Raw genomic sequence first — 56275 nt, forward strand, 5'->3', positions numbered from 1 at the left:
GGTGCGCGGAGGCAGGTCTCCGCGCACCGGCCGCCGGCTCGCACCGGTCACGCGTCGCGCCGCGGCCGCGGTCCGGCCAGGCCGCGGCCGATGATGTCCTTCATGATCTCCGTGGTGCCGCCCACCAGGGTCTGCACCCGGGCGTCGGCATAGGCGCGGGAGATCTTGTACTCCTCCATGTAGCCGTAACCCCCGTGCAGTTGCAGACAGGCCGCGACGACGCGGTTCTGGAGTTCGGTCGCCCACCACTTGGCCTTCGCCCCGCTGACGGCGGTCAGGGTGCCCTCGTTCAGCTCCAGGATCAGGCGTTCCAGGTGACTGCGGGTCACCTCGACCTCGGTGGTCAGTTCGGCGAGCCGGAAACGGGTGTGCTGGAAGTCGATGATCCGCTGCCCGAACGCGGTGCGCTCCCTGGTGTAGTCCACGGTCCAGCGCACCGCCGCCTCGGCGGCCACCATCGCTCGCCAGGCGATCGACAGGCGTTCCAGCGGAAGCTGGGCGGTCAGCTGCTCGAATCCGGCGCCCTCCTCGCCCAGCAGGGCGTCGGCCGGCACCCGCAGCTCGTCGAAGAAGAGTTCCGCGGTGTCCTGGGCGTGCAGCCCCAGCTTGCGCAGCTTGCGGCCCCGCTGGAAGCCGGGGGTGTCGGTCGGCACCAGGAACAGTGACAACCGGGCGCGGCCGTCGTGTTCGCCGGTGCGCGCGGCCACGATCACCAGGTCGGAGCTGTAGCCGTTGGTGATGAAGGTCTTGGCGCCGTCGAGGACCCAGCCGGTGCGGCTTCGCCGGGCCGCGGTCCGCATGCCCCGCAGGTCGCTGCCGCCGCCGGGTTCGGTCATCGCGATGGAGGTCACCACCTCGCCCGCCGCCATGCCCGGCAGCCAGCGCGACTGTTGCTCATCGGTGCCGAACCGGGTCAGGTACGACCCGACGATGTCCTCGTTGATGGCGATCGACGAGGCGAGCGCGGCCGCTCCCACCTCGGCCAGCTCCTCCTGCACCACGCACCGGAAGCGGTAGTCGTCGGTGCCCGCACCACCGAATCGCTCGGGTATGCGCAGTCCCACCGCGCCTGCCCGGGCGGCCTCCTTCCACAGGGAGCGGTCGATCATGCGGGCTTCGTCCCACTCCTCCAGTTTCGGTGTCACCGACCGTTCGACGAGAGTGCGCACGGTCCGCCGAAAGTCCTCGTGGTCGTTCCCGTAGAAGCAGTGGGTCATGATCAGTCCCTCTCTCTATTATCTTAAATCGCTTACTGATATACCCTAAAGACCGAGCATGCGACAGGAGGACCGATGTCACCGGAGCCGCCGCTGAGGGGTCTGCGGGTGCTGGAGTTCCTGGGTCTGGGGCCGGGGCCGTTCGCCGGAATGCTGCTGGCCGACCTGGGCGCGGACGTACTGGCCGTCGCCCGGCCCGGGAGCCCGCGCCCCGCGCTGGCCGAGAACCGGCCGGTCGTCGAACTGGATCTGAAGACGGCCGACGGGCGTGCCGAGGCCCTGCGGCTGACCGATCGGGCGGACGTGTTGACCGAGGCATTCCGTCCCGGAGTCATGGAGCGCCTCGGTCTGGGCCCGAAGGCGGTGCGAGAACGCAATCCCGGACTGGTCTACGCCCGGATGACCGGCTGGGGCCAGGACGGTCCGCTCACCGCCCGCGCGGGCCACGACATCAACTACATCGGGATCACCGGCGCTCTGCACCACGCCGCCCGGCAGGGGCAGGTGCCCACCCCCACCGCCAACCTGCTCGGCGACTTCGGCGGCGGCGGCATGTACCTGGTGGTGTCGGTCCTGGCGGCACTGCACCGCAGGAACAGCGGCGGCGAGGGCGAGGAACTGGACGTCGCCGTCACCGACGGCACGGTCTACCTGACCGCCATGCTCCACGAGTACCGTTCCCGCGGCACCTGGTCCGACATCGCGGGCAGCAACCGGCTGGACACCGGAGCGCCGTACTACGACGTCTACGCCTGCGCGGACGGCCGGCATGTGGCGATCGGCGCGCTGGAGGCGCCGTTCTTCGCCGAACTGGCACGACTGCTGGACCTCGACCCCGGCTGGGCCGGGAAGCGCGAGGATCCGGCCGGCTGGCCCGAACTGCGCCGGGACATCGAACGTGCGCTGCTGCGGCGCACCCGCGACGAGTGGGCCGCGGCGGCGGAGGGCACGGACGCCTGCCTCACGCCGGTGCTGGACCTCGCCGAGGCGGCGGCGCATCCGCACATACGGACGAGGGGCACCCTGGTGCCGGCGCCGGCCGGGCAGCGGGGCTGGCGGCCGGCCCTGCCAGGACTCGGCGCCGGCCCCCCACGGACGGCGGACGACGGGCTCGGCCGGTGGTCGAGTCCGGGGCCGTGAGGGAAGTGGCGAGCGGGACGACGCTCCGCCCGGCCTCCCTCCCGCCGCCGAGCCGGCGGGACACGGACAAGCAGCACGCGACAGGTACGTGCAACACCCGATCAGGATGCGAGGCGAGATGACGGCACGTCAGGCAGTAATCGTGGACGCTGCGCGCACCCCCATAGGCAAGCGCGACGGGTCGCTGAGCGGAATCCACCCGGTCGACCTGTCGGCCGCGGTGCTGCGCGCCCTCCTGGCCCGCACCGGAGTCACGCCCGAGGCCGTCGAGGACGTGATGTGGGGCTGTGTCACCCAGCTCGGGGACCAGTCGAGCAACATCGCACGCTTCACGACGCTGGCCGCGGGATGGCCCGAGAGCATCCCGGGAGTCACCTTCAACCGGGCCTGCGGCTCCAGCCAGCAGGCCATCGAGTCGGCCGTGCACGCGGTGATCGCGGGCGCCTACGACTGCGTGATCGCCGGGGGAGTGGAGTCCATGTCGAGGGTCCCCCTGGGGGCGGCACGGCAGACGGGCGTCCCCTACGGCGAGACCGTGCTGAGGCGCTACCGCACCGACCGCCTGGAGCAGGGCAGGGGCGCCGAACTGATCGCGGACAAATGGCGCCTGGGCCGGCAGCAGCTGGACGAGTTCGCTTCCCGTTCCCACGCGTTGGCCGCCGCGGCGATCGACTCGGGCCAGTTCGACGGACAGTTGGTCACCGTCCCCGGAGCGGAGGGCCTGCGGCAGGACGAGGGCCTGCGGCGGGGCACCTCGCCCGAGACGCTCGCGCGGCTGAAACCGTCGTTCCGCAAGGACGGAGTGATCCACGCGGGGAACGCCTCGCAGATCTCCGACGGCGCCGCCGCGCTGCTCATCACCACCGGCGAATTCGCCCGGCACCACGGACTGACCCCGCTCGCCACCATCCGGGCCGGAGCCGTCGTCGGCGACGACCCGGTGCTGATGCTCACCGCTCCCATCCCGGCCACCCGCAAGGTGCTCGGCCGGGCCGGTCTGACCATTGACGACATCGGTGCCTTCGAGGTCAACGAGGCTTTCGCGCCCGTCCCGCTGGCCTGGCAGACGGAGGTCAAGGCCGACCCCGAGAGGGTCAATCCGCTCGGCGGGGCGATCGCGGTGGGCCACCCGCTGGGAGCCTCCGGTGCCATCCTCGCCACCCGGCTGCTCCACCACATGCGCCGCCACGACATCCGCTTCGGCCTCCAGACCATGTGCGAGGGCGGCGGCACCGCCAACGCCACCGTTTTCGAACTGGCCGGCTGACATGGCCCCGGCCCCTGACCAGGACGGGAACGCCGTGCGCATCACCCAGGAGCAGCGGGCGGAGGACCTCGCCCGGCTGCGTGCACGATGGTACGCGCAGGGGTACTACTCCTCGCTCACCCTCCCCGGGGCTCTGGCGGAAGCCGAGCTGCGCCACCCGAAGACGCGGTTCGTGTTCGCCTCGGAGTCGCGGAGCGTCACCCGTACCCTCGCCGAGATGGTGGCCACGGGCCGCCGCGTGGCCGCCGGACTGCGCGAGAGGGGGGTACGGCCCGGCGACGTGGTCGCGGTGCAGGTACCCAACCGGCTGGAACTGGTGGAGTCGTACTTCGGCACCTGGCTGGCGGGCGCGGTCCTGCTGCCCATCACCCACATCTACGACGCGACCGAGGTCGGTGCCATTCTGCGCGACGCCGGGGCGAAGGTGCTGATCGTGCCGGACGCCTGGCGTTCCATCGACTTCGCCGACCGCCTCGCGCGCCTCGACGCCGGCCCGAGCCTGGCACACACCGTGGTCATCGGCGACCGGATCCCGCCCGGTGCCGTGCCGTGGTCCCAACTGCTCGAACACGACGACACGTTCCAGGTCGGACCCGAGGACGTACGCGCCGACGACGTCTGCGCCATGATCTACACCTCGGGCACCACCGGCGTCCCCAAGGGCGTCCAGCACACCCACAACTCCCTGCTCTGCGAGCTGCGCAAGGGCGACGCCATGAACGAGGCGGGCCCGGACGACAGCCGGCTCATCCCCTGGCCCTCCGGCCACGTCGCCGGACTCCTCGCGACCTGCAGCGGCATCACCGGCGGGGCGGGCACCGTCCACATGGACCGCTGGAACGAGAAACATGCCGTGGAGCTGATCGAGACCCACCGCTGCACCCTCACCAGCGGCACGCCCCTGCACGTGGAGGCGCTGCTCAAGGCGGCTGCGGAGCACCGGCGGGACATCTCCAGCCTGCGGTTCGTCCAAGTGGGCGGCGCCAACGTGCCGCCGGCGCTCATCGCGCGCGCCGACCGCGCCGGGATCGTGGTGGCACGGGCCTACGGCAGTACCGAACACCCCCGTTCCGCCACCTCACCGCTGGACGCCTCCCCGGAGCAGCGCGCGGGTACGGACGGGGTGGTGCGGTTCGGGGACGAGGTCCGGATCGTGGACCACGCACTGCGGCCGCTGGCCCCGGGCGCCGAGGGGGAGGTGCTGACCAGGGGGCCGAGCCAGTTCACCGGGTACCGGGACCCCGTCCGGGACGAGACGGCGTTCGTCCGGGGCGGCTGGTTCCGCACCGGTGACGTGGGTCGCCTGGACGACGACGGCCACCTGACCATCACCGACCGCATCAAGGACATCATCATCAGGGGCGGCGAGAACATCGCCTCCAAGGAGGTCGAGGACATCCTCGCCACCCACCCCCGGATCCGGCACGCCGCCGTGGTGGCCGAACCCGACCCCCGCTACGGGGAGCGGGTCGCGGCCTTCGTCGTGCTCGACGGCGGGACCCTGGAGCTGGAAGAGGTGCGGGAGCTGTTCGCCCGGCACCGGGTCGCCCCCCAGAAGACCCCGGAACGCATAGAGGTCGTTCCGGAACTGCCGCGGGCCCCCTCGGGGAAGGTCCGCAAGTTCGAGCTGCGCGACCGACTGCGTGCCCGCCGGCGGGACGGCGACGCGGCGGAGCCCGTCTGACGGCATCCCGCCCCGGACGAAGACCCGTACGGCGACCCGGGCAAAGACCCGTACGGCGACCCGGACGAAGACCCGGACAAAGACCGGACGAAGACCCGTGCAGAGAGGCTTCACATGGACGTGGGACTGCTGATGAGCTACGCGGGCGGCTTCGCCGAGGCCGTCCGCGGACTGCCCGACTACGAGGCGGCCGGTGTGGGCAACGTGCTGCTGCCCGAGGCATACACCTTCGATTCGGTCAGCCAGCTCGGATACGTCGCGGCACGCACCGAGAAGGCCGGCGTGGCGTCCAGCATCCTGAACGTGTACTCGCGTACCCCCGCGCTGCTCGCGATGACCGCCGCCGGCCTCGACTTCGTGTCCGGCGGCCGGTTCACCCTGGGCATCGGAGCGTCCGGCCCGCAGGTGGTCGAGGGATTCCACGGGCTGCCGTACAGGGCGCCGGTGGCCCGGGCCCGGGAGGTGATCGAGATCTGCCGTACGGTGTGGCGGCGGGAGCCGCTGGCGCACGAGGGCCGCCACTTCCAGGTGCCGCTGACACCGCAGCGCGGTGGCTCGGGCCGGGCCGGACGGCCCCTGCGGCTCGTCAACCACCCGGTGCGGCCGGACATCCCGATCGTCCTCGCCGCCCTCGGTGCCAAGAGCGTGGAACTCGCCGCCGAACTGTGTGAGGGATGGCAGCCGACCCTCTATCTGCCCGAGGCGGCCAAGGAGGTCTTCGGACCCTCCCTGGACGCCGGCCGGGCCTGCCGCCCCGCACACCTGCCCGCACTGCGGATCCTGCCCGACATCAAGCTGTGCGTCAGCGAGGACGAGCGGGAACTGGCCGAGGCCCGCGCACAGGTCCGCGCCTATCTGGCCCTCTACGTCGGCGGTATGGGGGCCCGGGGCGGCAACTTCTACAACGCCCTGGTCTCCCGTTACGGCTTCGAAGGGCCGGCGGCGCGGATCGAGGAGCTGTACCAGGCGGGCCACAAGGCCGAGGCGGCGGCAGCGGTCCCCGACCGGCTGCTGGACGGTGTGGCGCTGGTGGGCCCGCGTTCCTTCGTCGCCGAGCGGGTGAGCGCGCTGCGGGAGAGCGGGGTGACGGGCATCAATGCCGCCCCGGTCGCCGGCACGCACGAGCGCCGCGTCCGCGACATGGCGGCACTCGCGGAGCTCGCCGCCTGACGATCGCGCCGAGCCGGACGTCCGTTGGCCCGCCCCATGGCCGGTACGGGGCGGGCCCCGTCGCGTCAGCCGACGGCGTCCGCGTGCGCGTCGCTCGTGAGCAGGTCCAGGACTCGTCCGTGGTGGTACGAGGCCGTGCCGAAGAGCGCGGCATCGGCGGTGGCCCGCCGCAGGTACAGATGCAGGTCGTGCTCCCAGGTGAATCCGATGCCGCCGTGCAACTGGAGTGCCTGACCGGCGACGTCGGGTACGGTCTCGGCGGCGTACCCCTTCGCGACGGCCACCGCGAGCGAAGCGTCCGCCACGCCGGCGTCCAGGGTCATCGCCGCGTAGTAGACCGCCGCGCGCAGCGCCTGCAACGCCATGGACATGTCCGCGGCCTTGTGCTTGACGGCCTGGAACCCGCCCAGGGGCCGCCCGAACTGCTCCCGTACGGTGACATGCGCGACCGTCATCTCCAGCAGCCGTTCACCCACGCCGAGCGCGTCGGCGGCGATCAGCACCCGCATGGAGTCCAGCAGGCGCTGCGCCTGCCCCTGCTCGGCGTACAGGACATGGCCCCCCGTGACATGGTCCGCCGCGACCCGGACCCGGTCGAAGTCGACGTCGTACAGGCTTCTGGTCAGGTCGAGTGCGTTGCGGCGCTCGATGTGCGCGGAGTCCGTCGGCACCAGCAGGACGTACGGCTCCGTACCGGACGGGACCACCACCAGCAGCCAGTCGGCCGATCCCGCGTACAGCGCCCTGGCCCGCCCCGACAGCACGACACCACCGTCGTCGCTCCGTGCGCGCAGGGCGGCGGAGTGGACGAAGGCCGCCTTGAGCCGTCCCTCGGCGAACTCCTCGGCCAGGTGCCGGGTCTCGGCCCGGGCGGCCGCGGCGGCCGCGGCCAGCGCGGTCTCCAGCCAGGGTCCGGGGGCGGCGGCCCGGCCCAGTTCCTCCGCCACCAGGCACAGCTCGGCCAGGCCCTGTTCGGTACCGCCCTGTCGCACGGGAGCGGTCAGCCCGGTCCAGCCCATGCCCGCGCCGCGGGCCCACAGCTTCTCGTCCAGGCCCGGGCCGGCCTCGGCCACCGACCGCACCAGCCGCGACGGGCACTCGGCCGTCAGCAGATCGCGGGTGATCTCACGGAGCGCTGCCTGTTCCACGGAGAGTTCGAAGTCCACCATCAGTCGGTCCTTCCCTGGTCGCCCCGGTCGGGGCTACGCTGCCTGCGAATCAGTAACCGCTTATAGAGTCTAATGATTTAACTTATACAAGCACCGGCTCCGTAAGCCCAGGGAGTGCCGGGCGGGGAAAGGACCGAGGATGTCGGATCAGGAGTCCATCGCCGGGAGGCGCGACTACGAGACCGTCCTGTTCGAGGTGGCGGACCAGGTCGCGACGGTGACGCTCAACCGTCCCGAGAAGCTCAACGCGTTCAACCAGACGATGGTGGACGAGTTCCGGGACATCTGGACCCATGTACGGCAGGAGGACGAGATCCATGTGGTCGTGCTCCGGGCGGCGGGCGAGCGGGCCTTCTGCACGGGTACGGACGTGAGCGACCGGATCCACATGGCCGAGAACGTCTGGAGCCAGGAGGATCCGGGCCGCGGCCTGAGTCCGAAGCAGAACCGCGTGTGGAAGCCGGTCGTCGCGGCGGTGCACGGCATGGTGGCCGGCGGTGCCTTCTACTGGCTCAACGACTGCGACATCGTGATCGGCGCGGAGGACGCCACCTTCTTCGACCCGCACGTCAGCTACGGCATGACCTCCGCGCTGGAACCCATCGGCCTCGCCCGCCGCGTCCCGCTGGGCGAGGCGCTGCGCTGGGCGCTGCTCGGACTCGACGAACGCATGTCGGCCGCCCGCGCCCGCGAGATCGGACTGCTCTCGGAGCTGGTGCCCTATCCGCAGCTGTGGGACCGTGCCGACGAACTGGCCCGCATCATCGCGGCCAAGCCCGCGGCGGCGGTCCAGGGCACCGTACGGGCCATCTGGGAGACGCACGGCCTGGACCGCGAGACCGCGCAGGCCCTCGGCTGGCACTACACCACGGTCGGCAACCCGATCGGCACCCCGCAGGTGTCCCGGAAGGGCTTCGTCAAGCCCGAGTGGAAACTGCGCTGACCCTCCGCCCGGGACCCGGCCCGGCCTGCCGTTCAGCGGACGGCGACCGGGTTCACCAGACCCCCGGTGCTGTGCAGGAAGCGCTCCGGCGTGGCGTTGAGGAGGAAGGTGTACCGCCGGTCCTCGGCGCAGGCCGCGGCCAGGTCCTCCAGTACCCAGTTCTGCCCCTGGATCATGCCCATCATCACCAGGCACAGGACATGCACCGGAAGCATCAGCCCGTCGACGTTCCCGGGCAGCAGCTCCATCGGCATGTTGTCGATCGCCGCCGCCGCCGCCCGCCGTTCGTGGAAGAACAGCGGGGCGTCGTAGTCGAGCGCGGGCACCGGGCGTCGGTAGCGCGGCACGTCGCCCTCCAGGAAGTACCCCACCTGCCCGGTCCGCACGAGTACGATGTCGCCCTCCTCGACCCGCACCCCCTGCGCCTCCTCCACGGCCTCCAGCACGGCGCGGGTCACCGGGAACCGGCCGGGCAGCCGGTCGACGCCCTGGTGCCGGGCCACGTCGAGCAGTATTCCCCGGGACACCACGGTGCCCGCCGCCTCGATGCCCAGCCGCCGGGCGCCGGAGTCGTCCACGGCGCCCGCGGGGATGCCGTTGTACATGACACCGCGATGACTGCAGTGCGAGAGCGCGTCCCAGTGCGTGGCGGCCTGCGTGGGCGTCACCACGATGTCGTCGCTGTACGCACACGCGTCCGGGTGCTCCGACATCGGCCTGTTCACCGCGAGCATGGTCCGCACGGGATTGATGCGCCCGGGAACACCTGTGCCGTCCTGGGGGCCCTTCAGCGACAGGGACATGGACAGGGAGAAGGTCTCGCCCGTCACCACCGAGGCCGTGCCGCGCCGGACCACCTCGGGAGTGATGAGGTTCAGGGTGCCCAACTGGTCGTCCGCGCCCCAGCGGTTCCAGTTGGTCACCTGCTTGGCCAGATCGTCGAACTCGGCAATGCTCAACATGACGTCGGCCTTTCGTGAGTGAACGGGGTGTGCGGGGGCCTCGATGTCCTTCGTCAAGGCGCCCAATAGGGGGACACGGCCATAGCGGGGTGGTGGGCGGGCCGAGTCAGGGGCGCGGTTCCCTCGGCAGACCGAGGGAACGTTCCGCGACGGTCGTGCGCAGTACTTCGTTCGCGCCGCCCGCGATCGTGTAGGCGCGGGCGTACAGCAGCGCGTCCTGCCAGTAGCCGTCGTCGACCGCGTCTTCGTCGCCCCGCACCAGCAAGCCGTCCAGCCCCTGGAGTTCGACGCCGAGCGTGACGGCGTCGAGATTGGTCTCGCTGAAGAGGACCTTCACCGCCGCCGCGTCGGTCGGCCCCTCGGTGCCGGCCGCCATCCGGGACTGCACTGCCCTGCTCATCAGGTCGGCGACGCGCACGCGCGTGGCCAGGCGGCCCAGGCGGGCCCGCAGCGCCGGTTCGTCCAACGGGGTCCTGCCGTCCGCGTCCTCGCGGCGGGCCAGTGCCAGCAGGCCCGCCAGGTCGTCCAGCAGCTCACTGCTGTGGGCGGCCACCGAACCGCGCTCGTGCGCGAGACTGGCACCGGCGACCCGCCAGCCGGCGTTCACGGTCCCGATGACCCGGTCGGCGGGGACACGCACCCCGTCCAGGAACACCTCGTTGAAGTCCGCGTCGCCGGTGATCTCCCGCAGCGGCCGGATCTCCACCCCCGCACTGCGCATGTCGAGGGCGAACGCGGTGATGCCACGGGTCTTCGGCGCGTCCGGGTCGGTCCGGGCGAGGAGGTAACCCACGTCGGCGTACTGGGCGTTGGTCGTCCACACCTTCTGGCCGTCGACGACATAGTGGTCGCCTTCCAGGCGCGCCCGGGTCCTGAGCGAGGCCAGGTCGCTGCCGGCCTCCGGTTCACTGAACAACTGGCACCACAGGTCCGCACCGGAACGCAGCCGGGGCAGGAAATGCCGCTTCTGCTCCTCGGTCCCGTGGGCGAGCAGGGCCCCGGCGGCCAGGGCCCCGGCACCGATCTGGCCCCACGACCGCGCCCGGGCCAGCTCCTCGGCGACGACAAACCCCGGCTCCGGGCGCGGATCGTCGAGGCCGCCGTGGTCGACCGGCCATGACCTGCCCAGATAGCCGGCCGCGTAGAGACGGGCCGTCCAGCGGCGCAGCTCGGGCAGCAGGGCGGGCTCGGGCGACCGTACCCCGGTACGGGTCTTCCGCGCCGGGGCGTGGGCCCGGATGAAGGAACGCACCTCCTCGCGGAACTCCTGGAGTTCGGCGCTGGTGTCGAGCCTCATCGTCTCTCCTATACGGGTACGCGGCCACGGGGGCACGGGAATGCGGGCGCCGAAGCGGTGGACGGACAGCCGGTTCAGGCCGAGGGCATCGCGGGGTCCCGGGGCAGCCCGAGCACCTGCTCGGCGAGCGTGTTCAGCTGGATCTCGGCCGTTCCCGCACCGATGGTCGAGGCGCGGGTGCGCAGGAAACCGTGCAGCCAGCGGCCGCGCTGGATGGCGTCGGCCGACCCGGTGCCGAGCAGACCGGCCGGTCCGAGTGTGTCGACGGCGAACTCGTGCAGGTCCTGCTCGAACGTGGTGATGTGCAGCCGTGCGACGGACGAGGAAGGCCCTGGCTCGCCGTGCCGCAGGATGTCCGAGATGGTACGCCGGCCGTTGTAACCCATGATCCGCACCCGGATCTCGAAGTCGGCGATCCGGTCCCGGACCACCTCGTCGTCCAGCGCTCCCGTCTCCCGCAGGAGCCGCTCCAGCTCGGTGAGCACCCGTCGGTAGGTCGCGGCCTGGTTCATTGCGCCCGCGGCCCGTTCGTGGCCCAGGCTGGTGCGGACCAGCGGCCAGCCCTCGTTCTCCGCACCGACACGGTCGGCGACCGGCACCCGTACCTCGTCGAAGAAGACCTCGGCGAAGACGTGCCCGCCGGTCATGTCCCGCAGCGGCCGGACCTCGACCCCGGGCGCGTGGGCGTCGACGACGAGATACGTGATGCCGCGCTGGCGCGAGGCGCGGGTGCCGGTGCGGACCAGGGTGAAGAAGACGTCGGCGCGGCCCGCGTGGCTCGTCCACACCTTCTGCCCGTTCACCACGTATTCGTCGCCCTCGCGGCGGGCGGTGGTGCGCAGGCTCGGCAGATCGGAGCCCGCCTCCGGCTCGGAGTACCCCTGGGCCCACACCGTGTCCCCGCGCAGCATGGGCGCCAGCCAGCGTCGCTTCTGCTCGTCGGTGCCGAACTTGATGATGGTCGGAGCGGCGATACCGAGACCGGTGCCGACCGGCCCCGGTACCCGGGCCCGCGCCAACTCCTCCTGATAGACGACCTGGTGGGAGAAGGGCAGGTCCATCCCACCGTACGCGCGCGGCCAGCCGGGGCCGGCGAACCCGTGGTCGAACAGGGCCGCCTGCCAGGCCCGCGTCCACCGGAAGCGCTCCTCGGGGTCGCGGGGCCGTGGGCCGGGGCCGCCCGCGGCGAGGAAATCGCGCAGCCGGGACCGGAAGGCGTCGAGCGACTCCGGGGGCCGGGACTCGGATGTCATCGGGCCGTCCCTCCTGACGTGGCCGGACCTGACGTCGGGGCACCTGACGCGGCGGGACCGGACGGGGTGAGTTCTGCCGTGGTGAGCCGGGCCAGTCGGGCGCGCTCCTGCCGGGGGGTGCTGAACAGCAGCTCCGACGCCTTCGCCCGCCGCAGATACAGATGGGCGGCGTGCTCCCAGGTGAAGCCGATCCCGCCGTGGATCTGGATGTTCTCCTTCGCCGCGTGGGTGAAGGCCCCCGAGCAGTACGCGCGCGCCACCGACGCCGCGATCGACGCCTCGTCGTCCGCCCGCCCCACGGCCGAGGCGGCGAACCGGGCGGCCGAGCGCGCGCACTCCACCTCGACGAGCAGTTGGGCGCACTTGTGCTTGACCGCCTGGAAGGAGCCGATCGGCCGGCCGAACTGCTCGCGCGTCGTGGCGTACTCCACCGCCATGTCGAGGCAGGCCGCCGCCCCGCCCACCTGCTCGGCGGCCAGCGCCGCGCGGACCACATCGCGTACGACAGCGAGTTCGGCGCGGCTGTCGCCGGCGCCGATCCGGGTCGCGGGCGCGGCGTCGAGGTCGATCCGGGTGAGAGGGCGGGTGTCATCCAGCGCGTCCAGCCGGGTCCGCTGGATGCCGGGTGCGTCCGAGGGCAGCGCGAAGAGGCCGACGTCGTCCCCGTGCCGCGCGCTCACCAGCACGAGGTCGGCGCTGTGGCCGTCCACCACGTAGGTCTTCGTGCCGCTGAGGGCCCAGCCGGCGCCGTCGGGGCGGGCGGCCGTCGAGGGTGTGTCCTCCCAGCCGATGCCGGGCTCGGCGGTGGCGAGTGTGGCGGTCAGTCCTCCCGCGGCGATCCCGGTCAGCCAGCGACGGCGTGCCTCCTCGTCGCCGCAGTGGGCGAGGGCGGTCCCGGCCAGCACCGCGGTGGCGAAGAACGGCCCCGCGTAGAGCGAGCGGCCCATCTCCTCCAGTACGACGGCCAGCCCGGCTGTTCCGAGGCCCGCGCCGCCGTACTCCTCCGGCACGCCGATACCGGTTAGTCCCAGCGTGCCGGAGATCTGACCCCACAGGTCCGTGTCGTACTCCGGGGGCGAGCCGCCGGGAGGCTGCGCCCTGGGGGTGGGCGACTTGTCGTCGAGGAACCGGCGCACCAGCGACCGCAGTTCCTCCTGTTCCTCGGTGAGACTGAGGCTCATCGCGCGTCAGCAGACATGGGGGTGCCCTTCTCGCAGGTCCGCACACTAGCAACCATAAGAATAAATGAGTCAACTGATTCATGGCAGGGGTCGGGTGCCTCCGGGTTCGCCGAAGCGGGTTCCGGCCAATGGCGCGCGGGCCGTCCCGGTGGAAAGGTCATCCCGTACACTCATTTGTATGAGTTGGACATTGGGGTCAGGGATCGGTCAGGCCGTTCGGGCGCCCAAGACGGCGGAGCTGATCGCCGCTCGGCTACGTCGCCAGATCGTCCGTGGGCAGTTGACGCCCGGTGACACCCTGCCGCCGGAGATCCGGCTCATGGAGCAGTTCAGCGTCTCCCGTCCCACACTGCGCGAGGCCTTTCGCATCCTGGAGGCCGAGATGCTGATCAGTGTCCGGCGTGGCAGCCGGGGCGGTGCCCAGGTCATGGCCCCCGACTTCTCGGTGGCGGCACGTCACGTCGGGCTGCTGCTGCAGATGCAGGGCGCGACCGTCGACGACGTCTACGAGGCCCGGATGGTGATCGAGCCGGTCTGTGCCCGGATGCTGGCTGGGTGCCGCACGGCGCGGGACCTCGCGGATCTCGGAGAGGTCGTGTCGGAGCTGGGGACCGCGGTGGAGTCCACGGGTGACCAGATGCCCGATCCCGTGCTGTGGTCGAGGCTCACGTACAGCTTTCACGAGCTGATCACGCAGCGCTCCGGCAACAGGACCCTCGCGGTGCAGAGCGCGGTCCTGCGCGAGATCGTGGCGACCCATCTGGAACTGCGTGTCGCGGGCAGCTTCGACACGACCGGATCCCCCGAGCGTTTCCAGCGTGCCATCCGGGCCTACCGGCGGCTGGTCGCCCTGCTGGAGGCCCGTGACGCCGATGGCGCGGAAGGGCACTGGCGCAACCACATGAAGGTCGCGGGGACCTACCTGCTCAAGGACGACCTGCACAACAAGCCTGTGGTGGACCTCTTCGCCTGAGCGGACACCCCGCGCCTCCCGTTTGGACCGCGTCGCGGCGTCCGTCCCGCCCACGCGCAGCTTCTGTCCCGGTCAGTGGAAACGGTGGCGGATCCGCGTGCGCGACGCCCTAACCTCCTCCTAACACGTCGCCGACAGCACCATGAGGCGGACGAGGGGCTCGACCGGGCCGCGCGAGAGGCCGAGCCGCCTGTACTCGGTGCCGTGCCCGCGAATCGCGGCCGGCCCGCGACAGGGCGACGCCCGGGCCGCCCTTTCGCCCACCAGCACTCCGCAACGGTCATGCGCCTCGGCGAGCACGCCGGCGGCGGCAGCACGATGGGCGGGCCCGCCCCGCCGTATCGACGGTCTACGCGGGCCGGGGCCCGCGGCGGCAGCACTCGGATCAGGTGACGGATCAAGGGAGATCTCGATGGACGAAAAACTGAAGTTCCGCTTCTACCGCCTGTCGGTGTGGTGCGGCGCGGCGGTGGCGGTGGCCAACACGCTCGCGTTCTCCGTCATCGGCAAGCTGACCCCGCCCGTCGCCCCGACCGACAGCGCCGCGACAGTCACGCAGTTCATGACCGACAACCGCACCGGCATACTGTGGGCCGTGGTCCTCATGGGGGTGGTCGTGCCGCTGTTCTATCCGTTCGCGGTGATCACCAGCCTGCAGATGCGGCGCATCGAGGGCGGCTGGGGCCTGCTGTCGATGATCCAGCTCACCACCGCGGTCGTCGCTCCGACCGGCTGGCTGTACCCGCTCGCCGTGCTGGCCACCGCCGCCTACCGGCCGGAACGCGACCCGGAGCTGATACGCCTGCTCAGCGACCAGTTCTGGCTCACCTACGTGGGCGTGGCCGTCATCTTCGTCGTCAATGTCGCGTCGATCGGCATAGCCGCCCTCATCGACCGCGGTCCCGAGCCCGTGTTCCCGCGCTGGTTCGGCTGGCTCAACCTGGTGCTCGCGGTGCTCTTCCTGCCCGGGGTCTTCGTGTACGTGGTGACCGACGGCCCCTTCGCCTGGAACGGCACCTACGCGATGTACATCCCGACGGTCGCGTTCGTCATCTGGAAGGTGTCCATGATCGTCGTCCTGCTGCGCGCGGTGAAGACCGAGGAGCGGCAGACGCTCGGCCTGTCCACCGCGGTACCGGCGGTCTGAACCGCGGACTGAGGGCGGCCCCCATGTGGTGCGGGGGCCGCCCTCACCCATGTCCGGGCTCAGGCGCATGCACGGGCACATGCGCACGTCCGGCACCGGCGGCCGGCCCGGATCAGAGCTTGGAGTACTGGAACTTGCGTCCCGCCCCGCCGTCGACGACCAGCGTCTGTCCGGTGATCCAGCGGGAGAGATCGGTGAGGAAGAACAGGATGGCCGAGGCGATGTCGCTGGTCGCGCCGACCCGGCCGAGCGGCACCTGTCCGGCCGCCCGGTCGTAGTAGTCCGGCTCCGGATGCCGCTCGGCGACCCGTGGCGTGGCCGTCTGCCCGGGCGCGACCACGTTCACCCGGATGCTGGGCCCGAGTTCGAGGGCGGCGGTGGCGGCGAGGTTGGTGATGCCCGCCTTGGCGGCGCCGTAGACGGCGTGGTTGGGCGAGGACCGCAGCCCCGAGATCGAGCCGACGAACACCATGGACCCGCCTTCGGTCATCGCCTTCGCCCCGATCTGCAGGGCCAGCAGGACATGGCGGAGGTTGAGGTCGAGACCGCGCTGCCACAGTTCGTCGGTGATCTCGCTGATCGGTCCCCAGTCGGAGATGCCGATGATGTCGGCGACCCCGTGGACCGGGCCGAAGCGTTCCACGGCCGCGGCGAAGACCCTCTCCACCTCCCCCCTGTCGGTCGCGTCGGCGGTGGCCGCGTGCCCGCCCACCTCCTCGGCGACGGCCTTGGCCCGGTCCGGGTCGCTGTCCACGACGGTCACGCGCGCGCCGACGCCGGCCGCCGCGTGGCAGGTCTGGCGGCCGATGCCCAAACCGCCGCCCAGGACCAGTACGTGTTTGCCCTCGAGGCTCAGCAGATCCCTGTAGTCAGGGGTGATTTCAGTGAATCCCAACATTCCTCCCGCGGTCGCGGAGCCCGGTCCGCACAGGTCCTCGTAGGGCTGTGACAGTCCTTGACGCCAGTCGGAAACACCTAGTTAATATAGCCATATCCGTTGAGTAAGTTAGATGTTTTTCATTGCGTGATCAATGCCCCGCCCCAGGCGCGGGAGTCCCGCGGGGCGTGCGGCGCGGACCCTCTCGCGCCGCTGGTTGAGAGGTGATCCTCGAATGGAACGGGATCTGTCGGAGCCCCTGTTGCACGGACTTCTGCCGGGTCTGGTCTGGTCGGGCCGGCACTCGCGGCTCCCCGAGGCGGCCTGCCGGAAGCTGACGGCGGACACCGCGCTCGCCGCGCGGATCCCCGCGGGAGTGCACCTCGCGTTCACCGGCGGGGCGACGGTGGTCGAGCTGACCGTGCGGGTGGGGGAGAGGACCACGGTCCCCGCGCCCACCGTCCCCGAGGCGTTCGTGGTGAGCCTGCCGGACGGCAGCCGGTCGAGCCTCGCGGTGCCGGCCGGCGGCGGACGCGTACGGATCGAGCTGCCCGGACGGGACCCCGGTCAGCCGGTGCGCGTCCATCTGCCCGAGTCGGTCGAGGTGTTCATCGACGCGATCACCGCCGACGCCCCTCTGGTACCGGTCCCGCGCGGACCGCGGTGGGTGGTCTACGGCGACTCCATCACCCAGGGCTGGTCGGTCACCGAGCCGGGTCTGGCCTGGCCGTCCCGGGTGGCGGACACGCTGGGACTCGACCTGGTCAACCTCGGTTTCGCGGGTGCCGCGCGCGGCGAGCTGCCGGTGGCGGACGTGATCGCGCAGTCGGGTGCGGAGGCCGTCGCCCTTGCCTGGGGGACCAACGCCTGGACCTCCCTGCCGACCGGGACCGCCCAGATGGCCGAGACGACGCGGCTGTTCCTGACGGCGGTCCGCCAAGGACTGCCGGACGCGCCGGTCGTCGTGATCAGCCCGATCGTCCGGCCGGACGGGGAACACCGCGCCAACCGCTTCGGCGCCACCCTCGCCGAGCTGCGGGACGCCCAGGAGTCGGCGGTACTGGCCTTCGCCGTGGCGACCGGCGACCCCGGCATCACGCTCGTACCGGGCCGGGACCTGGTGCCTGCCGGGGAACTCGTCGACGGCATCCACCCCGGTGACGAAGGGCAGCGGAGACTGGCGGACGCGGTCGTCTCCCAGGTGGCCGCCGGGCTCGGTCTCGTCGCGCGCGGCGGCGCGCGATGAGAGCCACCGCCGTTCGCTTCCGGTCCCGTGGGTACCACGCGGCCCGCCCACGGCATCGCGGGACCACGCCCCCGGGAGCCACGAGCCCTGGTCGGCCGCCCGCCGCCCGCGGACCGCCCGCCCTCCTCCCACCGGCAGGCGCGACCCGCCCGCGAGGGGCCCCGCAGCCACGCCGCGACGCCACTCCGCTCGGTGTCACGCGGCCGCCCCGCCCCGTACTGCTGGACGGCTCCGACACCGCCGCCCCGCGAAGCGGGCACCTTCCCGCACACCTTCTGCGGCGAACTCCGCGCCTTCGAGGCTTCCTGCGGCAGCCCCGCACGACGGGCAGGACGCGGCCGGTGGTGTCGTCCCGGCTGCCGCGCGGTACCAGCAACCGACGCCGACACCGATACCAGCACCACGAGGCGGACCGTTCCGTCCCGCCCCGCCACCCACGAACCCACTGAGCACAACACCGCCGGCCCACGGCGGGGAGGAGCGCCATGGACCTGACCGAGTTGTTCCGGCTGACCGGAAGGACAACGATCGTCACGGGCGGCGGAAGCGGTATCGGCAGGGCGAGCGCGCGGGTCCTCGCCTCCGCCGGAGCCAGGGTCGTCGTGGCCGACCTCGACGCGGACAGCGCCGAACAGGTGACCGCGGAGATCAAGGAGGAGGGCGGGGAGGCGCGGGCCCACCGGGTCGACGTGGCGGACCCCGCCTCGGTGAACGCGCTCGTCGAGGAGACGGCGGTCGCGTACGGGGGCCTGGACATCCTCGTCAACAACGCCGGCATCATGATCCGGCGCCCACTCGCCGAGATCTCCTACGAGGAGTTCGACCGCGTCCTGTCGGTCAACCTCAAGAGCGTCCTGTACGGGTGCCAGGCGGCGGCCCGGGTGATGCGGCCGGGCTCCAGCATCGTCAACACCCTGTCCACCATCATCGACTTCCCCACCGTCGGCACCGGCTCGTACGCCGCCGCGAAGAAGGGGGCGGAGGCCCTGACCCGTACCTTCGCCGTCGAGCTGGGGCCCCAGGGCATCCGGGTCAACGGCATCGCCCCCGGCTGGACGGACAGCGGCATCACCCGGCAGCGGGGCACCGACGGATCGGGCCGGTTCGACCAGCAGCAGTTCGACACGCTCGCGCACAAGATGGCCGCCGCCGCCCCGCTGCGCATGACCGCCGAGGCCGCCGACTCGGCCAACGCCGTGCTCTACCTGGCCTCGGCAGCGAGCCGTGCGGTCACCGGACAGGTGATCCGGGTCAACGCGGGCGCCTCGATGGCCTGAGGCGGGGTCGTGAGAGGCGTACCAGATGGGAAAACCGCGCTGACTCCGGCGTAAGCACACCCCGGGCGGACGGCCCGGCGCCTGGCCCGGACCGTCCCACACGACCACCTCTGTCGGAACGAACAGCTCCGACCCCTGGCGGACCCCGCACCGGGCCCGCCGTGATCCGACGACGCAGAGCCGACGAAGTCTCGTGCCGTGCGCGACCCGTTGGACGGGACCGCCCCCCGCGGCCACCGTCCAGGGATGCCCAGGAGGTCACCGTGTCCGAAACCGCGACCGCAACCGACATCACAGCCGCTACCGCTGCCCCTTCCACTCCCGAATCCGCCCTCGCGACCGAATCCGAGTCCCCGTCCGGCATGGTCGACCGGGTCGTGCTGATCCTGGAGGTCTTCGAGCGGTCCGGCGGGCCGCTCACGCTGGGGCAGATCAGTGCCCGCACCCGCCTCCCGCGCTCCTCTGTCCACCGCATACTCCAGCAGCTGGTCAGCGCGCGCCTGCTCAGCAGGGACACCAACGAGTATCGGCTCGGCCTGCGCATGTTCGAGATCGGCAGCCTCGTCGTCCACCACACCCGGATGAGTGATGTCGCCCGTCCGCTGCTCCAGGAACTCTGCGCGGCGACGGGCCACGTGGTCCACCTGGCCGTACTCGACCAGCAGGACGTCGTCTACCTGGAACGGGTCGGCGGCGCCTTCGCCAGCGTCCTGCCGTCCCGGGTCGGCGGCAGGCTCCCCGCGCACTGCACCGCGGTGGGCAAGGCGATTCTCGCCTACTCGGACCGCGAGACCGTGGACCAGTACCTGTGGAGCGGGCTGCGCCGGCGCACGGACCGCAGTCTCATCACACCCCAGGCGCTGACATCCGCCCTCGCCAGGATCCGCGGCACCGGCTACGCGACCGAACTCGGCGAGTCCGTGGCCGGCGTCTCCTGCGTCGCCGCCCCCGTGCTGCTCCTCGACGCCCCGGTGGCCGGCATCTCCGTGTGCGGGCCGCACGACCGCATCCGGGTCGACGAGTTGAAGTTCCGCGTGAAGTGGATCGCCGCGGAGATCTCACGGCGTCTGACGGCGACGAACCGGTCCGGTCCACGGCGGCTGATCAGTACTGTCCCGCTGAGTGGACACCTCGCCTCCGTGGCTTCTCCGGGAGCGGCACGATGAATGTGTGACCGGCCAGGAGGAGACGGGCCGCGATCCCCACAACGACCCGTTCCCCCTGGTCAGAGCCGATGATCAGGATCTGACAGAGCGGGCACGGAACGCAACGGTCCGATCCGCCGGAGGATCCTCATGACGTCAACGCCGGCCATTTCCCGCGAGCAGGCGGCTGCCGATCGCCTGGAGCGGGCGAGTTCCACGGGGCAGTCCTGCGAACCGGTCACCGATCTGCTCGGCCGCACGGACATCGACCTCGCCTACCGGGTACAGCAAGCGGTGACCGGACGCCGGCTGGCGGCCGGCGCGCGGTTGATCGGCCGCAAGATCGGACTGACCTCCGAGGCCATCCAGTCCCAGGTCGGCGTCGACCGGCCCGACTTCGGTGTCCTCTTCGCGGACATGCGGTACACGGACGGCGAGGAGGTGCCGATACGACGGCTGCTCCAGCCGCGGGCGGAGGCCGAGGTGGCCTTCCTGCTCGGCCGCGACCTGACCGGCGAGGCCGACCTCGCCGCACTGCGCGACGCGGTGGAGCTAGCCTACCCGGCCGTGGAGGTCGTGGACAGCCGGATCACCGACTGGCAGATCTGCATCACCGACACCGTCGCCGACAACGCCTCCTCCGGCGTCTTCGTCATCGGTGAACACGGCTTGCCGCTGGACGAGTTCGTGCCCGCCGACACCGTCATGACCATGCGCCGCGACGGCGAGGTGGTCTCCAGCGGCACCGGACGCGCCTGTCTGGGCGACCCGCTCAACGCCCTGCGCTGGCTGGCGCAGACGGCGATCGAGTTCGGCGATCCGCTGCGCGCGGGCGACCTGGTGCTCTCCGGAGCACTGGGACCGATGGTCCCGGTGCGGCCCGGCGACGTCTTCGAGGTGCGGATCGAACCTCTCGGCACCATCACCGCGCGCTTCTCGGGAAAGGGAGAGTGATGACGCACCGCACCGGCGTGGCGATCGTCGGATCCGGAAACATCGGAACCGACATGATGATCAAGGTCAAACGCGCCTCGGAGCAGCTCGAAGTGCTGGCCATGGTGGGCATCGACCCGGCCTCCGACGGCCTGGCCCGCGCCGCCCGGATGGGCGTGGCCACCACCTCCGAGGGAGTGGAGGGGCTGCTGCGCATGCCGGAGTTCGCGGACGTACGGATCGTGCTCGACGCCACCAGCGCCGCGGCCCACGTGGCCAACTCCCGCCTTCTCGAGGGGCACGGACGCCGGCAGGTGGACCTCACTCCGGCGGCACTCGGCCCCTTCGTGATCCCGGCGGTCAACCTCGACGAGCACCTCGACGCACCCGACATCAACATGGTCACCTGCGGCGGACAGGCCACCATCCCGATCGTCGCCGCCGTGTCCCGGGTGACCGAGGTGCCGTACGCGGAGATCGTCGCCTCGGTCGCCTCCCGGTCCGCCGGACCGGGAACCCGGGCCAACATCGACGAGTTCACCGAGACGACGGCGCACGCCGTGGAGACGGTGGGCGGCGCCCGCCGGGGCAAGGCGATCATCATCCTCAACCCGGCCGAACCACCGCTCATCATGCGCGACACGGTCTTCTGCCTGGTCGGCAACGCCGATCACGACGAGATCCGGGACTCCGTCGAACGCATGGTCTCCGAGGTGGCCGCCTATGTGCCCGGCTACCGCCTGGTGCAGCGGGTGCAGTTCACCCCGGTCACCCCCGACGAGGTGACCACACTGCTGCCGCCCGGGTCCGGCCCGGTCGACACCAAGGTGTCGGTGTTCCTGGAGGTCGAGGGCGCCGCCCACTACCTGCCGGCCTACGCGGGCAACCTCGACATCATGACCTCGGCCGCGATGCGCGTCGCCGAACGGATCGCCGAACGCGCCGGGGCGGTGGCCCGATGACCGAGATCTACGTACAGGACGTGACCCTCCGGGACGGCATGCACGCCATCCGGCACCGCATCGACCCCGAACTGGTCGGCCGGATCGTCGCCGAACTCGACCGGGCCGGTGTCGCCGCCATCGAGATCGCCCACGGCGACGGACTGGCGGGCGCGAGCCTCAACTACGGCCCCGGCAGCCACACCGACTGGCAGTGGATCGAGGCCGCCGTCGCCCATGCCTCGCGAGCGGTGATCACCACCTTGCTGCTGCCCGGCGTGGGAACCGTGGCGGAACTGCGCCGGGCCTACGACCTGGGGGTGCGCTCGGTCCGTATCGCCACCCACTGCACGGAGGCGGACGTGTCCGCCCAGCACATCACCGAGGCCCGCGAGCTCGGCATGGACGTCTCGGGCTTCCTCATGATGAGCCACATGCTGGGGCCGGCGGAACTCGCCGCCCAGGCGCGGCTGATGGAGTCCTACGGGGCGCACTGCGTCTACATCACCGACTCGGCCGGCCGCCTCACCTCGGACGACGTCCGGGACCGGGTACGGGCCTACCGCGACGTCCTCGACCCGGCGACGCAGATCGGCATCCACGCCCACGAGAACCTGTCCCTGGGCGTCGCCAACTCCCTCGCCGCCGTGGAGGAGGGCGTCTACCGGGTCGACGCCTCGCTCGCCGGACAGGGCGCGGCGGCGGGCAACACACCCATCGAACCGTTCGTGGCCGTCGCCAACCTCAAGGGCTGGAAGACCGGCTGCGACCTGTTCACGCTGGAGGACGCGGCGGACGACCTGGTACGCCCGCTTCAGGACCGCCCGGTCCGCGTCGACCGGGAAACCCTCACCATCGGCTACGCGGGCGTCTACGGCAGCTTCCTGCGGCACGCCGAGAACGCGGCGCGCCTGTACGGGCTCGACACCCGCGAGATCCTCGTGGAGGCCGGCCGCCGCAAGCTCGTCGGCGGCCAGGAGGACATGCTCATCGACATCGCCCTGACGCTGCAGAGCCAGAAGTCCTGACTCAGCGGCCTCCGAGGCGTCCGCGGCGACACATGGTCACCGGCCTAGTTGACACCTATCACATATACCGAAGGAGCTGACACATGAGCGACAACGATTACGATCCCGGCCCACAGGTGGCCTATGCGGGCACCATCAACCTGGGCACCCCCGACCTGGAGCGTTCGCTCTGGTTCTTCCGCGACGTGCTCGGCATGGAGGTGGTGGCCCAGACGGGCGGCGTGGCCTACCTGCGCGGCTACCAGGAACTCGTCCACCACTCACTGGTCCTGACCCAGCAGGACGAGGCACGGGTCAACTCCTACGGCTTCCGCGTCAAGCGCAAGCAGGACGTCGAACTGTTCCACAAGCAGTTCGAGCAGGAGGGCGTCCAGTCGCTGGAGATCGGCGCCGGCCAGGTCCTCGGCCGCGGCGAGGCCGTCCGCTTCCTGGTACCCGGCAGCGAGCACCCCTTCGAGCTGTACTACGACATCGAGAGGCCGCAGGCGGAGGAGTCGCTGCGCTCCAAGCTGCCCAGCAACAGCTCCCGCCGGCGCGGCATGGGCGTGCGCCGGCTGGACCACATCAACCTCCAGACCAGCGCCGGTACGGTCAACCAGGCGGAGAACTGGCTCCGCGGCTCGCTCGGCTTCCGCCGGCGTGAGTTCGCGATGCTGCCCCAGGCACCGGACATCGTCCTGGCGTCCTGGCTGTCGGTCACCCCGCAGGTGCACGACCTGGCCATCGGGGTGAGCGCGGACGACGAGCCCGGACGCTTCCACCACGTGGCGTTCAACGTGGAGAACTTCCACGACGTGCTGCGGGCGGCGGACGAGATCCGCGACCTGGACATCGCCTACGGGCACGGCCCGGGCAAGCACGGCATCGGCCAGGCCATGTACCTCTACGTCCACGACCCCGGCTCCGGCCACCGCATCGAGCTGTACTCCGGCGGCTACCACATCTTCGACCCCGACTGGGAGGCGCTGGAGTGGAAGCTGCCCGAGCTGGAGTTCGGGCAGACCTGGTACGGCGATGTCCTCGACGTCGGTCCCGGTGGCGCGTTCCTGTCCACGTCGCCGTCCGCGCCGCTGGCCGAATGAGCGTTAGCCGATGAGCCTGAGCTACGAGTCGACAAGGGTCAGCAAGGACATCGGGGGACTCACCTTCGCCTGGCACGAGGCGGGCGAGGGGGAGCCGCTGCTGATGCTGCACGGGTCCGGGCCCGGGGTCAGCGCCTGGTCCAACTTCCGCCACAACCTGCCCGTGTTCGGTGATCGCTTCCGCACGGTCATGCCCGATCTGCCGGGCTTCGGCGGTACCGCGCTGCCGGACCTGGACCGGGTCTACCCGGTCGTGGCGGCCGACTGGATCGCCCGGCTGATGGACCACCTGGACATCGAGTCCGCCGCGCTCGTCGGCAACTCGATGGGCGGGGCGGTCGCCGCCGAACTCGCGGCCCGGCACCCCGAACGGGTCCGCAGGATGGCGCTCATGGGCTCGGGCGGGCTGTCCGTCGGGCTGTTCAACGCCGAGCCCAGCGAAGGGTTCAGCCGGCTCTTCGAGTTCCTGGAGGACCCCACCCGCGAACACATGATCGCCTGGGTGCGGACCATGGTCTCGGACCGCCGGCTGATCACCGACGAACTCATCGACGAACGCATGGACAACGCGCTCGCCGACGGCGTGATCGGCCGGACCAGAGCCATCATCGGCTCCATGTTCGACCCCGGGCGGCAGGCCGCGTACACGCCGCTGTGGCAGCAGGCGACGACGATCACCACGCCGACCCTGCTGCTGTGGGGGCGCGACGACCGGATGCTGCCCTACGACCAGGCGCACTTCGCCACCCGCTGGCTGCCCGAGGTCGAACTGCACACCTTCGCCCGCTGCGGGCACTGGGTGCAGATCGAGCGCAAGCGTGACTTCGAGCGGGTCGTCACCGAGTTCCTCACCCGTGAGGAAACCGTCCGCGGCGGCTGAGCCGCCGCGGTCCTCCCGGGCCGGTCCAGGAACAGCCGACCGGCCCGGCCCACGGGGGCCGCGCGCGTCACCGCCTCCCGGCCGGCGGGCAGCGCGGCCCCGGGACGAGAACCCCTCAATGAGCAGTTCCACGCCGCCGGGAGGCGACCGAAGAGAGCGGAAGGTACGCGGCATGGCGCATGAAGTGGTAGAGCGGATCGAGGAGTTCGGGCCGAAGCTGGCCGAGCTCGCCGACGAGAACGAGAAACTGGGCAAACTGAGCGAGCAGACGGTGGCGCTGCTGCGCCGGGCAGGCGTACTGCGCCTGCTGCAGCCCACCAAGTCCGGCGGCCACGCCGCCCGCCCGCGGGACTTCGCGGAGGCGGTCATGGCCGTCGCCCGGCACGACGGCGCGGCCGGCTGGGTCTGCGGTGTCGTGGGCGTGCACCCCTGGGAGATCGCCCAGATGGATCCGCGGCTCGCCGAGGAGATCTGGGGCGCGAACCCGGACACCTGGATCGCCTCGCCGTACATGCCCAACGGCGTGGCGGAGCCGGTCGACGGCGGTTACGTACTGAAGGGGCGCTGGCCCTTCTCCTCCGGCACCGATCACTGCGACTGGGTCTTCCTCGGCGCTCTGGTGGGCGACGGCAAGGGCAAGCCGGCGTCGCCGCCGAACGTCCTGCACGTGGTGCTGCCCCGGTCGGACTACGAGATCATCGACGACTCGTGGGACGTGATCGGACTGTCCGGCACCGGAAGCAAGGACGTCGTCGTGGACGGCGCCTTCATCCCCGAGTACCGGACGATCAACCAGGACGAGGTCTCCGCGGGAGAGGCCGCCGAGCGCAACGGCGTCACCGACGCCCTGTACCGGCTGCCGTTCACCTCCATGTTCCCGCTGGGGATCACCGCGGCCGTGATCGGGATCTGCGAGGGCGGACTCCGTGCCCACCTCGACCTCCAGCGCGACCGGGTCTCCGTCACCGGCGTCCAGGTGCGCGACGACCCGTACGCGCTGTACGCGGCGGGTGAGGCGGCCGCGGAGATCGCCGCGTCCCGGGTCCAGCTCATCGACGGCATCACCCGGGTCCACGAGAAGGTGCTGGCGGGGGAGCCGGTGACCATCGAGGACCGGGCCACCGTCCGGCGCAACCAGGTGCGCTGCGCCTGGCGTGCGGTGGCGGCGCTGGACGAGATCTTCGCCCGGTCCGGCGGCAACGCGATCCGCCGGAACAACCCGGTGCAGCGTTTCTGGCGGGACGCGCACGTGGGACTCCAGCACATGATCCATGTGCCGGGCGTCACCTACCACGCCGACTCCCTGAAGCAGATGGGGCTGGACCTGCCGCCGCATCTCAGCATCATGATCTGACGCCTCGACCCGACCGTGAGGAGGCCGCCATGAGCGGAGCGGGCCGACGGGACGGCGCGTCCCACCGACCGACCGCAGGTGCCGCCGAGGACAAGCGGTACTTCCGTGACGTGCTGGGGAACTTCCCCACCAGCGTCGTAGCCATCACCACGAGCGGAGCCGACCGGGAACCGCAGGGAATGATCGTCGGCTCCTTCACGTCGATCTCCCTCGACCCGCCTCTGGTGGGCTTCCTGGCCGACCGCTCGTCGAGTACCTTCCCCAGGATCCGCGAGGCCGGCCGATTCTGCGTCAACGCGCTCGCCGCCGACCAGGAGGCGCTGTGCCGGGCCATGGCCGTGCGGGGCTCCGCCAAGCGGTTCGACGGCGTCCCCTGGCAGCCCTCCCGGCTGGGGAACCCCGTTCTGGAGGGCATCGTCGCCTGGATCGACTGCGAGCTGACGCAGGTGGTGGAGCTCGGCGACCATGTGCTGGCCGTGGGGAAGGTGCACGAACTGCGCGCCGAGTCGGCCAAGACACCGCTGCTCTTCTTCCGCGGCGGCTACGGCGACTACTTCTCCAGCTCGGCCATGGTGCTGGACCGGCTCGTCGGCTGGTGAGCACCGGGCGTGAGCGCACCCGGGACGCCCGCGGGCCGGCCGCTGGACCGGACGTGTCCAGGACCTGTTGACCCAACCTGCCGAGGACCACCAATGACCACAGGCACCGAATCGCCCATCGCCCTGCCCCGGCATTCCGTACCGGGCGTCCGGCGGCGGCTGGTGACACTCGTCGGCCCGGCCTTCGTGGCCGCGGTCGCCTACATAGACCCAGGCAATTTCGCCACCAACTTCGAGAGCGGGGCCCGCTTCGGGTACCTGCTGCTGTGGGTGGTGGTCCTCGCGAACATCGTCGCCATGCTGCTCCAGTACCTCTCCGCGAAACTGGGCGTGGCGACCGGACGCAGCCTGCCGGAGCTGTGCCGTGAGACCTACCGGCGTCCCGTGGTGCTGGGGCTGTGGGTGCAGGCCGAGATCGTGGTCATCATGACCGATGTCGCCGAACTGGTCGGCGGCGCCGTGGCGCTGCACCTGCTCTTCGGTCTGCCCATGCTGACCGGGGGGCTGATGATCGCGATCGGCTCGTTCGCCGTTCTCAGCGTCCGCGCCGCGGGCCAGCGGGGTTTCGAGGCACTGATCGCGGGCGCGCTGGCCGTGGTCGCGGCGGTGTTCCTCTACCAGACACTCACCGCCGGGGTCGACGTCGGACAAGCGGCCGGCGGCCTGGTCCCGCGACTGGACGGCGCGTCGAGCCTGATGCTGGCCGTCGGCGTGGTCGGCGCGACCGTCATGCCGCACGCCGTCTATCTGCACTCGGCGCTCACCCGGGAGCGCTTCGCGCCCGGCCACGGACTCGGACGCAAGCGGCTGTTGCGGGCCCAGCGCATGGACGTACTGGTGGCCATGGGCGTCGCCGGAGTGATCAACGCGGCCATGCTGATCGCCGCGTCCGGCACCCTGTACGGTTCCGGCGCCGAGCCGACCCTCGCGGGCGCGCACGCCGAACTCGCCGTCACGGCGGGCACCTCGGCCGCGACCCTGTTCGCCGTGGCACTGCTCGCCTCGGGGCTGGCCTCCTCCAGCGTCGGCATCCGGGCGGGCGAGATCGTCATGGAGGGCTTCCTGCGGCGCAGGATCCCGCTGTACACCCGCAGGCTCGCCGCGATCGTGCCCGCGCTGGTGATCCTGGGCATCGGCCTGGATCCGACCCGGGCCCTGGTGCTGAGCCAGGTGGTGCTCTCCTTCGGCATCCCCTTCGCGCTGATCCCGCTGGTCCTGCTGACCCGGCGCAAGGACCTGATGGGGCCGTGGGTCAACCGCCGGCTCACCACCGCGGTGGCGGGCTGTGTGGCGCTGGTCGTCACCGCTCTCAACGCGATCCTGGTCACCCAGGTGTTCAGCGGCTGACGTGAGCGAGGGCCCCCACCGCCCGGTAGGGGCCCTTACATCGTGTGCCGGTCAGTGGAAGTCGGCCGGCTCCCGGTCGGTGAACCGGAACAGACTGGAGGCGGCGGACCGTGGCGGGGCGATCCCCGGATGGCCCCGACCGGCACACGAGGAGGAAAGTGATGAGCACTGGGGACACCTATGATGTCATCGTCGTGGGATCGGGGGGCGGCGGACTCGTAGGAGCCTACGTGGCCGCTTCGCGGGGCCTGCGAACCCTGCTGATCGAGAAGACGGACCGGGTCGGCGGAACCACGGCGTACTCCGGCGCCGGCATCTGGTTCCCCGGAGCCGCCCCCATCGCACGGGCCGGGGCCGAGGACGACATCGAGGCCGCCAGGGCGTATCTGCGGTACGTCGTCGCCGACGACGACCGGGTGCCGCTCCAGGACGCCTACCTCGACGCCGGACCCAAGCTGATCGACGAACTGGAACAGAGTCCCTGGTTCCAGTCCTTCACCTACGACCCCGTGCCGGACTACTACACGGACGCCCCCGGTGCCACCGCCGGCGGCCGGACCATCTTCCCGCCCAGGATCGCCGTCGCCGAACTCGGCGACCACGCGGCACTGGTACGGGACTCCATCCCGGTCGAACGGCTGGGAGCCGAACGCGGCCCGGTGTTCGACGGCGGCCGCGCCCTGATCGGCAGGGCGCTGGCGGCCTTCCTGGAGACCGGCAACGGCACGCTCCGCACCCAGACCCGGCTGACGGACCTGGTCGTCGAGGACGGCCGGGTGGTGGGCGTCACCGCGGACAGCGCGGCCGGGCAGGCCGAGTTCCGCGCCGCACGGGGCGTCCTGCTGGCCGCCGGCGGCTTCGAACGCGACGCCGAACTGCGCCGCGAGCACCACACGCTGCCCCTGGACGGCAGCTGGTCCAATGGTGCTCCCGGCAACACCGGGGACGCGCTGCGGGCCGGGGTCGCGGTGGGGGCGGCGACCGAACTGCTGGACGAGGCGTGGTTCGTGCCGGGCCTGGTGCACCCCGACGGCCTGCCGGTCTTCCACACCGCCACCCGCAGCGGCATCTGGGTCAACGCCGCCGGCGAGCGGTTCGTGAACGAGAACCGCCCCTACGACCAGACCGGACACGAACTGATCCGACTGCACTCCAGTACGGACGTGTCCCACATCCCCACCCACTGGATACTGGACCAGCGGCAGATCGACCGCGACGGCTTCGGCGGATCCCCCGACGAACCGGTGCGCCCCGAGTGGCTCGAATCGGGCGCTTTGAAGAAGGCTGACAGCCTGGAGGAACTCGCCGAACTGATCGGGGTTCCGTACGGGGCGCTGGCCAAGACCGTCGAGGAGTTCAACGGCTACGCCCGCACCGGCGTGGACGAGCGCTTCCACCGGGGTGAGACACCATGGGACCGGATGTACTCGTTCATCGTCGGCTTCCCCGCCGGCCCGGTGATGAACTACTTGATCCAGCCGGTCCCGGAGGCGCCGAACCCGCTCCTGCTGCCGCTGGACACCCCGCCGTACTACGCGGCGACCATCGTCCTGTCCGACATCGGCACCAAGGGCGGTCTGAAGACCGACGAGCACGCCCGGGTGCTGCGACCCGACGGAGCGGCCGTCCCGGGCCTGTACGCCGCGGGCAACACGGCGGCCGCCATGTCCGGGCACGTGTACCCCGGCGCCGGCACCCCGATCGGTTCGTCGCTGGCCTTCTCCTACCGCGCGGTGCTCGACATGGCCGCCGGCACGCCGGACTGACCTCGCCCCCACCCCCGGCATGCAAGAGACGGGCCGACCTGACGTCGGCCCGTCTCCCATGTCCGCCCCGCTCGCTACTTCAGCGCCACCGGCGTGATCGGGGATCCGACGGACCCGGTGACCTTGAGTCCGGGGGCGATGAAGAGGGACTCGTAGGTACCGTCCTGTTCGCAGTCGGCGGCAAGCTCCTCGAAGTTGAACATCTCGCCGATGGTCAGGCCCATGTCGCGGATGACGACCTGGTGGAAGGGGATGGTGGCGCCGGGAACCGGGCTGGGCCAGACCTCGCCGGAGTGGTTGTCCATGGCGAGCGCGGCGACCTGGCGTTCGTGGAGCCAGGTACAGGTGTCCAGACCGGGGCCGGGGGCGTTGCCGAGGAAGTGGTCGCGGTCGCCTTCCAGGAACCACTGGTAGGAACCGGTGCGCAGCAGCACGATGTCGCCCGGGGTGACCCGGACGTTCTGGCGCTCCTCCGCCGCGAGGAGGTCCGCCTCGGTGATCTCGTAGGAGTCCTCGAGCCGGTCGACACCCTTGAGCCGGGCGATGTCGAGCAGGACCCCGCGGGAGATGAGGCGGGTGACGGCGTGGTGGAAGGAGTTGCGGGTGGCGCCCTGGAAGTTGTTGACGGCCGCCGCGGGGGTGTTGTTGTAGAAGTGCCCGGCGTAGCCGGCGTGGGCGAGGCCGTCCCACTGGGTGGCCGCCTGCAGACCGGTGATGATCATGTCGTCGGCGGAGATGAGCCCGTCGGGCGTTTGCGCGGTGTCGGACGGGAGAAGCGTCATGAGGTGGAGCGGGTTGTTGCGGAAGCCGCCGGATTTGAAGGGCCCGTCGCTGTCGAAGGCCATTCCGAGGTCGAAGGCCTTGCCGGTCCGCACGAGTTGAGCGGCCTCGACGCGTTTCTCCGGGGTGACGTAGTTGAGGGTGCCGATCTGGTCGTCGTCCCCCCAGCGGCCCCAGTTGCTGAGCTTCCTGCCCAGTTCGTGCTGGGGCCAGATCTTGTCCTCGCTCATGTTCTCTCCTTACCGGTGTGCCATGTAGTGACTCACGCATTCCATGAGGCTGGTGGGTACGTAGTAGTCGCCGCTGTCCTTGATCCGGCCCAGGTTCTCCGCGACGTCCCCGACACCCACCTGCCGCGGATCGGCGGGCAGATAGCCCTCGGTGACCCCGATGAACAGATGGGCGAAGCGACCGGCGCCCGCGAGGAAGACCTCACCGCTGACCGCGCACGCCTCATGGGCCAGATAGGCCACCATGGGCGCCACCAGCGCCGGGTCCATGGCGTCGTCGCCACCGCCGTGCCCCTGCTCGCGGAGGCTGTCCATGCCCTCCGACGGGCCGCCGGCCATCCTGGTCATCGCGTTCGGGGCGATGACGTTCACCTTGATGTCGTGCTCGCCGGCCGAGGCCGCCATGCTGCGGGCCATCCCGATGACCGCGGCCTTGGCGGTGGCGTAACTCAGGTTGTCGGGAAGGCCGAACATCCCGATCGAGCCGGTCAGTACGATCCGGCCGTGGTCCTGCTTCAGCATGTGCGGCCACGCGGCCCGCGAGGTGTGGAAGGCGCCCCGGACATGCACCCCGAGGTGGCTGTCGAAGATGTCCTCGTCGACCTCCGGCAACCCGGCGAAGCGGACGTTGCCCGCGTTGTTGACGACGATGTCGACGCGTCCGAACGTCTCAACCGCCAGCTCGACCGGCCGCCGCCCGCCCTCGGCGGTCGACACGTCGCTGGTGTCCGCGATCGCGGTGCCGCCCGAGGCGTTGATCTCGTCGGCGACACGGCGAGCCGGGCCCGGGTCGGCACCGAAGCCCTCCATCGTGCCGCCGAGGTCGTTCACCACGACCTTGGCGCCCAGTTCCGCCAGCAGCAGCGCGTAGGCCCGGCCGATGCCGCGCCCCGCGCCGGTGACGACCGCGACCCGGCCGTCGAAGCGGTATGCCGTCATGACCCGGCCTCCTCGACCTGTTCCGCCATGCCCGGGCCCGGGGAGTCCGCGTCCAGGAAGCCCGCGTACCGGGTGTCCAGGACGCCGCGCATGACCTCGCGCAGCTTCGGGCGCCCGCCGGGATTGAGCAGGAAACTGCGGGGCTTGCCCGCGATGTTGGCGCCGAAGAAGTAGCTGTGTTCACCGAACGAGGAGTACGCGGACCACTCGGCGACCATCCGGTTCCAGCTCTCCTCCCTGTCCGCGGGCACCTCCATCACCCGCAGACCTTGCTCCCGCATGTACTCGATCGCGTCGGCGGCGAAGTTCACCTGGTCCTCGGCGTAGCGCGGGTTGTTCCCGGCCGCACCGTGCGGGCCGCCGGGGAAGAAGAAGTTGGGGAAGTGATGGCTCATCACCCCCATGAAGGTGCGGGGGCCGTCGGACCAGTACTCCTCCAATGCCAGCCCGCCGCGCCCGCGTACTCCCATCCGGGTCAGCGCGCCGGTGCCGAAGTCGAAACCCGACGCCCACACGACGACGTCGAACTCCCGCTCCCCGTCGGTCGTCTCGATGCCGCGCTCCGTCACCCGGACCATCGGTGTGGACCGCAGGTCGACGAGCTCGACCTTGGGATCGTTGAAGGCCTCGAAGTAGCCGGTCACGAAAGGGGGACGCTTCTCCGCCCAGCCGTGGTCGACGGGGATGAGCCGCTCGGCGGTGGCCGGATCCTTGACGAGGTCGCGGATCTTCTCCGCCATGAACGCGCACCACTGCGCGTTGGCGGCCTTCTCGGTCATCGTGTCGCGGTAGTTGCTGATCACCTTGGCGAAGCCGGGGGAGCCCCACATCGTCTCGTAGAACGTCCGGCGGTCCTCCGGCGAGTCGTCGAACGCCCCGCGCTCGTTCAGCTCGTGCAGAAATCCGCTCGGGGATTCCTCCAGCCGCCTGCGCAGCTCCTCGAACCCGGCGTTGAGGCCGGCGTACTCCTCGTCGCTGATCGGCTCGTTGACCAGCGGGGTGCACCAGTTGGGGGTGCGCTGGTACACGGTCAGGGACTCGACCTCGTCGACGATCGCCGGGACCACCTGGACCCCGCTGGAACCGGTGCCCACCACCGCGACCCGCTTGCCCGCGAGGTCGACGGGCTGGTCGGGCCACAGACCGGTGTGGTGGGCCACGCCCCGGAAGTCGGTGCGGCCCGGCACGTCCGGGAACACCGGCGCCGACAGCACCCCGGTGGCGGCGATCAGGAAGCGCGTGCGTACCCGGGTGCCGTCCGACGCCTGCACCAGCCAGGTGGCGGACGCCTCCTCGTAGACCGCGGAGGTCACGCGTGCCCCGAACCGGATCAGGTCGCGCAGACCGAGCCGGTCGACCGCGTAGTTGAAGTACCCCTCGTTCTCCGGCTGTCCGGCGAACCGTTCACGCCAGCGCCATCCCTCGAACAGCTCGCGTGAGAAGAGATAGCCGTACGTGTAGCTCTCCGAGTCGAGTCTCGCCCCCGGATACCGGTTCCAGTACCAGACACCGCCGACACCCTCGCCCGCCTCCAGGAGCAGTGCCGGGAACCCGGCCTGCCGGGCCCGGTACAGCTGGTGGATGCCGGTCACGCCGGCCCCGACGACCAGCACCTCGACCTCGGCCTCGGCGCCCCGTACCCCGCCTGCGGGCACTGCCAACCGACTCACCTGTCCGCTCGCCTCCTTCGTCACCCGGCGGCTTCCGCGGGCGCCGGCGCGACGGTGAATCCCCACGGGATGCCGAGGCTGGTGTCCGGGTCGGTGACCAGCGTCTGGTCCGTCCGGGTCCGCACCCGCACCCCCTGCGCCGCCAGATGCCGGGCGACCCGGTCGAGATCGACGACCTGCCAGGTGATCGAGTGGTAGGTGTCGGCGGGCGCGTTGCCCTCCCAGTCGGCGTACGCCGCGGTGCCCCTGTCGGGTGTGGCGTACTCGAACACCGCGTCGGCCAGCCGGACGTACACACCGCGGGCGCCGAGCACCTCGTCACGTCCTTCGTGCACGACCGTGCCGCCCAGCCCGTCGACCACCACCCGCAGACCGCGTTCCGGCCGGTCCGTCAGGACGGTGTGGTGCGAACACCGCACGATGCCCAGCGGGTCGTCGTCGGACACCGGCGGGATCTCCCAGCCGGGGGCGAGCCGGTGGTCCAGCGGGAACGGGATCTGCGGCAGGAACTCGTAGCGCAGCCCGGAGTCCTCGGCCACCGTGAAGAAGATCGGCATCGGGGAGCCCGGCGCGGTCGGCGGATCGTCGCCGTCGGTACTCTCGTCGAGCTGACCCACCATCTTGACGCCGAGATCCCGCAGCGAGCGGTACGCGTCGGTGATCCCGTCGACGTACCAGCCGAACCCCTTGAGGTGGGGCCGGTCGACGGAGGCGTACCGCTGCACGCCGTCGAGCACGTACCGCTTGGGGTCGATCATGTCGAAGAGCACGTCGCTGATCGGCGTGAACGTCGAGTAGTCCGTGGGGTATCCGTCGCTGGCCGGCGCGTTGCGGGTCATCTCGGCCATCGGACGGCTCGGGCGGCCGAAGACCCGCTCGAACCACGCCTCGCTCTCCCGCAGGTCGGTCACGTGATGACTGGGGTGGTACAGCCGTGTGACACGGAAGTCACGATCAGCCATGGAACTGTCGCCTCTCTCGCACGGGTGTGATCTCTCGGTCCGCCCTCCGGGGAGCGGTCACCAGGCCACCGGCAGTTCGTAGATGCCGTACGCCTGGGAGTCCTCCTTGAACCTCAGGTCCGCCACGTCGGCGGCGAGCCGCAGCGTGGGGATCCTGCGGAAGAGGGTGCTGAACACGACTTGGAGCTCGATCCGGGCGAGCTGCTGACCGACGCACTGGTGCGGTCCCCAGCCGAATGCCAGATGGTGCGAAGCCCGGCGGTACAGCCGCAGTTCTTCCGGACTGGGGAACGCCTGCGGATCCCAGTTGGCGGCGGGCAGGCTGGCGATGACGCCCTCGCCCGCGCGGATGCGCACGCCCTCGAACTCGAAGTCCTCCAGAACGGCCCGGCGGGCCAGCAGGTGCGGCAGCGTGAGGTACCGCAGCAGCTCCTCGACGGCCTTGGTCACGTACGCCGGGTCGTCGGAGTTAGTCCGCAGGGCCGTGAGCTGGTCCTCGTGCTGGAGCAGGAGCGCCGTCCCCAGGGTGATCATGTTGGCGCTGGTGTCGTGTCCCGCGACCAGCAGGATGTGTCCCAGGGGCGCGGCCTCCTCCATGGTGAGGAGACCCTGCTTGATCTTGGCGCCGAGGTCGGACAGGACGTCCTCGCCGGGGTCGTCCATCTTGGCTTCGATGAGCTGCGCGATGTAGTTCCGCAGGATGCCCGCGGTCCGGGCGTTCTCCTCGGGGGACTGGTTCACGGCGTTGGTGATGCCCGCGTGTTTCTGGAAGAACTCGTGGTCCTCGTAGGGAACACCGAGCAGCTCGCAGATCATCAGCGAGGGGAGGGGGAGCGACAGCGCCTCGTTGAGTTCCGTGGGGTTCGGGCCGGCGAGCATCTTGTCGATGAGGTCGTCGGTGATGTGCTGGATCGCCGGCCGCAGCTTCTCCATCCGGTGACGGGTGAAGGAACTGGTCAGCATCCGCCGCCACCGGGCGTGCTCCGGGCCGTCGGTGTTGTTGATCGACGGCTGCATCTCGTCGGCGTGGACCTTCATCGCCTCGGTGGTGTGCGGGTAGCCCGGTTTGCCGATGCCCGCGCTCAGCCTCGGGTCGCTGAGCAGGGCGCGCTGGGCGGCGTGATCGAGCACGAGCCAGGGGGTGGTCCCGTCCCAGATGCGGACCCGCCTGGCCGGCAGGTCCGCGTCACGCAGGGCGAGCAGGCCGGGCGGAGGGGCGAACGGGCAACTGCTCGATCTGGGCGCCGGGAAGACCGGCGCCTCCTCGGCGCTCCCGGTGTCGGACGCGGTCTCGATCTCAGACATGAGAGTCCCTTCCCTGCATCTCCGGTACTCGTGCTCGTGCTCGGTGTCGGTCTCGGTCTCCGGTGGTCAGTGGTCGGTTTCCGTCGCGGATCACTGCGGACGGCGGGCGGCCGGGCCTCAGACGAGGTAGCGGCCGCCGTTGACGCTGAGGGTCTGGCCCGTCACGTAGGCGGCTTCCTCGGACACCAGATAGGCCACGGCGTGCGCGATGTCCGCGGGCTGACCGGCACGCTTCATCGGCATGCTCGGGGCGACCTCGTCAGGATCGAAGCCCTCGCGCAGCAGTGGGGTGTCGACGAAGCCGGGCGGCACGTTGTTGACGGTGATCCCCTTGTCGGCGAACTCGATGGCGAGCGCCTTGGTGAAGCCGATCACCCCGCCCTTGGACGCGGCGTAGTGGGCCATGGCCGGGGCTCCGGTCTGGGCCGACGAGGACGAGATGTTGACGATGCGTCCCCAGCCCGCCGCCAGCATGTCGGGCACGAACGAACGGCTCACCAGGTACTGGCTCTTGAGGTTGATCCGGACCATCCGGTCCCACTCGTCCTCGCCGAGTTCGGTGAAGGGTACGTACGTGGTGACGCCCGCGTTGTTGACCAGGACGGTGACCGGGCCGAGTTCCTCGTGGGTGCGGGCGGCGGCGGCTGCCACGGCCGCGGCGTCGGACACGTCCACGGTGACGGCGACGGCTTCGCCGCCCGCCTCCTGGATGGCGGCGACGGTCTTTTCGGCGCCGTCCGCGTTCAGGTCCCACACGGCCACCGAGGCGCCCTGACCGGCCAGGGTGGCGGCGATCGATCGTCCCAGTCCGCGCCCCGCCCCGGTGACCACGACGTTCCTGCCGGCCATCGTCATCGGGGAGCCTCCTGCGTTTCCTGCCCCAGTGCCCGTCGGGCCGCCTTCCGCGCGGCCATGGCACGCGGGAAGCCCGCGTAGCCCGACGCGTGGTAGAGGACCTCGGCGATCTCGGTCTCCGACAGTCCGTTGCTCCTGGCGATCCGCACATGACTGGCGAGTTCGTCCTCGCACCCCAGGGCGATGAGAACGCCCAGTGTCACCAGACTGCGGTCGCGGCGGGCCAGTCCCTCGCGCGCCCACAGCTGGGCCCACACATTGATCAGGCCGATCTCCACGAGGTCCTCCCCGAGGAGTCCGTCGCGCAGGTCGTCCTGGTCGGGCGGAGGTGTCGCGGAGACGACCGAGTACATGGTCTCAACGCCGAGCCGGCGCTGGTCGGTGGTCATGATGCCGGTCCTGGTGTGCGCTGCACGTGGTTCCACCTTTCGTCGCCGAAAAATGAGCCAACATATTTATCTGAGCTGAATCAGATAACTGTTTGGATCGTACGCCACTCGGACGGCGCCGAGCAATGCTCGTGACGCCGTCCGCTGAAGGCCGATCAACCATGGCGGCCGGGGAGTGACCGCACCGACGGGTCCTGCGTCCAAGCCCTCAGGCTGAGCCTGAAGAAGGCCGGGTCTCCGCCCCGGACTCCGGCATGGCGACGGCGGCGGCCTGACGGTCCATGAACGCGTCCCAGTCGGTGGCCCGTTCGACGAGGAGGTCGCGGACCTGGGGGTGGGTGCAGAGCATGAAGGTGTTGCTGAGGATCGCCTCGGCCACCTGCTCCCCGACGACGGCCGGGTCGAGGACGCCGAACTGTTCGCCGGGACCGCGGGTGTCCACCTCGGGTCCGAACGCCGGCGGCAGTGAGGCGGCGATGTCGGTGGCCACGGGGCCCGGGCACAGCACCGTCACACCGATGCCCTGCGGCTGCAGGTAGAGGCGCAGCCCCTCGGAGAGCTGCACGACCGCCGCCTTCGACGCGGCGTAGGGGAGCCGGTCGTAGGCGTAGGTGTACAGCCCGGCGAAGGACGCGGTGTTGACGATGTGCCCGTGCCCCTGCTCGACGAGGAGGGGCAGGAAGACGGCATTGCTGCGGACGACGGAGAGGAGGTTGACCGTGATGATCCGCTCCCACTCCGCGACGGGGAGGTGATCAGGCCTGCCCCGGGTCAGCACACCGACGTTGTTCATCACGATGTCCACCGTGCCGAACCGGTGGACCGCGGCCTGCTTCAGCGCGTCGAACGTGCTCTGGTGGGCGACGTCGCCGTGCACGGCGATCGCCGCGCCGCCGCCCTGGACTATCTCGTCGGTGACCGCGCGGGTTCTTGCCTCGTCGAGGTCGGCGACGACGATGTTCGCGCCGCGACGGGCGAGCGAGAGGGCGGTCGCACGCCCGATGCCGCTGCCGGCGCCCGTGATGACGGCCGTCCTGTCCCGCACGGTCCGCATACTGCTGCTCCTCTCCGTCCCGCCGCGGTCAGTTCGGCTCTGCGATGTGCTGGTCGAGCACTTCGCGTCCGATGCGCATGGCGGTCGCCGCCGCGGGGAAACCGGCATAGCCGGAGGCGTGGTAGACGACCTCTTCGAGTTCCTCCCGGGTCAGGCCGTTGCGCAGGCCGATCGGGAGATGGAACCTCAGCTCGTCCTCGGCGTTCAGCGCGATGAGAATGCCGAGCGTGACGAGACTGCGGGAGCGCCGGTCGAGGCCGGGCCTGGTCCACAGCCGCCCGAAGACGTTCTCCAGGCTCAGCTCACCGAGGCCGAACGCGAATCCTCCGCCGTCGATCCGGGCCTCCGTACCGCTGCCCGAAATGGCTTCGGGAAGGATCTCTCGCAGCACCGCAAAGCCTTCGTCGCGGGTCGTGGACATGGAGACTCCGTTCTGTGTGTGACGGGATCAGGCGGCCTGACCGACCTTCGCGTCCTCGAGCCGCTCCGCCCGCGGGATGAGTGCGACGAACAGGCCGCCGAGCGCGCAGCACCCGATGACCAGCCACATGCCGTTGGTGAAGCCCTGGTCGAGGTAGAACTGGGTGCCCTCCAGCACCGCTCCGTGCTGCGACATGATGACGTACGTCAGCTGCGAGACGATGATCTGTGCCACGCCCTGAGCCAGGGCCTGCGCGCCGTTCGCCATCGCCTGTTCCTCGGGGCTGACGACCTCGATGACCATGATGGGCACGACCGCGACGACCACTCCCGTGCCCAGGCCCGCGACGACACCCCACGAGATGATCTGGCCGGCGGACTGGTGGTATTGGGTGCCGACCCCGTACCCCACGACGGCCAGCACGGTTCCGATGCCCAGAAGCACCCTGCTGTCGGCGCGGCGCGCGATCGTGCCGGTTCCGATGGCACCTACCAGGATCATGAGGCTGATCGGGCTGGTGACGATGGCGTTGTGGGTGCCCGACCAGCCCAGACCGTCGGAGACGTGCGGGATCTTCGGCATCAGGACCAGGAGCTGGATGACCACGCCGACGGCGCTGAGCGAACCGGCCGCGATGGAGGTGGCCAGCAGAGCGGACCACACCGGGCGCCGCCTGGTCATGCTGAGCGGGAACAGCGGGTCGGCCACGCGGCGTTCGACGAACAGGAAGGCGATGAGGGCGGCCGCCGCGATGACGATGAACCCGATGAACTTCGCGCTGCTCCAGCCCCAGTGCGACCCCTGGCCCACGGCGTAGATGATGAGGGTGACGCCGCCGCCCAGGAGAAGCCCGCCGGCCCAGTCCATCCGCCCGCCCCGTTCACGGACCGGGCTCTCCGGCACGAGGAACAGGACCAGGAAGAAGCTCACCGCCGTGCTGATGGCCACGAACCACAGGACGCCCCGGAAGCCGTGGTGGTCGAGCAGGTACCCGGAGAGGAACGGGCCGCCGAAGGCGACGAGGCCCACGCCACCGGCCATGACACCGTTCGCGACTCCGACCCAGCGGCGCGGGAAGACATCGCGGGTGAGCGCGTAGGCGAGCGGGGTGGCGGCCGTGTAGACGCCGGCGATGCCCCGCCCGATGAGAAGGGTGCGGTAGTCGGTGGCCAGCGCCGCGACGAGGTCACCGGTGAGACCGAGGCCCGTGGCGATGAGCAGGGCGCGCCGTTTGCCGAACAGGGCCGCTCCCTTGACCATGAAGGGCAGGAAGAAGGTGCCCGTCAGCAAGGTCATGAGGGTGAACCAGGCGATCTCGGTGGTCTGGAAATGGATCGCTATGGCCGCCTGGGTGGTGCCCGACAGGGCGGCGACGAGCGAGACCAGCTGGACCGACCACATGAGAGCGGCGACGATGAGCGCGTTGCGCCCGGTGGAACGTGAACCCTCCGCGGCCGGTGACGGCGAGGTCTGGGTATGGGTCATGGAAGCCCTCCGTGGGCGAGCGGGTGAAGGGGAACGGCTCCGGTGCACGCAGCTCGGGACAGGATGCTGAAGTGCTCGAAAGCGGGAACCGCGCGGCAGCGGACCAGTCCTGACGCGGTTGACAGAATGCGGCTGCCGGTAAAGTAGACCCATCGGTCGGTACAATCAATGGATCGTTCAGGAAAGTTGAGCCCGCGAGAAGAGCCGGGGAACCGGCCCGACGGAAGAACGGCATGCCTGAGAGAGGGGCGGTCCGTGAACCGTCCCTCTCCGTCCCGAAGCGGCTGACCCGGCTACCGCGCCGTCCAGCCTCCGTCCACCGTGACAGTGGAGCCGGTCATGTAGCGGGAGGCGTCGGAGGCCAGGAAGACCGCCGCGCCGCCCAGCTCGTGGGCCTCGCCGACCCGGCCCAGGAGAGTGCTCCCCACGATGCGCTCGCCCCAACTGCTGTCCAGCAGCCCCGAGCTGAGATCGGTGCGGAAGTAGCCGGGCGCGAGCGTGTTCACCCGTACCCCGCGGTCGGCCCATTCGACGGCGAGCGACCTGGTGAGCGCTTCGACGCCGCCCTTGCTGGCCGCGTAGGCCGCGATGCGCTCGAAACCGACGCTCGCGTGCACCGAGGACACGTTCACGATCGAACCCGCCTGCTGGTCGAGCATCACCTTCCCGGCCTCGCGGCAGCAGTAGAAGGTGCCGGCCAGGTTGACGTCGAGCACCTGTCGCCAGGCCTCGTCGGACACCTTCTCGCTGCGGGTGAAATGAGGGCTGACGCCCGCGCAGTTGACCACCGCGTCCAGCCGGCCCGCCCAGTCGGTGATGCGGCCGACCGTGTCCCTGACCGTGCCCGGGTCGGCCACCGAGCCGGGCACGACCAGCGTCCTGCCGCCGTGGGCGGAGACCTCGGCGGCCAGCTGCTCGAGATCGTCGGCCGTGCGCGCGGTGACGGCCAGCGCGGCCCCGGCCTGGGACAGGGCCACGGCCATGGCACGCCCGAGTCCCTTGCCGGCACCGGTCACCCAGACCGTCTTGCCGTCGAGGCGCAGGTCGCTCGTCACGCCGGTCATGCCTGCGCCTCCGTCGGGAGGTCGCGCAGGGTCCGCTTGAGGACCTTCCCCGACGGTGTACGGGGCAGTGCGTCGACCACGTCGATACGGGTGGGCACCTTGAACTTGGCCAGCCGTTCCTGGCAGAACCGGCGCAGCTCCTCGGCCTCGGTCCGCATTCCCGGGCGGAAGACGACGAAGGCCCGGGGCACCTCGCCCCAGCGGGGATGGGGCAGTCCGACCACGGCCGCTTCCAGGATGGCGGGATGGTCGTACAGGACCCGTTCCACCTCTGGAGTGGCGATGTTCTCGCCGCCCGAGACGATCATGTCCTTCTTCCGGTCGTCGATGTAGAGGAAGCCCTCCTCGTCGACATGACCGATGTCGCCGGTGTGGAACCAGCCGTCCTTGATCGCCGCCGCCGTCGCCCGCTCGTCCCGCCAGTAGCCGGCGAAGACCTTCGGGCCGCGCAGGGTGATCTCACCCAGCTCACCGGCCGGTGCCTCCCTGCCGCTGTCGTCGACGATCCTGATCCGGGTGTGCGGAACGGGCCGCCCGACCGAGCCGAGCTTGGACAGGCTGTGCGCGCGGTCGAGGAAGGTGTCGCCTGAGACGGTCTCGGTGAGCCCGTAGGCGTCGGCGAACCAGGCGTTGGGGAACGCGGCGCCGATCCGCCGCAGCACGGGCTCGGGGGTCTTCTCCCCGCCGCCCAGCACGAAGCGGACCGAGGTGGTGTCGTACGCCTCGCGGCCCGGCACCTCCAGGACCGCGTTGACCATCGCCGGGGCGAGCCACAGATTCGTCACACGCTGTTCCTGGATCGCCGTCAGCACCCCCACGGCGTCGAATTTGCGTTGCAGCACCACCTTTCCTCCCGCGTACAGCACGCCGAGGGCCGGCATGTCCAGGCCACCGACGTGGTACAGCGGGCCGCACACCAGGGTGGTGTCCTGCGCGGTCAGTCCGAAGTGGACGATGTGGGCGAGATTCTTCGCCTGCAGGTTGCCGTAGGTGATGCAGACGCCCTTGGGCCGTGAGGTGGTGCCCGAGGTGTACATCAGTCGCTGCAGGTCGCCCGCCTCGACGTCCACCGTCTCCACCGACGCGCCCACGTGCCGGGAGAGCAGGTCGTCATAGCCCGTCCAGCCCTCGACGAGGGTGCCGTCACCCACCTGGATCCGGTGCTCCAGCCGGTCCAGTACGCGGCCGAGCCGATCGACCGCCGGAGCGAATTCCGGCTCGGTCACGATCACCTTCGCGCGCGCGTGGTCGAGGATGAACTGCCATTCGTCCTCCGACAGGCGGTAGTTCAACGGCAGCAGGACGGCGCCGATCCGGTTGACGGCGTACAGCAGCTCGACGAATTCCGGTCGGTTGTACAGCAACAGCCCGACGACGTCTCCGCGGCGCACGCCCAGTCCGGACAGGCCGGCGGCCAGCTGATTGACCCTGGTGTGCAGCTCCCGCACGGTCAGGCGCCGGTCGTCCTGCACCACGGCGACGGCATCGGGGCGCTGGGCCAAGTGGTAGTCGAGGATGCTCGCGAAATTGTGCACGGCGACTCTCTTGTTCGTTGACCGGCATTGTCCCGACCGGTCGGTTGCCCGCTACAAACTTTTCGTGTACCCATTGGTCTATAAAACCTGCAGCGCACTCTACGACGCTCCGCAGCCACCGACAACCGTCATGAGGGGGAGGATCCCCCGGAAAGGGGAGCCGACCCGTGCCCCGCATCCGTATTGATGTCGATGGACCGGTGGTCACGCTTCGCCTGGTCAATCCGCCGATGAACGCCTTCGACTCCGCCCAGCGGCTGGCCCTGGCAGCCGCGGCGCGCAAGCTGGCGGACGCCCGCGACGTACGGGCCGTCGTGCTCTACGGCGGCGAACGGCTCTTCGCCGCCGGCGCGGACATCAACGCCCTGGCGGCGATGGGTCCGGAGGAGGTCCGCGGCTGGAACCGGGCCCTGCAGCGGACCTTCGAGGACATCGCCCGGCTGCCGATGCCGGTGGTGGCGGCGCTGACCGGCCATGCGCTCGGCGGCGGACTGGAACTGGCGCTCTGCGCCGACTACCGGGTGGCGGCCGACAACGCGGTACTGGGCCAGCCCGAGGTCCGGCTCGGCATCATGCCCGGCTCCGGCGGAACCCAGCGGCTCACCCGCCTGCTCGGCCCGGCGAAAGCCAAGAACCTGCTGATGACCGGCCGCCAGGTGAAGTCGTCCGAGGCGCTGCGGATCGGGCTCGTGGACGAGGTCGTACCGGCCGACTCGGTCTACGCCACCGCCCTCGCCTATGCCCACCGCCTGGCTCAGGGCCCGGCGGCCGCCCTGGAAGCCATCAAGGAAGCCGTCGATCAGGGCGCCGACGCCGCAATCGGCACCGCGCTCGCCCTGGAGCGGGCCCTCTTCACCGGCGTCTTCGGCACCCGTGACGCGGCCACCGGACTCCGCTCCTTCCTCGACCACGGCCCGGGAAAGGCGAGCTTCGGCGACCCGGCGCGCGAAGAAGGCCCAGAGGACCCCCGGCGAGCAGAGGGACCGGCGCTCGGAAGCGACGCCGACAGCGACGACGAGAAGGGTGGTACGGCATGAAGGCGCTGCGCTGGCACGGCGCACGGGACCTGAGGCTCGAAGAGGTGCCCGAGCCGCCGGATCCGCGGCCCCATGAGGCCGTCGTGGAGGTGTCCTGGTGCGGCCTGTGCGGCACGGACCTGCACGAGTTCCTCGAGGGCCCGCACATGATCCGTACCGCGCCGCACCCGCTCACCAACGCGGCGCCGCCCCTGGCACTGGGACACGAGCTCAGCGGAACCGTCCTGGCGCTGGGGACCGGCACACCGGGCATCGCCGTGGGCGACCGGGTGGCCGTGGACCCGGTGTGGCGATGCGGCGTCTGCTACTGGTGCGCACGCGGCGAGTACCACATCTGCCCCAGAAGCGGATCGGTGGGACTGGCCTCGCCGGGCGGGTTCGCCGAGCGCGTCACCGTACCGCTGGCCGGACTGACCCGCCTGCCCGACAACGTCAGCGACGAGATGGCGGCCCTGGCCGAACCGTTGGCCGTCGGTCTGCACGCGGTGACCCGCGCCGGGATACGGCCGGGCGACAACGTCCTGGTCGTCGGCGGCGGCCCGATCGGCTTCGCCGTGGTGCTCGCGGCCCGCCTCGCGGGAGCGGCCGGGCTCTACGTGAGCGAGCCGCTGAAGGAGCGCCGGGAGAAGCTGCTGGAGACCGGCGTCACCGAGGCATTCGACCCCCGGGAGACCGACGTACGCCGTGAGGTGTTCCGGCGAACCGGACGCGTCGGCCCGGACGCGGTGATCGACGCGACCGGCGTGGCGGCGCTCGCCGCCCAGGCGGTCGCCACCGTCCGGCGCGGCGGGCGGGTCGTCCTGGCGGGGGTCGGGCACGGCAGCGTCGAGATCGAGATGGGCCAGCTCGTCTTCTACGAGCGCACCCTGCTCGGCACCCTCGGCTACAACTTCGACATCCCGCGCGTCATCGATCTGATGAGCACCGGGCGCCTGGACGCCTCCCCCTTGCTGACCGGGCGCCGTTCGCTGGCGGACGGCGTCGGTGTCTTCGCGGACCTGGCCGCCGACCGGGCCTCCCACCTCAAGGTTCTGCTGACCCCGAAGGGACTGTGACATGGATTTCGACCTGCCCGAGGAGACACGGGCGCTGCAGGACATGGTCCGCGAGTTCGCGGCGCGTGAGATCGCCCCGCACGCGGCCGAGTGGTCCGAGAACGAGCAGTTCCCCACCCACATCTTCACCAAGCTCGGCGAACTGGGCCTGATGGGCATGCTGGTGCCCGAGGAGTACGGCGGCGCCGGATCGGACATGGTGTCGTACGTGGCGGTGATGGAGGAGCTGGGCGCCGCCGACCAGTCGGTGGCCTCCACCTGGAACGCCCATTCCACGATCGCCACGCTGCCGCTGCTCGCCTACGGCACTCAGGAGCAGAAGCAACGGTGGCTGGCACCACTGGCACGCGGAGAGGCCATCGGCGCGTTCGGGCTCACGGAGCCCGGTGCCGGCTCCGACGCGGCGGGCATCACCACGACGGCCCACCGGGTGGACGGCGGCTGGGTGATCAACGGCACCAAGATGTTCATCACCAACGCCGGCACGGACATCAGCCAGGGCGTGACCCTGCTCGCGCGCACCGGCCACGACGCCGAGGGCCGCAAGCAGTTCGCGACCTTCTACGTGCCGACGGACACAGCCGGCTACACCGTGGGCCGCAAGCTCAGAAAGCTCGGCTGGCACGCCATGGACACCCGGGAACTCGTCTTCACCGACTGCTTCATCCCCCACGACCACCTGATCGGCGAAGAGGGCGGCGGACTGCGCCAGTTCCTGTCCGTGCTGGACAAGGGCCGGATCAGCGTGGCCGCGCTGAGCATGTCACTGGCGAGGGCGGCACTCACCCTGGGCGTCCAGCACGCCAGGGAGCGTGAGCAGTTCGGGCGTCCGCTCTCCGCCTTCCAGGCCGTCGCCCACAAGATCGCGGACATCGGTACGGAGTTCGAGGCCGCCCGGTGGATGGTCTACCGCGCCGCGTGGCTCGCCGACCAGGGCCGGCCCCACGCGACGGAGGCCGCGATGGCGAAGCTGTACGCCTCCGAGGTCGCCAACCGCGCCGCCTCCCAGGCGCTGCAGATCCACGGCGGCTACGGCTACATGCGCGAATCCGAGATCTCCCGCTTCTACGCGGACGCGAAGATCCTGGAGATCGGCGAGGGCACCAACGAGATCCAGCGCAACGTCATCGCCAAGGCTCTGGTCAAGCGCGGGTGAGGACCGGGCTGATCCGCCGGCGCGGATCAGCCCCCCACGGCGACGGGCGACCACTCGGCCTCGGGGTCCAGCGGGAGGTCCGGCCGCTCACGCTTGAACGTCTCGGCCCTCGCCTCGACGGCGTCCAGACCGCTGTCCGTCGCACCGAGACCGCGGAACAGGGTGTCGCAGTACTGGCGCGAGAGGAAGGCCGGACCCCATGGTCCATCGGTCCGCACCCACTGGTAGGTGTGATTGTGCAGGTTGAGGAACTGAAGGGTGGCGAGGCGGATGTGGCCGGTCCGCACGACGGCCTCGTCCGCGGCCGCTGCGAGCAGCCCCGAGACGAGCCCCTCGAACTCGGCGCGCTGACCGAGCAGCCGGCCCAGCTCGGCTCCGCCGAGGCTGCGGTAGTCGTGCTCGTAGACCCAGATGTGGTCGAGCCGGTGGAAGAGGATCGTCAGCAGCGACTCGGACAGCAGCCGCAGCCGCACCAACGGCGTCTCGTCGAGCTCGGTGATCTGCCGGGCCCGCTTGAGCAGCGGCACCATCACCCGCGACTGGATCTCGATCAGCAGGTTTTCCTTGGAGCCGATGTAGTAGTACAGCGCCCCCTTGGCAAGCCCGACCTCCCGGCCCAGATCGTTGACGGACGTCGCCGCGTAGCCCTGGCGGGCGAACAGCTCGGCAGCCGTGTCGATGATCTTCTGGCGCCTGACCTCGAAGCCGGGACCGTGCCCCGGCGGCCTTGCCATCCGATTCTCTCCCTTGAGCGATCAGTACATTAAAAAAGGCAGCACAGGCCGTGCTTCAGATGCATTGCCTGCGTGAGTGTAGCGAGGACTGACATGACCGTGGCACCGCAGATAATCGGCGCGCAATCCACCCACTCGGAACAACTTCTCGAAATGTATCGTCGCATGCGCCGAATCCGCCGCTTCGAGCAGCGGGCGTCGGAGCTGTACAAGGCGACCGAGATCCCGGGCTTCCTGCATCTGTCCATCGGACAGGAGGCCAGCGCGGTGGGCGCGTGCTGGCCCCTGCGGGAGAGCGACGGCATCACCTCCACCCACCGCGGTCACGGCCACGTCCTGGCCAAAGGTCTGGACACGGCCTCGATGATGGCCGAACTGATGGGCAAGGACGCCGGGACCTGTCACGGCCGCGGCGGCTCCATGCACATCGCCGATCCGGGGCTGGGCATCTACGGCGCCAACGGCATCGTGGGCGCGGGGCTGCCCATCGCGTCAGGGGTGGCCACCGCCGCCAAACTGCGGGCCGCCGGCGACGTGGTGGTGGCGTTCTTCGGCGACGGCGCGGTGGCCCAGGGAATGTTCCACGAGGCGGTCAACCTGGCCGCCGTGTGGGACCTGCCCGTCGTCTTCCTCTGCGAGAACAACCACTACTCCGAGTTCTCGCCCGCCTCGGAGCAGCACCGCGCACCGCTCTCGGCCCGCGCCGCCGGATACGGCATCGGGTACGCCCACGTGGACGGCAACGACGTGCTGGCCGTGGCCGGGATGATGAACGACGTGGTGGAGCGCATACGGCAGGGCGGCGGCCCGGTCCTCGTGGAGGCGGAGACCTACCGCTGGCACGGGCACTACGAGGGCGACCCCGAGCGCTACCGCAGCCCGGAGGAGGTCGCCGCCGCCAAGGAGAGGGACCCACTGCTGGTGGCCCGGCGGCGCCTCGCGGACGCGGGAGTGGCGGAGTCGCTGGTCGACGCGGTCGACGAGGAGATCCACAAGGAGATCGAAGCGGCCGTGGAGTGGGCGAGGAGCCTGCCCGAACCCGACCCCGAGACCCTCCACGACTTCGTGTCCGCCCCGCGGCCGGCCGTGCCGGAACCGGCGCCCCTGCCGCCCGACGCGGAGATCTTCCGCTCGATGGACGCCGTCCGCCTCGCCCTGGAGCACGAACTGAGCGCGGATCCGGCGGTCTTCGTCGCCGGCATCGACGTCGGCGCGGGCGGCAATGTCTTCGGCCTCACCCGGGGACTCGCGCAGGCCTTCCCCGGGCGGGTCCGCGACACCCCGATCAGCGAGAGCGCGATCCTCGGCGCGGCGGTGGGGGCGGCGATGGCGGGGATGAAGCCCGTCGTGGAGATCATGTACATGGACTTCATCGGCGTCTGCCTCGACATGCTGCTCAACCAGGCCGCCAAGCTCCGCTTCATGACCGGCGGCCGCGCCTCGATGCCGCTGGTCGTGCGGACCCAGTTCGGCGCCGGACGCTCCTCCGGCAGCCAGCACTCGCAGAGCCTGGAGGCCATCCTCGCGCACATCCCCGGGCTGACCGTGGTGATGCCGTCCAACCCGGCGGACACCTACGGCCTCCTGCGGGCGGCCATCCAGGACCCGAACCCGGTCGTCTTCGTCGAGAACCGCCTCCAGTACGGTCTCAAGGGCCCCCGCCCCCCGGCCGGCCACCTGATTCCGCTGGGCAAGGCCAAGGTCGCCCGCGAGGGCACCGACGTCACCCTCGTCTCCTGGTCCCGCATGGTGCAGGACAGTCTCGCCGCCGCGGAGGTGCTCGCCGCGGAAGGCATCAGCGTCGAGGTCGTCGACCTGCGCACCATCGCCCCACTGGACCGCGAGACCGTCCTCGCCTCGCTCGCCAAGACCAACCGCCTGGTCATCGCCCACGAGGCGGTACGGGACTTCGGCGTCGGCGCCGAACTGGCCGCCCTCGCCGTCGACGAGGGCTTCTGGCACCTGGACGCCCCCGTCACCCGGGTGGCGCCGCCCCCGGTGCCGGCCCCGTACGCGCCCTCCCTGGAACGCGTGTGGCTGCCCTCGCGCGACACGATCGCGGACACCGTCCGTCGTATCGCCGCCGTCTGAGCCGGTACGCCGCGACAGCGCGCCGGGCGACCGCCCGGCGCGTGATCCCGCTGGTGGCGGCGGTGGTGCCAAGCCGTAACATGCTGACCCATGCCTAGACCACCGGGACATGGGCCGGGTTACGAGATCCGCCGCCAGGAGATCATCGACCGGGCGGCCGCGCTGTTCGCCAAGAAGGGGTACGCGGCCACCGGCATCGCGGAAGTGGGCGAGGCCGCCGGGTTGGCCAGAGGCGCGCTCTACTACTACATCGGCTCCAAGGAGCAGCTGCTCATCGAGATCCAGGACCGCGTCATGGGTCCGATGCTGGCCAGCGCGCACCGCATCGCCTCGCTGGAGGAGAGCGCGCTCATCCGGCTGAGGATGCTGTCCCAGACGCTGCTGGAGAACATCCTGGCGCGGCTGGACCATGTCTGGGTGTACGAGCACGACTACCGCAATCTGCACGGTGTCAACCGGTCCCGTCTGATGACCCAGCGCCGCGAGTTCGAGGACCTGGTCCAGCAGCTGCTCGTCGCGGCGATGGACGAAGGGGCCTTCCGGGAACTGGACCCGCGGCTGGCCACCCTGCAGTTCCTGAACCTGCACAACCACACCTACCAGTGGATCAAGCCCGACGGCGAGTGGGACGCCGAGTACCTCTCCCGCGAGTACTGCGCCACCCTCTTCCTGGGCTTCGCGAAGCCGGGCCACCGGTTCGACGATCTCGAGGACCGCATGCGTGAGTTCCTCGCCCGCAGGCAGAGCGCCCGGCCAAAACCGCTTCGGCCGGCCTCGCGGGAGAGCTGACACGCCGATACGCCGCTGCCGGAACCCAGGGGCCGGCAGCGGCGTATCGGCGTGGACGGTCCGCCTGCGGTGGGTCAGACCGTCGCCACCGGCGTCAGGGGGCTGCCCTGCGTGCCGGGGAGGTTCAGCGGGGGAGCGGTCAGCAGGAACCGGCTGCGGTTGTGCTCACGCAGCCAGGCGGCGAGTTCCTTGAGGTACCACAGTTCGCCCAGGGGGACGCCCAGCTTGAACAGGCACAGGTGGTGGATGGGAAGCAGAGTGTGCGGCCCCTGCGCCTGGGTGACGCCCACGCCCTCGACGGCGTAGTTGTCCGCGATCAGTGCCGAGATCTGGGAATCCGCGATCCACCGCAGCAGCTCCGGGTCGTCCGCGTCCAGGTAGGGGGCGGTCTGGTGGATCGCGACCGGGTCGGGATTCTTCTCCCAGGCGAGGATCTGCGTGGCGAACCCGGTGTGCAGCAGGAGCATGTCCCCGGGCTCCACGACGACGTTGTCGGCCGCCATGATCTCGCGCAGCTGCTTGTAGGAGACCGGCTGGTACCCGGTGCCCAGGTGGTGCGCGATGTCGATCAGCACGCCCCGGCCCTGCACCCCGTGCTCGGCCATGTGCTCCAGCCCGAGATGGCGGGCGAAGGACTTGCTGCCACTGCCGTCGCCCTTGGCGTCCGCCTCGGGGCCGACCAGGTCGGTGCCGGGCCGGTAGCCGTTGTAGTAGACCGGCTCGGCGACACCGTCGCCGTCCGCGTCGAACTCGGCCCCCTGATGGGCCAGTGAGTCCCACTGGGTCGAGTACTGCAGCCACAGGGTGACCACGTCGTCGGACCAGACGTCGATCAGGTCCGGGCTGATCTGTTCGCTGGCCACGACGTTGTAGAAGACGTCCTGCTTGTGCTCCAGGTCCTCGGTGGGCCGGAGGACCGGCGGGTAGCGGCGCTGGTTCATCGCCGAGCCGCCGGGATAGTCGAGCGGCAGGCTGAGGCTGAAGGCGATGCCGTGCTCGACCTCGCGCACGCCCTGCAGCACCTTCTCCGGCGTGAGGAGGTTGATCCGTCCCAGCTCGTCGTCCTCGCCCCAGTCGCCCCACGTCGAACCGGGGGGCCGCTGCTTCCAACGCTTCGTCACGATAAACGCCTCCTCTGTCGACGTCCCTGTCGACTGTCGTCGTCATGCTATGGACTATGTACCGGTCGGTCAATGAATCCATGAATATGACTCGTTGCCGTCGGCCGGCTTTTCTGCGTGATCAATAGACTGGGTGGTCGAAATCCGGTAGACCTAGGTCTGCAGGCATCTCTCAGCACTTGGAGCCGTCCATGAGTGAAACCCCCTACGCCGAGGTCGTCGCCGGCGTACGAGCGACCATCGGCGCACACACCCAGGCGCAGGACGCCGGGCGTACCGACGAGGTCGCCGGACTGTACGCACCCGACGCGGTCCTGGAGGTCCCGGGCATGGATCCTGTCCGGGGCAGGGACGCGATCCGGCAGGCCTTCAAGGGCTGGGAGCCGACGAAGCCCCAGCTCCACCTGGTGAGCAACACCGTGGTCACCGTTTCCGCGGAACACGAGGCGACGGCGACGAGCGACGTCGTGTTCCTGCAGCGCGGAGCGGAGAGCTGGGACGTGCAGATCGTCGGCCGCTACCTGGACACGCTGCGCCAGGTGGACGGGGTGTGGCTGCTGCACCGCCGGTCCAGCACCTACCAGGCCTGATCCCTCACCCGCCAGGCCTGGTCCACTCGATCGGGGGCCTGGCCCATCACTTTCCGGGAGTACGAGATGAGCACAGCGAACCAGGCATCGACCACCGCGCACGTGCAGCGCGCCATCGGTGCCTACGCGCATGCGGTGGACGCCGACCGGGTGGACGACATCGTCGAGCTGTTCTGGCCCGACGGCGTCGCTGAGATCACCGGTGTCGGGACCTTCGAGGGGCACGAGGCGATACGTGCCGGATACGCCAACTTCTCGCCCGCACGGCCTCAGTTGCACCTGGCCACCAACATCGTCGTCACGTCGGTCACCGAGGACGAGGCGACGGCCGTCAGCAACCTGGCCTTCTTCCAGCGTGACGACTCCGGCTGGGCGGTCCGGCTGGTCGGCCGCTACGACGACGTGCTCCGCCGCCGTGACGGCGAGTGGCGGTTCCAGCGCAGGGTGACCACGTTCCTGCCGTGACCGACTCCCGTCCGGGGAGCGTGCGCCACCCTCTGCGGCGGTCGGCCGATTCGCGTCGGCCGACCGCCGTTCCGTATGCGCTCAAGCACCGGCGGGCGCGTCCGCCCCGGACAGGTGGAAGGTGTTGAAGGCGTTCCCCTCGACCTCGCGGATCAGCTCCTGGAGCTTCCACCGCCCGGTGGGGTTCAGCAACTGGCTGACCGCCTTGCCGGGGATGTTGGAGCCGTAGAAGTAGCTGGCCTTCTGGAAGATGGACAGGTTGTCGCTGCTGTTCATGAGGTCCGTCCACTCCTTCTCCGCGGACTCCTTCACCTCGATCACGTCATGTCCGTGGTCCCGCGCGTACATCAGGACGCGGTGCGTGAACTCCGCCTGGTCGCCGGCGTACCGCGGGTTGTTGCCCAGAGCGCCGTGCGGGCCGCCGGGGAAGAAGAAGTTGGGGAAACCGGCCGTGGCGACACCGAGATAGGTGCGCGGACCGTCCGCCCAGTACTCCTCCAGCGGCAGGCCCTGCCGTCCGCGTACCCCGAGCCGGTTGAGCGCGCCGGTGCCGAAGTCGTAACCGGTGCCCCAGATGACGATGTCGAACTCGCGCAGCCCCTGCGAGGTCTCGACGCCGGTCTCGGTGAACCGGATGATGGGCTCTTCGGGGAGTGAGACGAGCGAGACGTTCGGCTTGTTGTACGCCTCGTAGTAGCCGGTGCCGAACGGAGGCCGCCGGGCGCCGTAGCCACCGTCCCTGGGGATCAGCTTCTTCGCGGTCTCGGGGTCCTCGACGATGCTGCGGATCTTCCCGGCCATGAAAGCGCACCACTCGGAGTTGATCTCCGGGTTGTACGTCATGTCCCGGTAGTGCTCGGTCAGCTTGGTGAAGCCGGGGCTGTTCCACATCTTCTCGTAGAACGCCTGGCGCTCCTCGGGGCTGACGTCCGCTCCGCTGGCCGGATTGATGGCGTGCAGGAATCCGCTGGGCGAGCCGGCCAGGGTGTCGCGGATCTGCTCGAAGTCGGCCTTGAGCCGTGCCTGCTCGTCGGGGGTGATCGGCCGGTTGTTGAGCGGTGTGACCCAGTCCGCCTTCATCTGGTAGACGGTCAGGGAGGCGACCTCGTCGGCGATGGCCGGCACGACCTGGACCCCGCTGGAGCCGGTTCCGATCAGGGCCACGCGCTTGCCCGTGAAGTCGATGGGCTGCTTGGGCCAGCGGCTCGTGTGGTGCTGTTCGCCCCTGAAGAGGCCGCGGCCCTCGATGGCCGGGATGAAGGGAACGGACAGGTTCCCGGTGGCCGCGACGAGAAAGTGGGTCCGGAGCGTCGTGCCGTTCTCGGCCGTCACGGTCCAGGTGCCGGTCGGCTCGTCGTAGACGGCCGAGTTCACCTTCGCGTTGAAGACGATGTCTTTGCGCAGGTCGAAGCGGTCGACCACGTAGTTGAAGTAGCGCTCGATCTCCGGCTGCCCGGCGTACTGCTCCGACCACTCCCACTCCTCCCACAGCTCCTTGGAGAAGAGGTAGCCGTAGCTGTAGCTCTCGGAGTCGAAGCGGGCCTCGGGGTAGCGGTTCCAGTACCACACGCCGCCGACGCCGCTACCGGCCTCCAGCACCTTGACCGAGAGGCCGGCCTCACGCGCCAGGTGCAGCTGGTAGATGCCCGTGACGCCTGAACCGATCACTACGACATCCAGGACCTCATCCGCGCCATCCCGGCCTTCGGCCGCTGAGGATGTCGTCTTCGTGTTGGTCATCTGCCCTCCACTGGGAACAGGGGGCTGCTCCGCCCGCGTGAGCCCGAGTTTGTTATTTCGACCGATCGATCGAATAATTAGGGCGAGAGTAGAGCAGGCTCTTGGATCGATCAATGCTCGTGCCGCAGAGAGCTGCGAAGAGGCGGCTTCGAGGGTGGAGCGGGGCCCCGTGGTGTCTGGTGCGGCCCGTCTCGCAAGGGGCTACGGGTGGCCGCTGTCCTGGCCGTTGATTATACCGACCGATTGATCTAACTTTCCCTCGGGGGAGACACAGTGTCGTGCGAACCGGGAGTCACACACGATGGCCAAGGACGCTGAAGAGCCGGCTGGGCTGCGCAGTGCCGGGTGGAAAGCCATGCGGGACGCGCTGCCGGGGGTGTTCCCCGACGGGGACATCGACCTGCGGGACGGACGTCTCGGTGAGGAGCTCGTCGACATCGGTCTGACCAGTGTCTGGGGCTCCCTGTGGGCCAGGGACGGTCTGGCGCCGAGGGACCGCAGCCTGGTCACGCTCGGCATCCTCATCGCGCTGGGCGCCGAGAGCGAGCTCAAGACCCACTTCAGAATCGGCGTGACCAACGGCCTGACCAGGGACGAGATCGCCGAAGTGATCTACCACGCCGCCGGCTACGCAGGCTTCCCGGCGGCGACAGCGGCACGCAACGCCGCCCGAGAGGCGCTTCCCGACTGACGCGGCCCCGACGCTCCGCCGGAGGCGGGTCCGTCGCTCAGGGGTTGACGTCCAGAACAGTCGGGGACGAACCATTCGCCGCGTGCGCGGACCGTCGGAGGTCCGGTCGCGGGGCGCCACGTACATGAGGAGTGCGCATGTCATTGCAGGGGAAGGTCGCCGTCGTGACGGGCGGTGCCCGCGGCATCGGGGAATCGGTCGCCAAGGTCCTGGCCGCCAGGGGCGCGGCCGTCGCGGTGTGGGACCTGAATGACGAAGGGGCCGAGAAGACCGCCGCCGCCATCCAGGAGGCGGGCGGCACCGCGATCGCGGTAGCGGGAGACGCCGCCGACGCCACCGCGGTCGCCGAGGCCGCCGCGCGCACCCGCGAGGAACTGGGACCCGTCACCGTCCTGGTCAACAACGCCGGAGTCACCGCCTACCAGCCCTTCGTCGACATCACCGAGACCGCCTGGGACCGCATGATCGGCATCAACCTCAAAGGGCCCTTCCTGGTGACCAGGGAACTGGTGCCCGGCATGCTCGACGCGGGCTGGGGGCGGATCGTCAACATCTCCTCCTCGTCGGCGCAGACCGGGGCGCCGGCCATGGCGCACTACGCGGCTTCCAAGGGCGGGGTCATCGGCCTGACCAGGGCGCTGGCCATCGAGTACGCCGGGACGGGCATCACGGTCAACCATGTGCCGCCCGGGTTCATCGACACCCCGCTGGTCCGTCAGGGGCCGGTCGACGTCGACGCGGTCGCGCAGACCATGCCGATGAAGCGGGCCGGCCGTCCCGAGGACGTGGCCTATGCCGTGGCCTACCTGGCGTCGGAAGAGGCCGGCTACGTCACCGGGCAGACCCTGAGCGCCAACGGCGGCAGGTACCTTACGTAATGTGTACCGACTGTTCGATATAATCAAAGCGACCGGATCGACTGATCGACTGCATCGGAGACAGGTATGAGGTTGGAGTACGGCAGCCGGGGCGACCGCCGGGGTGACACCCACCGGCCGCCCACCGGCCCGGCGATCGCACGGGGGAGCGCATGACCGGCCCCGGACGAGTCCTGGTGGTCGGAGCCTCGGCGGCCGGCCTCACCACGGTCGAGGCCCTGCGGCGCAAGGGATACACCGGAGCGATCGACGTGCTCGGCGACGAGGTGCACGCGCCGTACGACCGGCCCCCCTTGTCGAAGCAGGTCCTCGCCGGAGCCTGGGAACCGCAGCGCGCGGCTCTGCGCACCGCCGAAGTCATCGCGAACCTCGACGCCGATTTCGTGCTCGGCGACGCCGCGACCACCCTCGACGTGGCCGAGCGGACCGTGCGTACGACTTCCGGACGCGAGCTGTCCGCGGACGTCATCGTGCTCGCGACCGGGGTCCGGGCGCGCGCCCTGCCCGGCCAGGACGGCATCGCCGGTGTGTACACGCTGCGCGGACTGGACGACGCCGTGGCGCTGAAGGCGGAGCTGCGGCCCGGATCCCGGCTCGTCGTGGTCGGTGAGGGCGTACTCGGCTCGGAGATCGCGGCAACCGCGCGCACCCTGGGGCTGGACGTCACCCTCGCGGGCCCCTTGGCCGCGCCGATGGCACTGCAAGTGGGCCCCATGGTCTCCGAGTTGCTGGCCGGCCTGCATCGGGAGCACGGTGTGCGACTGCGACTGGGCTCAGGGGTCGCGGGCCTGCTCAGCGAGGACGGCCGGGTCACCGGTGTGCGACTGAGCACCGGCGAGGTCCTTCCGTCCGATGTCGTGGTCGTCGCCATCGGAGCGACGCCGGCGACCCAGTGGCTCGACGACAGCGGCCTGACGCTGGACAACGGCGTCGTCTGCGACTCCAGGTGCCGCGCGGCGGAGGGCATCTACGCGGTCGGTGACGTGGCCCGGTTCCACCACGAGGGCTACGACCGGCTGATGCGGCTGGAGAACCGCACCAATGCCACCGAGCAGGCCGCGGCCGTCGCCGCCGTCGTGCTCGGCGAGGACCGGGCGTACGCGCCCGTGCCCTACTTCTGGACCGACCAGTTCGAAGCGAAGCTGCAGGTCCACGGCATGCTCCCGGCCGACGCCGAGACGGAGGTCGTCGAAGGCGATGTGGCGGGCCGCCGTTTCGTCGTCCGCTACACCAGCGGTGGAGCCGTGACCGGAGTCCTGGGCTGGAACATGCCCAAGCAGACCCGCATGCGCCGCCAGGAGGTCGTGGACAGCATGACCGCATCCGTTCCCATCCCCTGAATCCACTCGTTCCCCTGAATC

Annotated in this window: 51 protein-coding genes; 29 read left to right on the forward strand and 22 right to left on the reverse strand. The window is 70.5% G+C overall.

What is annotated here, in order from left to right:
* Positions 1 to 47: 47 nt before the first annotated feature.
* Positions 48 to 1217, reverse strand: a complete 1170-nt coding sequence (locus AB0G32_RS31480) for an acyl-CoA dehydrogenase family protein (protein WP_361170982.1) — start codon at positions 1215 to 1217, stop codon at positions 48 to 50.
* A 75-nt stretch (positions 1218 to 1292) separates the two neighbouring features.
* Here AB0G32_RS31480 and AB0G32_RS31485 point away from each other — a divergent pair, with 75 nt between their 5' ends.
* From AB0G32_RS31485 to AB0G32_RS31500, 4 genes are all read left to right on the forward strand, one after another.
* Positions 1293 to 2357, forward strand: coding sequence for a CaiB/BaiF CoA-transferase family protein (locus AB0G32_RS31485; protein WP_361170985.1), 1065 nt, complete (start codon positions 1293 to 1295; stop codon positions 2355 to 2357).
* A gap of 118 nt (positions 2358 to 2475) precedes the next feature.
* Complete coding sequence (locus tag AB0G32_RS31490) at positions 2476 to 3624, forward strand: thiolase family protein (protein ID WP_361170988.1); 1149 nt, start codon at positions 2476 to 2478, stop codon at positions 3622 to 3624.
* A 34-nt stretch (positions 3625 to 3658) separates the two neighbouring features.
* Positions 3659 to 5308, forward strand: coding sequence for an AMP-binding protein (locus tag AB0G32_RS31495; protein WP_361170991.1), 1650 nt, complete (start codon positions 3659 to 3661; stop codon positions 5306 to 5308).
* Positions 5309 to 5422: 114 nt separating this feature from the next.
* Positions 5423 to 6478, forward strand: coding sequence for an LLM class F420-dependent oxidoreductase (locus AB0G32_RS31500; protein WP_361170994.1), 1056 nt, complete (start codon positions 5423 to 5425; stop codon positions 6476 to 6478).
* Between the two features lie 65 nt (positions 6479 to 6543).
* On the opposite strand, the gene AB0G32_RS31505 is transcribed toward AB0G32_RS31500, so the two are convergent.
* Complete coding sequence (locus AB0G32_RS31505) at positions 6544 to 7647, reverse strand: acyl-CoA dehydrogenase family protein (RefSeq protein ID WP_361170997.1); 1104 nt, start codon at positions 7645 to 7647, stop codon at positions 6544 to 6546.
* A 139-nt stretch (positions 7648 to 7786) separates the two neighbouring features.
* On the opposite strand from AB0G32_RS31505, the gene AB0G32_RS31510 reads away from it, so the two are divergent.
* Positions 7787 to 8590 carry an enoyl-CoA hydratase/isomerase family protein gene (locus AB0G32_RS31510; RefSeq protein WP_361171001.1) on the forward strand — a complete coding sequence of 268 codons (804 nt, stop codon included), beginning with the start codon at positions 7787 to 7789 and terminating at the stop codon, positions 8588 to 8590.
* 32 nt (positions 8591 to 8622) lie between these two features.
* Here AB0G32_RS31510 and AB0G32_RS31515 read toward each other — a convergent pair whose 3' ends face one another.
* From AB0G32_RS31515 to AB0G32_RS31530, 4 genes are all read right to left on the reverse strand, one after another.
* Positions 8623 to 9552: a cyclase family protein gene (locus AB0G32_RS31515; RefSeq protein WP_361171004.1), complete on the reverse strand. Its 930-nt coding sequence runs from the start codon at positions 9550 to 9552 to the stop codon at positions 8623 to 8625.
* Between the two features lie 106 nt (positions 9553 to 9658).
* Entirely contained in the window at positions 9659 to 10849 is a 1191-nt protein-coding gene (locus AB0G32_RS31520) for an acyl-CoA dehydrogenase family protein (protein WP_361171007.1), read from the reverse strand.
* A gap of 74 nt (positions 10850 to 10923) precedes the next feature.
* Complete coding sequence (locus AB0G32_RS31525) at positions 10924 to 12102, reverse strand: acyl-CoA dehydrogenase family protein (protein WP_361171010.1); 1179 nt, start codon at positions 12100 to 12102, stop codon at positions 10924 to 10926.
* A complete protein-coding gene (locus tag AB0G32_RS31530; RefSeq protein ID WP_361171013.1) occupies positions 12099 to 13283 on the reverse strand; it encodes an acyl-CoA dehydrogenase family protein in 1185 nt (394 codons plus the stop codon). Before AB0G32_RS31530 ends, AB0G32_RS31525 begins: the two co-directional genes overlap by 4 nt.
* A 178-nt stretch (positions 13284 to 13461) precedes the next feature.
* On the opposite strand from AB0G32_RS31530, the gene AB0G32_RS31535 reads away from it, so the two are divergent.
* Together AB0G32_RS31535 and AB0G32_RS31540 are read left to right on the forward strand one after the other, a co-directional pair.
* Positions 13462 to 14256: an FCD domain-containing protein gene (locus AB0G32_RS31535; protein ID WP_361171016.1), complete on the forward strand. Its 795-nt coding sequence runs from the start codon at positions 13462 to 13464 to the stop codon at positions 14254 to 14256.
* 412 nt (positions 14257 to 14668) lie between these two features.
* Positions 14669 to 15403, forward strand: a complete 735-nt coding sequence (locus AB0G32_RS31540) for a hypothetical protein (RefSeq protein WP_361171019.1) — start codon at positions 14669 to 14671, stop codon at positions 15401 to 15403.
* A gap of 112 nt (positions 15404 to 15515) precedes the next feature.
* On the opposite strand, the gene AB0G32_RS31545 is transcribed toward AB0G32_RS31540, so the two are convergent.
* Positions 15516 to 16298 carry an SDR family oxidoreductase gene (locus AB0G32_RS31545; RefSeq protein WP_361171022.1) on the reverse strand — a complete coding sequence of 261 codons (783 nt, stop codon included), beginning with the start codon at positions 16296 to 16298 and terminating at the stop codon, positions 15516 to 15518.
* Between the two features lie 217 nt (positions 16299 to 16515).
* Between AB0G32_RS31545 and AB0G32_RS31550 the strand changes: the two genes are divergently transcribed.
* The 12 genes from AB0G32_RS31550 (at position 16516) to AB0G32_RS31605 (ending at position 29878) form a co-directional block, all read left to right on the forward strand.
* The gene (locus tag AB0G32_RS31550) at positions 16516 to 17526 is read left to right on the forward strand and encodes an SGNH/GDSL hydrolase family protein (protein ID WP_361171025.1); all 1011 of its coding nucleotides are present in this window, start codon (positions 16516 to 16518) and stop codon (positions 17524 to 17526) included.
* A 485-nt stretch (positions 17527 to 18011) separates the two neighbouring features.
* Positions 18012 to 18803, forward strand: a complete 792-nt coding sequence (locus AB0G32_RS31555; RefSeq protein ID WP_361171028.1) for an SDR family NAD(P)-dependent oxidoreductase — start codon at positions 18012 to 18014, stop codon at positions 18801 to 18803.
* Positions 18804 to 19066: 263 nt separating this feature from the next.
* Positions 19067 to 19969 (forward strand): IclR family transcriptional regulator, encoded by a 903-nt coding sequence (locus AB0G32_RS31560; protein ID WP_361171031.1) that lies wholly within the window; start codon positions 19067 to 19069, stop codon positions 19967 to 19969.
* A 129-nt stretch (positions 19970 to 20098) separates the two neighbouring features.
* Positions 20099 to 20902: a fumarylacetoacetate hydrolase family protein gene (locus tag AB0G32_RS31565; RefSeq protein WP_361171034.1), complete on the forward strand. Its 804-nt coding sequence runs from the start codon at positions 20099 to 20101 to the stop codon at positions 20900 to 20902.
* A complete protein-coding gene (locus AB0G32_RS31570) occupies positions 20902 to 21843 on the forward strand; it encodes an acetaldehyde dehydrogenase (acetylating) (protein WP_361171037.1) in 942 nt (313 codons plus the stop codon). Before AB0G32_RS31565 ends, AB0G32_RS31570 begins: the two co-directional genes overlap by 1 nt.
* Positions 21840 to 22850 (forward strand): 4-hydroxy-2-oxovalerate aldolase, encoded by a 1011-nt coding sequence (dmpG, locus tag AB0G32_RS31575; protein ID WP_361171040.1) that lies wholly within the window; start codon positions 21840 to 21842, stop codon positions 22848 to 22850. The genes AB0G32_RS31570 and dmpG overlap by 4 nt, the downstream gene beginning before the upstream one ends.
* A gap of 83 nt (positions 22851 to 22933) precedes the next feature.
* A complete protein-coding gene (locus tag AB0G32_RS31580; protein WP_361171044.1) occupies positions 22934 to 23932 on the forward strand; it encodes a VOC family protein in 999 nt (332 codons plus the stop codon).
* Between the two features lie 10 nt (positions 23933 to 23942).
* Entirely contained in the window at positions 23943 to 24812 is an 870-nt protein-coding gene (locus AB0G32_RS31585) for an alpha/beta fold hydrolase (protein WP_361171047.1), read from the forward strand.
* Positions 24813 to 24984: 172 nt separating this feature from the next.
* On the forward strand, positions 24985 to 26166 hold the full coding sequence (locus AB0G32_RS31590) for a hydroxylase (protein WP_361171050.1): 1182 nt from the start codon (positions 24985 to 24987) through the stop codon (positions 26164 to 26166).
* Between the two features lie 29 nt (positions 26167 to 26195).
* Complete coding sequence (locus AB0G32_RS31595) at positions 26196 to 26765, forward strand: flavin reductase family protein (protein ID WP_361171053.1); 570 nt, start codon at positions 26196 to 26198, stop codon at positions 26763 to 26765.
* A gap of 93 nt (positions 26766 to 26858) precedes the next feature.
* A complete protein-coding gene (locus tag AB0G32_RS31600) occupies positions 26859 to 28112 on the forward strand; it encodes an Nramp family divalent metal transporter (protein ID WP_361171056.1) in 1254 nt (417 codons plus the stop codon).
* A gap of 161 nt (positions 28113 to 28273) precedes the next feature.
* Complete coding sequence (locus AB0G32_RS31605) at positions 28274 to 29878, forward strand: FAD-dependent oxidoreductase (RefSeq protein WP_361171059.1); 1605 nt, start codon at positions 28274 to 28276, stop codon at positions 29876 to 29878.
* A 74-nt stretch (positions 29879 to 29952) separates the two neighbouring features.
* Here the strand turns inward: AB0G32_RS31605 and AB0G32_RS31610 are convergent, their stop codons facing one another.
* The 12 genes from AB0G32_RS31610 to AB0G32_RS31665 all read right to left on the reverse strand — a co-directional run bounded on the left by AB0G32_RS31610 (position 29953) and on the right by AB0G32_RS31665 (position 42567).
* A complete protein-coding gene (locus tag AB0G32_RS31610; RefSeq protein ID WP_361171062.1) occupies positions 29953 to 30888 on the reverse strand; it encodes a cyclase family protein in 936 nt (311 codons plus the stop codon).
* 9 nt (positions 30889 to 30897) lie between these two features.
* Complete coding sequence (locus AB0G32_RS31615) at positions 30898 to 31827, reverse strand: SDR family NAD(P)-dependent oxidoreductase (protein WP_361171065.1); 930 nt, start codon at positions 31825 to 31827, stop codon at positions 30898 to 30900.
* Positions 31824 to 33482 (reverse strand): NAD(P)/FAD-dependent oxidoreductase, encoded by a 1659-nt coding sequence (locus AB0G32_RS31620; RefSeq protein WP_361171143.1) that lies wholly within the window; start codon positions 33480 to 33482, stop codon positions 31824 to 31826. The genes AB0G32_RS31615 and AB0G32_RS31620 overlap by 4 nt, the downstream gene beginning before the upstream one ends.
* A 35-nt stretch (positions 33483 to 33517) precedes the next feature.
* The gene (locus AB0G32_RS31625) at positions 33518 to 34459 is read right to left on the reverse strand and encodes a hypothetical protein (RefSeq protein ID WP_361171068.1); all 942 of its coding nucleotides are present in this window, start codon (positions 34457 to 34459) and stop codon (positions 33518 to 33520) included.
* A 57-nt stretch (positions 34460 to 34516) separates the two neighbouring features.
* Positions 34517 to 35764 carry a cytochrome P450 gene (locus tag AB0G32_RS31630; protein ID WP_361171070.1) on the reverse strand — a complete coding sequence of 416 codons (1248 nt, stop codon included), beginning with the start codon at positions 35762 to 35764 and terminating at the stop codon, positions 34517 to 34519.
* 117 nt (positions 35765 to 35881) lie between these two features.
* Complete coding sequence (locus tag AB0G32_RS31635) at positions 35882 to 36619, reverse strand: SDR family NAD(P)-dependent oxidoreductase (protein WP_361171073.1); 738 nt, start codon at positions 36617 to 36619, stop codon at positions 35882 to 35884.
* Positions 36616 to 37008, reverse strand: coding sequence for a carboxymuconolactone decarboxylase family protein (locus AB0G32_RS31640; RefSeq protein ID WP_361171076.1), 393 nt, complete (start codon positions 37006 to 37008; stop codon positions 36616 to 36618). The genes AB0G32_RS31635 and AB0G32_RS31640 overlap by 4 nt, the downstream gene beginning before the upstream one ends.
* A gap of 208 nt (positions 37009 to 37216) precedes the next feature.
* Positions 37217 to 38053 (reverse strand): SDR family oxidoreductase, encoded by an 837-nt coding sequence (locus AB0G32_RS31645; protein ID WP_361171079.1) that lies wholly within the window; start codon positions 38051 to 38053, stop codon positions 37217 to 37219.
* 37 nt (positions 38054 to 38090) lie between these two features.
* Entirely contained in the window at positions 38091 to 38483 is a 393-nt protein-coding gene (locus AB0G32_RS31650; RefSeq protein ID WP_361171082.1) for a carboxymuconolactone decarboxylase family protein, read from the reverse strand.
* 27 nt (positions 38484 to 38510) lie between these two features.
* Positions 38511 to 39968 (reverse strand): MFS transporter, encoded by a 1458-nt coding sequence (locus AB0G32_RS31655; RefSeq protein WP_361171086.1) that lies wholly within the window; start codon positions 39966 to 39968, stop codon positions 38511 to 38513.
* Positions 39969 to 40261: 293 nt separating this feature from the next.
* Entirely contained in the window at positions 40262 to 41032 is a 771-nt protein-coding gene (locus AB0G32_RS31660; protein ID WP_361171089.1) for an SDR family oxidoreductase, read from the reverse strand.
* Positions 41029 to 42567, reverse strand: coding sequence for a long-chain fatty acid--CoA ligase (locus AB0G32_RS31665; RefSeq protein ID WP_361171092.1), 1539 nt, complete (start codon positions 42565 to 42567; stop codon positions 41029 to 41031). Before AB0G32_RS31665 ends, AB0G32_RS31660 begins: the two co-directional genes overlap by 4 nt.
* Positions 42568 to 42734: 167 nt before the next feature.
* On the opposite strand from AB0G32_RS31665, the gene AB0G32_RS31670 reads away from it, so the two are divergent.
* The 3 genes from AB0G32_RS31670 to AB0G32_RS31680 are packed head-to-tail and all read left to right on the forward strand — an operon-like array spanning position 42735 to position 45815.
* Positions 42735 to 43604 (forward strand): enoyl-CoA hydratase-related protein, encoded by an 870-nt coding sequence (locus AB0G32_RS31670; RefSeq protein ID WP_361171095.1) that lies wholly within the window; start codon positions 42735 to 42737, stop codon positions 43602 to 43604.
* Positions 43601 to 44659, forward strand: a complete 1059-nt coding sequence (locus AB0G32_RS31675; protein WP_361171098.1) for an alcohol dehydrogenase catalytic domain-containing protein — start codon at positions 43601 to 43603, stop codon at positions 44657 to 44659. The genes AB0G32_RS31670 and AB0G32_RS31675 overlap by 4 nt, the downstream gene beginning before the upstream one ends.
* Position 44660: 1 nt before the next feature.
* A complete protein-coding gene (locus AB0G32_RS31680) occupies positions 44661 to 45815 on the forward strand; it encodes an acyl-CoA dehydrogenase family protein (RefSeq protein WP_361171101.1) in 1155 nt (384 codons plus the stop codon).
* 26 nt (positions 45816 to 45841) lie between these two features.
* Here AB0G32_RS31680 and AB0G32_RS31685 read toward each other — a convergent pair whose 3' ends face one another.
* The gene (locus AB0G32_RS31685) at positions 45842 to 46549 is read right to left on the reverse strand and encodes a TetR/AcrR family transcriptional regulator (protein ID WP_361171104.1); all 708 of its coding nucleotides are present in this window, start codon (positions 46547 to 46549) and stop codon (positions 45842 to 45844) included.
* A 165-nt stretch (positions 46550 to 46714) separates the two neighbouring features.
* Here AB0G32_RS31685 and AB0G32_RS31690 point away from each other — a divergent pair, with 165 nt between their 5' ends.
* A complete protein-coding gene (locus AB0G32_RS31690; RefSeq protein WP_361171107.1) occupies positions 46715 to 48640 on the forward strand; it encodes a pyruvate dehydrogenase complex E1 component subunit beta in 1926 nt (641 codons plus the stop codon).
* Positions 48641 to 48730: 90 nt separating this feature from the next.
* Entirely contained in the window at positions 48731 to 49429 is a 699-nt protein-coding gene (locus AB0G32_RS31695; RefSeq protein WP_361171110.1) for a TetR/AcrR family transcriptional regulator, read from the forward strand.
* Positions 49430 to 49503: 74 nt separating this feature from the next.
* On the opposite strand, the gene AB0G32_RS31700 is transcribed toward AB0G32_RS31695, so the two are convergent.
* Positions 49504 to 50550 carry a cyclase family protein gene (locus AB0G32_RS31700; RefSeq protein WP_361171113.1) on the reverse strand — a complete coding sequence of 349 codons (1047 nt, stop codon included), beginning with the start codon at positions 50548 to 50550 and terminating at the stop codon, positions 49504 to 49506.
* A gap of 191 nt (positions 50551 to 50741) precedes the next feature.
* Here AB0G32_RS31700 and AB0G32_RS31705 point away from each other — a divergent pair, with 191 nt between their 5' ends.
* Both AB0G32_RS31705 and AB0G32_RS31710 read left to right on the forward strand, forming a co-directional pair.
* The gene (locus tag AB0G32_RS31705; RefSeq protein ID WP_361171116.1) at positions 50742 to 51140 is read left to right on the forward strand and encodes a nuclear transport factor 2 family protein; all 399 of its coding nucleotides are present in this window, start codon (positions 50742 to 50744) and stop codon (positions 51138 to 51140) included.
* Between the two features lie 66 nt (positions 51141 to 51206).
* The gene (locus tag AB0G32_RS31710) at positions 51207 to 51605 is read left to right on the forward strand and encodes a nuclear transport factor 2 family protein (RefSeq protein ID WP_361171119.1); all 399 of its coding nucleotides are present in this window, start codon (positions 51207 to 51209) and stop codon (positions 51603 to 51605) included.
* A gap of 81 nt (positions 51606 to 51686) precedes the next feature.
* On the opposite strand, the gene AB0G32_RS31715 is transcribed toward AB0G32_RS31710, so the two are convergent.
* Complete coding sequence (locus AB0G32_RS31715; RefSeq protein ID WP_361171122.1) at positions 51687 to 53273, reverse strand: NAD(P)/FAD-dependent oxidoreductase; 1587 nt, start codon at positions 53271 to 53273, stop codon at positions 51687 to 51689.
* 373 nt (positions 53274 to 53646) lie between these two features.
* Between AB0G32_RS31715 and AB0G32_RS31720 the strand changes: the two genes are divergently transcribed.
* The 3 genes from AB0G32_RS31720 (at position 53647) to AB0G32_RS31730 (ending at position 56254) form a co-directional block, all read left to right on the forward strand.
* A complete protein-coding gene (locus AB0G32_RS31720; RefSeq protein ID WP_361171125.1) occupies positions 53647 to 54036 on the forward strand; it encodes a carboxymuconolactone decarboxylase family protein in 390 nt (129 codons plus the stop codon).
* 137 nt (positions 54037 to 54173) lie between these two features.
* On the forward strand, positions 54174 to 54914 hold the full coding sequence (locus AB0G32_RS31725) for an SDR family NAD(P)-dependent oxidoreductase (protein WP_361171128.1): 741 nt from the start codon (positions 54174 to 54176) through the stop codon (positions 54912 to 54914).
* 152 nt (positions 54915 to 55066) lie between these two features.
* The gene (locus AB0G32_RS31730) at positions 55067 to 56254 is read left to right on the forward strand and encodes an FAD-dependent oxidoreductase (protein WP_361171131.1); all 1188 of its coding nucleotides are present in this window, start codon (positions 55067 to 55069) and stop codon (positions 56252 to 56254) included.
* Positions 56255 to 56275: the final 21 nt, after the last annotated feature.

It is taken from the genome of Streptomyces sp. NPDC023723, from assembly GCF_040639815.1.
Classification (GTDB): Bacteria; Actinomycetota; Actinomycetes; order Streptomycetales; family Streptomycetaceae; genus Streptomyces.

Coding starts and splice junctions, on each gene's coding strand:
- AB0G32_RS31610 (WP_361171062.1), bottom strand. CDS start 30,888: ATGAGCGAGGACAAGATCTGGCCCCAGCACGAACTGGGCAGGAAGCTC.
- AB0G32_RS31600 (WP_361171056.1), top strand. CDS start 26,859: ATGACCACAGGCACCGAATCGCCCATCGCCCTGCCCCGGCATTCCGTA.
- AB0G32_RS31625 (WP_361171068.1), bottom strand. CDS start 34,459: ATGGCTGATCGTGACTTCCGTGTCACACGGCTGTACCACCCCAGTCAT.
- AB0G32_RS31535 (WP_361171016.1), top strand. CDS start 13,462: ATGAGTTGGACATTGGGGTCAGGGATCGGTCAGGCCGTTCGGGCGCCC.
- AB0G32_RS31515 (WP_361171004.1), bottom strand. CDS start 9,552: ATGTTGAGCATTGCCGAGTTCGACGATCTGGCCAAGCAGGTGACCAAC.
- AB0G32_RS31590 (WP_361171050.1), top strand. CDS start 24,985: ATGGCGCATGAAGTGGTAGAGCGGATCGAGGAGTTCGGGCCGAAGCTG.
- AB0G32_RS31530 (WP_361171013.1), bottom strand. CDS start 13,283: ATGAGCCTCAGTCTCACCGAGGAACAGGAGGAACTGCGGTCGCTGGTG.
- AB0G32_RS31720 (WP_361171125.1), top strand. CDS start 53,647: ATGGCCAAGGACGCTGAAGAGCCGGCTGGGCTGCGCAGTGCCGGGTGG.
- AB0G32_RS31650 (WP_361171082.1), bottom strand. CDS start 38,483: ATGTCCACGACCCGCGACGAAGGCTTTGCGGTGCTGCGAGAGATCCTT.
- AB0G32_RS31510 (WP_361171001.1), top strand. CDS start 7,787: ATGTCGGATCAGGAGTCCATCGCCGGGAGGCGCGACTACGAGACCGTC.
- AB0G32_RS31680 (WP_361171101.1), top strand. CDS start 44,661: ATGGATTTCGACCTGCCCGAGGAGACACGGGCGCTGCAGGACATGGTC.
- AB0G32_RS31550 (WP_361171025.1), top strand. CDS start 16,516: ATGGAACGGGATCTGTCGGAGCCCCTGTTGCACGGACTTCTGCCGGGT.
- AB0G32_RS31685 (WP_361171104.1), bottom strand. CDS start 46,549: ATGGCAAGGCCGCCGGGGCACGGTCCCGGCTTCGAGGTCAGGCGCCAG.
- AB0G32_RS31710 (WP_361171119.1), top strand. CDS start 51,207: ATGAGCACAGCGAACCAGGCATCGACCACCGCGCACGTGCAGCGCGCC.
- AB0G32_RS31635 (WP_361171073.1), bottom strand. CDS start 36,619: ATGACGATGGCCGGCAGGAACGTCGTGGTCACCGGGGCGGGGCGCGGA.
- AB0G32_RS31730 (WP_361171131.1), top strand. CDS start 55,067: ATGACCGGCCCCGGACGAGTCCTGGTGGTCGGAGCCTCGGCGGCCGGC.
- AB0G32_RS31605 (WP_361171059.1), top strand. CDS start 28,274: ATGAGCACTGGGGACACCTATGATGTCATCGTCGTGGGATCGGGGGGC.
- AB0G32_RS31555 (WP_361171028.1), top strand. CDS start 18,012: ATGGACCTGACCGAGTTGTTCCGGCTGACCGGAAGGACAACGATCGTC.
- AB0G32_RS31570 (WP_361171037.1), top strand. CDS start 20,902: ATGACGCACCGCACCGGCGTGGCGATCGTCGGATCCGGAAACATCGGA.
- AB0G32_RS31675 (WP_361171098.1), top strand. CDS start 43,601: ATGAAGGCGCTGCGCTGGCACGGCGCACGGGACCTGAGGCTCGAAGAG.
- AB0G32_RS31480 (WP_361170982.1), bottom strand. CDS start 1,217: ATGACCCACTGCTTCTACGGGAACGACCACGAGGACTTTCGGCGGACC.
- AB0G32_RS31520 (WP_361171007.1), bottom strand. CDS start 10,849: ATGAGGCTCGACACCAGCGCCGAACTCCAGGAGTTCCGCGAGGAGGTG.
- AB0G32_RS31580 (WP_361171044.1), top strand. CDS start 22,934: ATGAGCGACAACGATTACGATCCCGGCCCACAGGTGGCCTATGCGGGC.
- AB0G32_RS31595 (WP_361171053.1), top strand. CDS start 26,196: ATGAGCGGAGCGGGCCGACGGGACGGCGCGTCCCACCGACCGACCGCA.
- AB0G32_RS31705 (WP_361171116.1), top strand. CDS start 50,742: ATGAGTGAAACCCCCTACGCCGAGGTCGTCGCCGGCGTACGAGCGACC.
- AB0G32_RS31585 (WP_361171047.1), top strand. CDS start 23,943: ATGAGCCTGAGCTACGAGTCGACAAGGGTCAGCAAGGACATCGGGGGA.
- AB0G32_RS31565 (WP_361171034.1), top strand. CDS start 20,099: ATGACGTCAACGCCGGCCATTTCCCGCGAGCAGGCGGCTGCCGATCGC.
- AB0G32_RS31695 (WP_361171110.1), top strand. CDS start 48,731: ATGCCTAGACCACCGGGACATGGGCCGGGTTACGAGATCCGCCGCCAG.
- AB0G32_RS31615 (WP_361171065.1), bottom strand. CDS start 31,827: ATGACGGCATACCGCTTCGACGGCCGGGTCGCGGTCGTCACCGGCGCG.
- AB0G32_RS31525 (WP_361171010.1), bottom strand. CDS start 12,102: ATGACATCCGAGTCCCGGCCCCCGGAGTCGCTCGACGCCTTCCGGTCC.
- AB0G32_RS31540 (WP_361171019.1), top strand. CDS start 14,669: ATGGACGAAAAACTGAAGTTCCGCTTCTACCGCCTGTCGGTGTGGTGC.
- AB0G32_RS31690 (WP_361171107.1), top strand. CDS start 46,715: ATGCGCCGAATCCGCCGCTTCGAGCAGCGGGCGTCGGAGCTGTACAAG.
- AB0G32_RS31630 (WP_361171070.1), bottom strand. CDS start 35,764: ATGTCTGAGATCGAGACCGCGTCCGACACCGGGAGCGCCGAGGAGGCG.
- AB0G32_RS31725 (WP_361171128.1), top strand. CDS start 54,174: ATGTCATTGCAGGGGAAGGTCGCCGTCGTGACGGGCGGTGCCCGCGGC.
- AB0G32_RS31490 (WP_361170988.1), top strand. CDS start 2,476: ATGACGGCACGTCAGGCAGTAATCGTGGACGCTGCGCGCACCCCCATA.
- AB0G32_RS31655 (WP_361171086.1), bottom strand. CDS start 39,968: ATGACCCATACCCAGACCTCGCCGTCACCGGCCGCGGAGGGTTCACGT.
- AB0G32_RS31640 (WP_361171076.1), bottom strand. CDS start 37,008: ATGACCACCGACCAGCGCCGGCTCGGCGTTGAGACCATGTACTCGGTC.
- dmpG (WP_361171040.1), top strand. CDS start 21,840: ATGACCGAGATCTACGTACAGGACGTGACCCTCCGGGACGGCATGCAC.
- AB0G32_RS31660 (WP_361171089.1), bottom strand. CDS start 41,032: ATGACCGGCGTGACGAGCGACCTGCGCCTCGACGGCAAGACGGTCTGG.
- AB0G32_RS31505 (WP_361170997.1), bottom strand. CDS start 7,647: ATGGTGGACTTCGAACTCTCCGTGGAACAGGCAGCGCTCCGTGAGATC.
- AB0G32_RS31485 (WP_361170985.1), top strand. CDS start 1,293: ATGTCACCGGAGCCGCCGCTGAGGGGTCTGCGGGTGCTGGAGTTCCTG.
- AB0G32_RS31500 (WP_361170994.1), top strand. CDS start 5,423: ATGGACGTGGGACTGCTGATGAGCTACGCGGGCGGCTTCGCCGAGGCC.